Here is a 43379-nt window from a genome sequence, read left to right as displayed (position 1 = left end):
AATCAACCAACTTACCTCCCAACTCAACATGCAACGAATACAAGGGAGTGCGTTTCGGTGAAGTCATTGCGGATACCTTTTCCTACCTATGGGTCGGTGCGCATCCCAACAGTCTGCAACAAGCAGTGAGGATTGCAACGATTCCAGACAGCCTACGCCCGACGCACCGTTCCTGGGAACGCTCTGCATACGGATGTATGCACATAAATGTTCCTATAGGAAACTTTTTTCCCTTAAGCAACACGCCTTGTTTGAAACTCAGAGGCTCGAAACGTTTTCTGCCGGAATTGTTTCAGTCTACTTGACCGCAAGAAACAGAAAAAACAGTATTTTACCCTCACTTTTTGCTATTGTCCCCCAAGTGACTGAACAGCGGCGTCAAGCACGCTCAGGCCCGCAAGCAGGTCGTTTTCGGCGGTGTCTTCAGCGAAATCGTGACTGATTCCGTTGATCGACGGCACAAACAGCATGGCAACCGGCATTAGGCGCGACACGTTTGTTGCGTCATGCAACGCGCCCGAGGGCATCCGGCGCCATTTCCCCGGAGCAACCTGTTGCGCGCCACCTTCCAACGCATCCTGCAATGCCTTGTCCATGGCCACAGGTTCAAGCCCCAGCATCGGGCCATACTCCAGCGCCATCGCCTGTTCATCGGCTACCTCTTGTGCTGTCGCGCGAATGATCTCTTCCATCCGGACGAGGCGCTCCGCATCGCCATCCCGCCATTGCATCGAAAACCGAACCCGACCCGGAACTATGGATGAGGCATTGGGGTACACGTCAACACGTCCGATGGTCCAGACGGTCTGAGGCGTCACCACATTTCGGAAACGTTCATTGAGACGCGTGTTGAAAAGGGACAGCGCCTGAAACGCGTCGCGGCGCAGGTGCATCGGTGTGGTGCCTGCGTGGTTCTGCTGACCCGCATACGAGATCGACATGTCGCGGATGCCGACAATATCGGTGACGACACCGATCTGATCTTTGGCCGCGTCCAGGGATGGGCCCTGTTCAATGTGCATCTCGATAAATCCGTTGAACCGGACCGGGTCGACAAATTCACCAGAAAGTTCGGACATTGAGGACCGCGCGGCACCAAAACTGACACCCCTGCCATCCGTCAACCCATCCGCCCGTTCCAATGGCAGGCCACCGGACCATACGGCTGAGCCTGTGGTCACGCCGAACCGACCTTCTTCGTCCTGAAAGCTGACGACCGAGATGGGCCGATCACTTGAACGCGCGATTTCCAGTGCTGCAATGACGCCAAGCGCTCCGTCCAGCCAACCGCCCTCGGGCTGACTGTCGGAATGCGATCCCATCAACAGCGACGGACCTTCGGCCAACCCAAACAAGTTTCCGACCGGATCGAAATGCGGTGTCAGCCCCGCGTCAGAAATGCGTTCGGCAAGCCATTTGCGCGCTTGGATGTCTGCTTGGGAATAGGCCGGTCGGATCACACCCTTGCCTACACCCGAGGCCCCGAATTCACGCAGCTTGTGCAAATCCGCCAAGAACCGTTCGTGATTGACCGACATGACACCTCCAAGTTTTCCTTGGGCAGACCATAGCCACAAACCGGAACACAGCCAGGAATTTTTCAACCGCACATGAAACCCCTCTGGTCCCGGGGTAGAACCTGCCCTAAGACGTCTGCGCAAGAGGGACCGACATGTCACATATCACATTGGTGCGTCACGGGCAGGCCAATACCGCAGCGCGCGACGAAGTAAGCTATGACAAGCTCAGCGAGTTGGGGCATCAGCAAGCCCGTTGGCTGGGCGCGCATCTGCGCGACACACGCAGCCACTATACCCGCGTTTATTGCGGCACTCTGACTCGCCATGCAGAAACCGCCCAAAGCATGGGGCTGTCTAACCCGATCCGTGATGCACGATTGAACGAGATTGAATATTTCACCCTGGCACAACTGCTCGAAGAACAGCACGGGGTTGCGATCCCCACGGACCGCGAGGGTTTTGTCGAACATCTGCCCCAAACCTTTGCCGCTTGGGCCAATGGCGACATCAGGAACGCACCCGAAACCTTCGAAGCGTTCGAAACGCGTGTTCGTGATGCGCTGAGTGAAATCGGAACCGAAGGCGGACCCGCCATTGTTGTCACCTCGGGCGGGTTGATCTCGATGGTGGTGCGGCAGGCGATGGGGTTGGACATCCCGTCGATGGCACGTGTGGCCCTTGCCATCATGAACACGTCAATGCATCGTCTGCATCCGATTGGGGCGCAACTGAGCCCGGTTCTTTTCAATGCCGTTCCGCATCTTGAGGCACCCGACCGGCAGTTCGCGCAGACCCACCTGTAACCAGATCGGAGATACCCCATGCAGCTTTATTATGCCCCTCGAACGATCTCGGTCGCTGTTGCGATTGCTCTGGAAGAGGCCGGCTTGGAGTATGAGGCGATCAAACTGGACTTTGCCGGGGGCGAGCAGACGAAACCGGCTTACAGGCAGATTAACCCCAAGGGGCGGGTGCCGGCGCTGGTTGTTGATGGCGGTATCCTGACCGAAACCGGAGCGCTGCTGGAGTATGTCGCTGCCCAAGCACCTGCCGCAGGCTTGGTTCCCGCTGATCCGGTCATGGCCGCGCGAATGCGTGAGGTGATGTTCTATCTTGCTTCAACCATGCACGTGAACCACGCGCACAAGATGCGCGGAGCGCGATGGGCGGACAAGAAGCCAAGCTGGAAAGACATGAAGGATAAGGTCCCACAGACCATGACAGCATCCTGCGAATACATCTGTTCAAACGGCCTGCGTGGGCCGTTTGTTCTGGGTGAGGCATTTTCGCTGGCAGATGCCTATCTTTATGTGGTTTGCAGCTGGCTGGAAGGCGACGGCGTCGATGTCAAGGCCTTCCCCAAAATTCTCGCCTTCCGCGAGGCGATGGAGGCGCGGCCTTCAGTTCAGGCGGTACATGCCGCCGGAATGCTCTGACAAAAGGAAATACGATGACACATCTCTGGGTCCGGGCAGAACAGCGTCCGAACGAGGAACGGGTTGGGCTGACCCCCGAAGGTGCCGCGGCGTTGATCGCGGCTGGCATCCGCGTGACGGTCGAGGAAAGCCACGTCCGCGCCATTCCAATCGACGGCTACAAGGACGCTGGCTGCGAGATCGCTGCGGAAAACTCCTGGCCTGACGCTCCGGCGGACGCGATCATTTTCGGCCTCAAAGAGTTGCCTGAAGATGGCACGCCCCTGCCCCACCGCCACATCATGTTCGGACATGCCTACAAGGGCCAGCATTCCGGCCGCGCTTTGCTGGAACGGTTCAAGGCCGGGGGCGGCACGCTGTATGATCTTGAGTATCTGGTGGATGAAGACGGTCGTCGGGTTGCGGCCTTTGGCTATTGGGCCGGCTATGCGGGCGCGGCAGTGACGCTCAAAGCATGGGCCGCGCAGCAGCGGGGCGACCAATGTCCGCCTGTTGGGGTTTATGCCGGTAAGGACAAGCTTAATGCCGATTTGCTGGCCGAACTGGACGCCACAGGGGCCAAACGACCAAGCGCCATTGTCATCGGGGCCTTGGGCCGCGTTGGCACTGGTGCTGCCGATCTGTGCGAAGCAATGGGTGTCGCTGTCACCAAATGGGATATGGCCGAGACCGCCAGCGGCGGGCCGTTCTCGGAAATCCTGGACCATGACCTGTTCCTGAATTGCATCTTCGCGCGGCCGGGTACGCCGGTCTTTGTTCCGCGTGAGGCGCTGACCGCATCACGCAAGCTGACTGCCATTGGCGACGTCGCCTGCGACCCGGACAGCGATTACAATCCGGTGCCGGTCTACGACCGCGCAACCACATGGGAGGCCCCAGTGCTGCGCGTGGCCGATGATCCGGTGATGGACGTCATGGCCATCGACAACCTGCCGTCGATGCTGCCGGTCGAAAGCTCGGAAGACTACGCCGCGCAACTGCTGCCGTCTCTGCTGACACTGACCGATCTGGACAGCGGCGTCTGGGGTCGGGCAGAAGCAACCTACAAAACGCATATTGAAGGACTCTGAACGATGACGATTCACTGGTGTGGCACCGGCCTGTCGGCCATCCCCGGCCTGCGCCGCCTGATCGAGGGCGGGCACAAGGTCACTGTCTGGAACCGAACCATCGAAAAGGCCCAAGCCGAGGTCGGCGACCTGACCGACGATATCCGGGCGTTCGACATCGAAGCACTTGCCAAGGTGCTGGGCAAAGGCGATGTGATCGTCTCGATGCTGCCGGGCGACTGGCATGTTCCGCTGGCAGAATTGGCGATCTCGAAACAGGCCAACTTCGTCTCATCTTCGTACATCGCGCCCGAGATGCGTGCGCTGGACGACAAGGCGCGCGAGGCCGGTGTGATTCTGGTAAACGAAGTCGGGCTGGACCCGGGCATCGACCACCTGATGGCTCATGCGTTGGTCGACGACTATCGCGCCTCAGATGTGTTCGATCCTGAAAACCACCTGAGCTTTATTTCTTATTGCGGCGGGATCCCGAAAACGCCCAACCCGTTCCGCTACAAGTTCAGCTGGTCGCCTCTGGGCGTGCTCAAGGCACTGCGGTCGCCCTCGAAGTCGATCCGCGACTATGCCCCGCTGGATGTTGCACGCCCATGGGATGCCATCAGCAGCTATATCGCGCCGCTGCCCACACCGGAGAGCTTCGAGGTTTACCCCAACCGCGACTCGATCCCCTTCATGGCGCAATACCATTTCGAGGATCACTGGCCGGTCAAGGAATTCGTCCGCGGCACCCTGCGCCTGAACGGCTGGGCCGACGCGTGGTCGGATGTGTTCACCGAGATCGAAACTCTTTCCGGGCCCGAAGGTGACGCTCGCCTGAAAGAGATGTCGGATCAGTTCTGGGACGAAAACGCCTATGATGAGGGCGAACCAGACCGCGTTGTGCTGTGCGTTGGCCTAAAGGCCGAGAAGAACGGTATTGAGGTCTGGAACAAGACCTATGTCATGGATGCCTGGGGCGATGCGCGCGGCACCGCCATGGCGCGTCTGGTGTCGATCCCGGTCTCACTGGCAATCGAGGCGGTCCTGAACCGAGCAATCCCGGCAGGGGTTCACGCAGCGCCCAGCGATCCGAAACTTGTGCAGGATTGGATGAGTGAGATCGATACGCTGGCACAACATTTGCAGATCGTTGATCACTTGGCCTGATTGAAAAGTGAAAGCCATCCCAGTTTTGCTGGAATGGCTTTCATAGTTCTTGGCTAAGCATGACTTGCGTTCCCTTTCGGGCTTTCAGATGTACCGCTCAATCGTGTCTTCGATGTCGCTTCGATTGATGCCGAGCTCGGACAATTGTTGATCGCTCAAAGCGTTCAGATGCTGGGCCGCCCGGACAATGTCCGGGCTGATGGCACGGATGCGCATGGCACGGTCGAATAGCAGCAATGCACTAGCAGCCGGGGCCGGTTGATTGGTGGGCGGGATAACGTCAAACATATTGATAACCTCACTAACAATGAACTGGGGATGATTTAACTCAGGGGTTTTTCACCATCATTGCCGGTAGGGTTTGTTGTGATAAACACTCTCGTACGCGCATCGATTGATCTGGTCCCGCTGGACACCGATATCGGCAAGTTGTTGATCATCCAGCTTCTCAAGATCGCGCACAGTTTTTGCAAGAATTCGGCGACGGAAGTGCTCGACCTTTTTGTCGGCGTACTTCGAAAACAGACCATCAAGAAGGCCGTTCTGGGTGTTTACTGCTTGGGTATGTACCATGTCTTTGTCCTCCTAAACTTGATTTGCGTTGTCTTGGTGAAATCAAACTTGGGGACGCCGCCTTAACGTTATCAAAGCGCATCATTAAGGTTTGTTTAAGTCTGGGTCAGAGAAAGCACGTGGAGGATGAGTTATGCCGAGGCGTGTCCGCAATTTACGCCAGCAAAGTGTATCTCAGTAATAGATAAAGCCCAGATGGCGGCCAAACCGCCATCCTCGTATTTGGTGTGGAAAACGAACTACATCAGGTCGTTCTCAATATCCTCAGCCGAAATGCCCAAAGCATCCAACCCGTTCTCCAAGTGATCCGACAAGTGTGGGGTTCCAATCAGATAGTCGGCACAGGGGGTCGAAGCTTCGGACTTGGCGGTGGCGATGGCTTCGGCCAAATCCTCGGCGAAAAAGCTTTCGCGGCCGATCCACATGATGGCGACCAGCTCGGCCTGTTCGTCTTCGCCCATGCGGTCGATGAACGCCCGCAGCTCGCCCTCGGCCCGGTTCAGTTCGCGGCCCATCATGGCCACCTGGGCAACTTTCCTTGCCGAAATTTCCAACATGTCTTCAGCTCCTGTTGTTCGCGGTTGTCAAACCATCACAATCATCGACAGGGGCCTGAGTCTTTGATCTTACGCAAACTGGGGGTCAGTCACGCACACGCGACATTGGCTGGTCTGGTACAGGCTGGGATCGAAACGGGCGAAAGGTTGCCTTTTTAAGCCACAGTTTGAACGCTTGCCAAACAATCAGAGTAAATGTCCGCCGGGCCCCAAACGGACGCCGCAGCAAGGACCACAGGATCACCCGATTGGTTAGCGGCTGACGGGGTCCTGTCAAGGTGGCGATCAACCCACCGTCGGGTCGAGTATAGTCGATCCAAACACCAACCCTGTCAGGACGGAAATCAAATCGAAACGTATAACTGCCTTCGATCTTCTGGAATGGCGAAACATGCATCAGCTTGTCCGCCACCACCCGATCCGATGGTTCGATGGATGCAAAGTCTGGCTTGTGGCACAGATAACTGTGACGCGTCCCAAAGGTGTTCGTCACCTCGGCCACCACCGTATAGAGTTGGTCGTTGCCGTCAAAGCAGAACCAGAAGCTGACGGGGTTGAAGACATGCCCCAGAACCCGTGGCTGGGTCAGCAATATTATCCGCGCCGGTTGCGGCACGGCCATCTCGTCAAAGCGGGTACGCACCCACGCGGCACCTTCGCCCTGACCGGGCGCCCCGCCATGATCACGGGTACGCCAATTGGCGAGGTTTGCGCGGTCACGTGAAAACAACAGGGGTGTGGACAACTTGGCCTCGGGGTCGAACAGGATGTAATCGACCGAATACCGAAACGCGTTTTCGATCCCGCCCTTGCGCCCGTGATAGGTGTGGCCCGCGATATGATCAATTTCTTTTGCCATCGTGTGTTTTCAGACCTGCCCATAACCGCTTAAAACAGCATCGTTTTCCGCCGTATTTGTATAGTAGTGTTACGGAAAATAGCGCGCTTTGGATCAAAATGTCCCGATAAAGTGATCCGGCTTGGGGCGCAGCCCGTAATGTGGTTATGTTTACCGAGATCAATACTGCGACCTTGGACGAACCTGCGGCTGACACAGCCGCCCCTCAGCCTTGGCGCGGGAAGAAACGCATCAAGGGTAGACAGGTGAACGGAACGAAAGCAAGTTGCGACACCAGAACCGAGTGGGTGGAACACGTCAAACGCATCCGGGAGGCGCAGGACCAGTCGGCCTTTGCCGAGCTGTTCCAACACTTCGCGCCACGCATCAAGGCGTTCCTGATGAAATCAGGGTCTGATGCCACCATGGCCGAAGAATGCGCGCAAGAGGTGATGGCGACCTTGTGGCATAAGGCCCATCTGTTCGATCCAACACGGGCCACTGTGGCCACGTGGGTTTTCACGATTGCTCGGAACAAGCGCATCGACGTTCTGCGCAAGCAACGCCGCCCCGAACCCGAGGAACTGGGATGGGGACCCGAGGCCGAGCCTGACCAGGACGACGTAATCGCGCTGCAACAGGAAACCGCGCAGCTGCGCACCGCCATGCTGGCGTTGCCTGAAGCGCAGAGAGAGCTGATCGAGAAGGCGTATTTCGGCGACCTGAGTCACCGCGAAATTGCGTCTCAGACCGGGTTGCCCCTGGGAACGATCAAATCACGTATTAGGCTGGCGCTGGACCGCTTGCGCCACGCGATGAACTGAGATGATAAGATGAGCAAGTCGATTAAACATCACCTGACAGATGACCTGCTGATGGCATATGCCGCAGGAACTCTGCCCGAGGCGTTCGATCTTATGGTCGCAACCCATCTTTCCCTGTGTGACCATTGCCGCGCACGGGCCGAGAGCTTTGACGCCGTTGGCGGGCAGGTTCTGGATGATCAGGCAGGCTCGGTTGCCATGTCTGATGCGTCCCTCGCGGCGACCATGGCCTTGATTGCGCAGGGCGCACCGAGCCCCAAGCCCGCGCGACCGGGCTGCGCCGTGCTGCCTACCCCCTTGCAGGACTATGTGGGCGGAACTGTCGCGGACATCCGCTGGAAATCCATCGGTATGGGCGTGAAGCAGGCCATTCTGCCGACCACCAAAGAGGCCACGGCAAGGTTGTTGTTCATCCCGGCCGGTGCTGCGGTCCCGGATCACGGTCATCAGGGCATGGAACTGACTATGGTATTGCAGGGCGCGTTTTCGGACGAGGTGGATCACTTTGCCCGCGGCGACGTTGAGATCGCTGACGAGGATTTGGAACACACACCTGTCGCGGATATCTCGGAAGACTGCATTTGTCTTGCAGTCACAGATGCACCGTTGAAATTCAACAAGCTTATGCCGCGATTATTCCAGCCCTTCCTGCGCATCTGACCTGCTGGTGATTTCCGGCTAAAGCGAAGCTTGAAAGGAAACAGACATGACAGGAAAACTTCTTTTGTCGGCCCTTCTGCTTGGTTTCGCGCCTGCGGCGTTAGCCCAGATGACCTCAGAGGTGCAATTTCAGTCCGGCAATTATGGCACCATGGTCAGCGGGGCTGTCACTGGCGACGAATACTTCGACTATGTGTTGGGCGCAAAAGCCGGTCAGGAGATGTTCGCCGACCTTCAGGTCAGTGACACCAATGGAAACGGCGTGGTCTATTTCAACATCCTGCCCCCGGGCAGTGATGGGGTCGCGATTTACAATGGGTCGATTGACGGCAACACCGCCCGGATCAACCTGCCAGAGGACGGAGACTATACGATCCGTGTTTATCTGATGGGAAATGACCGAGATACCGGCAAAACCGTCGGGTACAACCTGGACCTGTCGATCCAGTAAGTCTCAACCTTCGTGACGCGCCAAAGGCACAACCTCTGACGCGGCATCAGGTGCGATTTCTTCAAAATCGAAATTGTCCAGACGCTGCGCCCGTCGGCCAGCTTTTTCCGCACTGATCTTGATTTCCGAGATATCCTTGGCCGCCTGACCAAAATGACGATCCAGATTGGTCACACGATCACCCAGACGCTCCACATCCTTGTGCAGCAGTCCCAATTCTTTGCGGATCGCACCTGCCTGTTCGCGCATCCGGGCATCTTTCAGGATCGCGCGCATCGTGTTCAGCGTCGCCATGCAGGTGGTCGGCGAAACGATCCAGACGCGCTTGCCGAAGCTTTCCTGAACCAGCTCAGGGAACTTTGCGTGAAGCTCGGCATAAACGGCCTCGGACGGCAGGAACATCAGCGCACCATCAGCGGTTTCACCATCCAGTATGTATTTCTCGGCAATGTCGTTGATGTGCTTACGCACCGTGCTGCGGAACATCTGCAGCGCCGCTTTCAGCTCAGTGTCATTAGTCGCGCCGATCAATGCTTCATACGCCTCCAGCGGGAACTTGCTGTCGATCACGATGGGGCCGGGCGGGTTCGGCAGATGGATCAGGCAGTCCGCACGACGCCCATTCGACAGGGTGGCCTGCAACTGGAAACTGTCCCTTGGCAGTGCCTTTGACACAATGTCTGTCAGCTGGATTTCGCCAAACGCCCCGCGCGTCTGCTTGTTCGACAGGATATCCTGCAGGCTGAGAACGTCACCGGACAGTTTGGTGATATTGTCCTGCGCTTTGTCGATCGCGGCCAGACGTTCCTGCAATTGGGTCAGGGATGTCGCGGTCTGTTTCGATGACCCATGCAGCGATTCTTTCATCCGCTCCTGCATTTCGGCCAGCGCGCGTGCAGACTTGATCGCGTTGTCCGCCAGCCGGTCATTCATCTGCTGCTGAACCGAGGACAGGCGCGCCTCGACTGTTTGGATCACCTGCACTTGCGCATTGGCTTGCGTGTCCGAGACATGCTGAAGACCGCCGCGCAATTGCTCCTGCCCCTGCCCCAGTTGCTGCACATGCTGTCCCAGATGCGCCATCTGCCGCGCCAGAGGTTCCGCCATCCGGGCCGAGCGATTGGCTGCCCGCAGCGACAGGAACAAAAGCAAAAGGATCAGCAGGACAACCCCGCCACCGGTCAAAAAGACCGGGTCATCTACTGGGATTTGGGTGCCTGCAATCTGGATCATATCAGTCTTTTTGTTCTCGTTTTGTTTCGTTCTTCTTAATTGGTTCCGAACGACGGATCAACTGCGTCCGAACAACCTTTCGATATCGCTGAGTTTCAGCTCCACATAGGTCGGGCGACCGTGGTTGCACTGACCGGAATGCGGCGTCGCCTCCATCTCGCGCAGCAAAGCGTTCATCTCTTCGGCGCGCATACGGCGACCAGAGCGGACAGAGCCGTGGCAGGCCACTCGGCTGAGGATCGCCTCGATCTTTGCCTGCACCATCTGGCTTTCACCCTGATCGGCCAACTCATCAAGGATATCCAGGATCATCGCGCGGGCATTGACCTCGCCCAAGATGGCAGGGGTTTCACGCACAGCGACGGCCCCGCCACCGAAGGGTTCGATGGTCAGACCAAAGCGCGTCAAGTTTTCAGCAACGGCCATCAGGCGCGCACAATCGCCTTCAGACAGCTCCACGATTTCCGGGATCAGAAGTGCCTGCGCTGCAACGCCGTTTTCCGCCATCTGCGTTTTCAGCTTTTCATAAACCAGCCGTTCATGTGCAGCGTGCTGATCCACGATCACCATACCGTCGGCTGTTTGCGTGATAATGTAATTCTCGTGTACCTGTCCCCGCGCAGCCCCCAGGGGAAGATCCTGTGGTTGAGATTCTTCTGCCTCAGCAATCGGCGCAACCGGAGTAGGCTCGACAATGCTGCCACTGTAGTCCTGGGCCAGTTCAGCAAAGCCCGGAGATTGCGCCCGGTAAGCGGCCTGTCGCGCTGCTGGCGAAGGTCGATCCATCTGGTACACCCGCGCTGTGGCAGATTGCGCAGGTTCGGGCCGCATCGCGCCCAAGGTCGCATTGGCCACGGTCGAGGACGCCCGATGCCCGGCCTCAGCCAATGCATGGCGCAGGCTGGACACAATCAAGCCCCGCGCAACGCCGGGGTCGCGGAACCGCACCTCGGATTTGGCGGGATGAACGTTCACGTCAACCAGCGTCGGATCACAGTCGATGAACAAAGCCGCCGCCGGATGCCGATCCCGGCTAAGAAAATCGAAATAAGCGGCCCGCAATGCGCCGGTCAACATCTTGTCACGCACAGGCCGACCATTGACGAAAAGATACTGCGCCACCGCAGCACCTCGCGAATAGGTCGGCAAAGCAGCATAGCCAAAAAGCCGGATGCCCTCACGCGTGGCGTCGATTTGCAGCGCATTCTCGGCAAACTCGCGCCCGATCACGCGGGCCAGACGGGCGTGGAGCGCGTCAAACAGATCTCCGTTCTCGCGATCCGCTCGGAAGGTCACACGACCCTCGCCGCCACCGGACACATCACGTAGGGTGAAGGTCACGGATGGCTCAGCCATGGCCAGCCGTTTCACCGTATCTGCAATGGCCTGCGCCTCGGCCCGGTCGGTGCGCATGAACTTCAGCCGTGCAGGCGTGGCAAAGAACAGATCGCGCAGCTCGACGACTGTGCCTGCGCGCAAGGCCGCGGGTTTGACCGCGCCCATCTTGCCGCCCGCAACGTTGATCTGCGCCGCATCCGCACCCGGAACGCGGCTGGTAATGGTCAGACGCCCGACCGCACCCAAAGAAGGCAGCGCCTCTCCCCGAAACCCAAAGGTATGGATGTTCAGCAGGTCCGAACCATCAATCTTTGACGTGGCATGGCGGGACAACGCCAGTGGCAGATCACCTGCCGAAATACCGCACCCGTCATCCGTGACTCGGATCAGGGTCTTGCCTCCGTCCGCAATATCGATGGCAATCCGCGTGGCCCCTGCATCGATTGCGTTCTCGACCAGTTCCTTCACGGCAGAGGCCGGACGTTCCACCACCTCACCAGCAGCAATCCTGTTGATTGCAGCGTCATCCAGTTGTCGGATCACCAGGCGATCTTCGCCGATATTGGGGTTTGCCTGCGCCATACCCCTAGACCTAGCACAGCCGCGCACGATTCTGCCACAGCTTTGCACAGGTTTTCTGATCAGAGAAAAGGTGTCCGGGTGGCCCTGAACGGTTTGGGTTTCGGGTCCACCCGGACGCACCAAGTGAGTGGTGTGAGTCAGCTAATGAATGGGCTGCGTGTAACATGGGCCTGCCCAATAATCTGCTTAAGATTCATCTTTTGGGCATCTGGGCAGAGTTTGGCCGATGACGCATGGGAAGGTGCGGCGGGAACGTGCCGGGTCACGCAGATGTGTGCGCCCCGATATGCGCGCGGCACGGTCCGAACATGGCGGCTGCGGCAAGTATCAGACCAGACATCGTGGCAATCATGCCAGCCGCGCTGACTGCATCCGACCCGCCCAACCACAAGGGGCCGTATCCCGCCAATACATAGCCCGACACTGCCGAGGCCGTGGCGAACACAATGCTCCAGGCAATCTGTGCCTCAAGCCGGTTTGTCAGCATCCGTGCCGCCGCCGGAGGGCAGATGAACATGGCGATCACGATGATCGATCCCACCGCATCAAATGCAGCCACCGCCGCGATGGCCGCTGTTATGACCAATGCCATGCCAAGGGCACCCGTGCGAATACCGATCGTGCGCGCAAAGCCTTCATCGAAAGTCGAGATTTTCAACGGCCGCCAGAACAGCCAAGTGAACACAGACACACCCACCAGAGTCAGAGCAATCCGAGGCAGTTCAGGTGGCAGGCCCGCAAGAGCTTCGACATCCAGCAATGATCCCCAACCGGTTGCGTCCAGCCAGATCAGGCTTTCGAGATTGCCGTAAAGCGCATGTTCTACGTCCAGATGCACGGTAGAGGTGTCTGTTTGCTCAAGTAGCAAAACACCCGCTGCAAACATCGTGGTAAAGACAACACCCATGGCGGCACCGGGTTCGATCTGACCCAGTCGGCGAATGGCTTCGATCAGAACCACGGCCACAATCGCCGCCCCAGCAGCGCCCAGCATCATTGGCCATGTCGATATCGCCCCGGTCACCAGGAACGCCACCACGATACCCGGCAGCACCACATGGCTGATCGCGTCCCCAATCAGCGCCTGTTTGCGCAGCACCAGAAAGTTGCCGGGCAAGGCACAGGCAATGGCTGCAAATGTGCCGATCAGCAGCGGCGTCAACGACAGTGGGACAAACTCCTCGCCACTCATACCGGCACTCCTTGCGGCCCGCCGATTTGACGGTCGATTTCAGCGATCTGGTCATGCGTCAGGACCGTTTCGATATCCCGTAGCCCGTCATAGAGCGCAGCCGTCGCCTCATGCGCCTGATCCGCGCGGACGATTTCCCAGCGTTTTTCATCGCGCAGCGCCTTGGCCGCCCGCGCCTTGCCAGAGTCCGTGGCAACCCCGTCTGGCCGGACCAACCCCGCACGGCGCAACAAACGCAGCGTAAGAGGTTCATAAATTTTCTGCCCCTGCGCCAGCGCCAACAGACCCTGGCGGATATGCACCCGGCGCTGGAAGCGCAGATGCCGCAACACCGCCGCCAGCACCCCGCGCTTTGGGGCGCAGAACAGGGACAGGACGAAAAAGGCAAAGCTGACCAGAACGATGATAGGTCCCGTCGGCAAGTTGGGGGCAGAAGCGGAAATAGCAGCACCGATGTAACCCGCCAGACCTCCGGCAAGCCCGGCAAGCAGGACAACGTGCTCGGAACGCTCTGACCAGAACCGCGCCGTAACCGCCGGAATGATCAGCAAGGCCACAATCAGGATCAAGCCCACAATTTTCAGACCGACCACTGTGACAGCCATGACCAGCCCCATCATCGCAAGGTCGATGCGATGGATCGGCAAGCCACGGGCGGCAGCATATTCCGGGTCAAAGGCGACAAGAGTCATGGGACGGCGTAGGATCAGAACCAGCAGTAGCGTAGCCGAGCCACCGATGGCGATGATCATCGCATCCGCCCACAGCATTCCGGCGGTCGAACCCAACAGGAAACCCTCCAACCCCGCTTGACGCCCAACGCCCATGGTTTGAATGATCGTCAGTAAAACGATCCCAAAGCCAAAAAAGACAGACAGAACCGCGCCGATTGCTGCATCTTCAGCAAGTCGGGTGCGCCGTGTCAGCCAGTTCATGCAAAGAAGCCCAACCCAGGCCGAAATTGCAGACCCCGCAAGCAAGCCCAGCAGGTTACGCCCATCCCCGCCCAGCGCGACCAAGACCATGAAGGCCAGACAGACGCCCGGCAATGTCGCGTGGCTGATGGCGTCGCTGACCAACGCGCGTTTACGCAGAAACAGGAACGTTCCTGTCACTCCGGCCGAAACACCCAGCAACGTCGCACCAATGGCGACCAGCGTGGCGTTATAGCCAAGCTGCAGGGTCAGAGCGTCCCAAATCATGTGTTATCCCAGCGCGCGCGATATCTGATCGATCTGCGCAGTTGCCAAACGCCCGCCATAGGCCGCTTGCAACGTTTCTGCAGTGAAAGCTTCGGACACCGGCCCTTCGGCCACTTTGCGGGTATTGATCAGGAAAACGTGGTCGAAATAATCGGTCACTGTCGCCAGATCGTGATGCACCACGACTACCGTCTTACCCGCCTCTTTCAGAGATTTCAGCACCGCGATAATGGCCTTCTCGGTGGCGGCATCCACCCCAGCGAAAGGTTCATCCAGCAAGTACAGATCCGCGCCTTGCGCCAAAGCACGAGCCAGAAACACGCGCTGCTGCTGGCCCCCGGACAACTGGCCGATCTGACGATCCGCGAAGTCCCGCATCCCGACGCGATTCAGGCAATCCATCGCGCAGGCTTTGTGACGGGCACGTACGCGCCCCAGAAGCCCAAGCTCGCGCGACAGCCCCATCAGCACAACGTCGATCACGCGTGTTGGGAAATCCCAATCCACACTGGCCCGTTGGGGGACATAGGCAATACGCGCGCGCTGCGCCTCCAGCGGCTGTCCAAACACCGTCACCTGACCGGACAGGGGATTGACGATTCCCAAAGCCGCCTTGAGAAGCGTGGACTTGCCCGCACCGTTTGGGCCAATGATGGCGGTCATGGCACCAGGCTGCACTGTCATATCAACCGAAAACACAGCAGGCTTTTGGCCGTAAGAAACGGTCAGGCCACGCACCGCTAGCGGGCTTTCACCCAGCCCGCTATCCTCAAGCGTCACACCATCATTGCTGACCAGACCCAGCATTGTTCAAAACCCCGCAGACAGTTTGCCGTCCATGCCTCGACCGGGGGCGTCGCCGTTCAACGCACTTCCAATGACTGTGATGTTGTGATCCAGCATCCCGATATAGGTACCCTCATAGGTGCCTTTTGCGCCCATCGCATCCGAAAAAAGCTCACCACCGATCGTTACTTTGTGCCCCTTGGCCGCAGCCCCTTCGATCAACGCGCGAATTGAGCGATCCGAAACCGAACTTTCGACAAAAACAGCCGTTATTTGGCGATCAACAAGCAAGTCAACCAATTCGCTGATCCGGTTCAAACCCGCCTCGGACTGGGTCGAAATGCCCTGAATGCCCAGAACCTCGAACCCATAGCTTTGACCGAAATAGCCAAATGCGTCGTGGGCGGTAAGCAGAACTCTGCTGTTCTCGGGCACCGAAGACAGGACATTCTCGGCATAAGCCGCCAAACGGTCAATATCGGCAAGATGCGCCTGTGCATTGGCTGCAAACACGCCTGCCGCTTCGGGACGAACGTCGGTCAAGGCATCCTGAACCTCTAGCACAACTTCGCGCCAAAGCACGGGCGACATCCACACATGTGGGTCGTATTTGTCGGCGTAATCATCATGAGCACGCAGTTTGGACTTATCGACCCCCTCGGCAACCGCGACTACAGAGCGTTTGCGTTCGAGATCGTGGAAGAAATCTTCCATTTGCGCTTCGAGATACAGACCGTGCCAAAGGATCAGGTCAGCGCGGGTCATGGCAACGATGTCGCTGCGGGTCTGTCGATAGGCATGAGGGTCAACGCCCGGCCCCATCAAACCTGTGACCTCAACCTGATCACCGCCCACCTGGCGCGCTGCATCCGCGATCATGCCTGTTGTCGCGACCACTTTGAGTGGCGCTTCAGCCCAAGCGGCGATTGGCATCGAGAAGGTCAGCGCCAACGCTGCGAGAAAACTCCGACGAATCATCTTCGACCTCAGTTTTGCGTCCTGTTGAGACTGAATATGAGAACCATTCGCAACTAAGTCAACGTTAATGCGAATTATTCGCAAGAAAGCCTTCTCTTTTTGTCCAAATGGTCAAAAAATTGCCGTTCAATTACATGCAGCACCTTCCATTCCCCGGTCTGCCGTGCGAATTTGTCGCAAACCTCCCAAAGGACGTGACTATGGATACGCAGAGCTCAGAAAGCCCCGTGCGCAACGCGCATCTGCCACAAGTGACCGAACCTCGGAATCCTGGTATGGAACTGGATCTGGATTGGGTCCGCGCAGTTCAGGCCAACACTTCCGCGATTGAACGTCGGGCGGCAACCCTGCCCGGGCGGCGTTCGGTCAAGAAGGATTATCAGGCGGCGTGGCTGCTCAAGGCGGTTACCATGATCGACCTGACCACACTGTCAGGCGACGACACCGTAGGCCGCGTACGCCGCCTTTGTGCGAAGGCGCGCCAGCCTGTGTCGTCATCGCTGTTACAGGCAATGGATATGCCGCCGATCACGACAGGTGCCGTCTGCGTCTATCATGACATGATCGAGACTGCCTTGGATGCCCTGAAAGGCACAGGCATTCCAGTGGCCGCCGTATCAACCGGATTTCCCGCTGGTTTGTCGCCCTTCCACCTGCGCGTGGCCGAGATTGAGGAAAGCGTGAAAGCCGGAGCGGAAGAGATCGACATCGTCATCTCACGCCGCCACGTGCTGTCGGGTGATTGGCAGGCGCTGTATGACGAGATGAAGGCCTTCCGCGTGGCCTGCGGCGATGCCCATGTCAAAGCCATTCTGGCGACCGGAGAGTTGGGCAGCCTGCGTAACGTCGCCCGCGCCTCGCTGGTCTGCATGATGGCCGGGGCGGATTTCATCAAGACCTCAACCGGCAAGGAAAGCGTCAACGCCACCCTGCCCGTATCGCTGGTCATGATCCGCGCCATTCGGGATTTCTATGATCGCACCGGGTATCGCGTTGGGTACAAGCCTGCCGGTGGCATTTCGAAAGCCAAAGACGCGCTGGTTTACCTGTCGCTGATCAAGGATGAGCTGGGCGACCGCTGGTTGGAGCCCGACCTGTTCCGCTTTGGTGCGTCGTCACTGCTGGGCGACATCGAGCGGCAGTTGGAACATTTTGCCACCGGGTCCTACTCGGCTGGCTACCGTCACTCCATGGGCTGAGGAAAGAACTATGACAGTCAAAGAAATCTTCGAGACCATGGAATACGGCCCTGCCCCTGAAAGCGCTGCCGAAGCATTGGCGTGGCTGGTCGATCAAGGTGACAAGTTCGGTCACTATATCGATGGCGGCTTCACCAAACCGGGAAAAGGCTTCGACAGCCGCAATCCGGCAACTGGCGAGGTGTTGGCTAAGCTGACACAGGCGAAACAGGCCGATGTGGACGCCGCCGTAGCCGCTGCCCGCAAGGCTCAACCGAAATGGGAAAAGCTGGGTGGCGCAGGGCGTGCGCGATACCTCTATGCCATTGCGCGGCTATTGCAGAAACACGCGCGCCTGTTTGCGGTGCTGGAAAGTATGGACAACGGCAAGCCGATCCGTGAATCGCGCGACATCGACATCCCTCTGGCGCAGAGGCATTTCTACTATCACGCAGGCATGGCGCAACTGATGGAGAGCGAGTTGCCTGATGCGCAGGCTTTGGGCGTTTGTGGTCAGATCATCCCCTGGAATTTCCCACTGCTGATGCTGGCCTGGAAAATCGCGCCTGCGCTGGCGATGGGGAATACGGTGGTTCTGAAACCGGCCGAGTACACCTCGCTGACTGCGTTGTTGTTTGCCGACATCTGCTCGCAAGCCGGGCTGCCGAAAGGTGTCGTGAACATCGTGACCGGCGATGGCGCGGTGGGCGAGATGATCGTGAACGCCGACGTGGACAAAATCGCCTTCACTGGCTCGACCGTCGTTGGACGGCGCATCCGAGAGGCAACGGCTGGCTCAGGCAAGGAACTGACGTTAGAGCTGGGCGGTAAATCTGCCTACATCGTCTTCGATGACGCCGATATCGACAGCGCTATCGAGGGTCTGGTCGATGCGATCTGGTTCAATCAGGGTCAGGTTTGCTGCGCGGGGTCCCGCCTGCTGGTGCAGGAAGGTATCGCCGACCGGTTCCACGAGAAGCTACGCGCGCGGATGGATGGGTTGCGGGTGGGTGATCCGCTGGACAAATGCATCGACGTGGGCGCGGTTGTGGATCCGGTTCAGTTGCAGACCATCAAGGGCATGGTCGAAAGCAATACGGCGGGTCACGTGCATCAGGCCGCCTGTGAACTGCCCGCAAATGGCTGCTACTACCCGCCGACGCTGATCTCGGGGCTCGAGACATCCGACCCGCTGATGCAGGAGGAAATCTTCGGCCCGGTTCTGGTCTCCTCGACCTTCCGCACCCCGGCTGAAGCGGTCGAACTGGCCAACAACACCCGTTACGGGCTGGCCGCGACAGTCTGGACTGAGAATGTGAACCTTGCGCTGGACATCGCGCCCAAGCTGGTTGCAGGCGTGGTTTGGGTGAATGCCACCAACCTGTTCGATGCCGCCGCAGGCTTCGGCGGCGTGCGCGAAAGTGGCTTTGGCCGCGAAGGCGGCTGGGAAGGTCTGACGGCTTACACCAAACCCAAGGATAAGGCCAAACCTCTTGCGAAGGTCGAAGCGTCAATGGGCGAAGGGTCCCCGGTCGATCCGATTGACCGCACTGCCAAGATGTATGTCGGCGGCAAGCAGGCGCGGCCCGATGGTGGGTATTCCAAACCCGTCTGGGGCAAGTCCGGCCTGCTGGGCCACGTGGGTCTGGCCAACCGCAAAGACGTGCGCAACGCCGTTGAGGCCGCAGCGGGTGCCATAGGTTGGTCCAAGACCACCGGCCATCTGCGGGCACAGATTCTGTATTACATCGGCGAGAACCTCTCGGCCCGTGCGAGTGAATTCGCCGCGCGCATCGACGCCATGACCGGCAAGAAGGATGGCGCGAAAGAGGTCGAAACCTCGATCCAACGCCTGTTCACCGCAGCTGCCTGGGCCGACAAATATGACGGTCAGGTGCATGGCGTTCCGATCCGGGGCGTGGCTATTGCCATGAAGGAACCCGTGGGCGTCATCGGTGCGCTCTGCGCGGACGAAGCGCCTCTGTTGGGTCTGATCTCGGCGATGGCGCCTGCGATTGCTATGGGCAACCGGGTGGTTCTGGCGGCATCCGAGCCCTACCCGCTGGCAGCAACGGATTTCTACCAGATTCTGGAGACCTCGGACGTCCCCGCAGGCGTGGTCAACATCTTGACAGGCAGCCACGCGGAACTGGCGAAACCTCTAGCCTCGCATCTGAACGTGGACGCGGTCTGGTCCTTCTCGTCCACTGACCTTTCGAAAGAGATCGAGACAGTCTCGGCCGGTAACCTGAAACGGACCTGGGTTAATAACGCGACGGCATTTGACTGGAGCGTGGACCATTCCCGCCGCTTCCTACAGGCTGCAACCGAAGTGAAAAACATCTGGGTGCCCTACGGCGAGTAGGGCTCCCGCCACGGGAGGCCTAAATGGATTTTTCAGGAAAAACCGTCATCGTCATTGGCGGAACCAGCGGTATCAATCGTGGTATTGCCGAGGCTTTTGCGGCCTCGGGTGCCAAACTGGCCGTCGCCAGCCGTTCACAGGAAAAGGTGGACGACACCGTGGCCGCGCTGAAAGCCGCAGGCGCACAGGACGCCATCGGGGCGGCCTTTGACGTACGTGATCCGGATGCTGTGGCCGCTGGTCTGAAACAGTTTCACGACGCCTATGGTGATTTCGACGTGCTGGTTTCTGGCGCGGCAGGAAACTTCCCGGCGCTGGCATCCGAGATGTCGGTCAACGCCTTCAAGACCGTGATCGACATTGACCTGATGGGCACGATCCACGTGATGAAAGGGGCGTATCCTTTCTTGAAACGCCCCGGTGCCAGCATCATCAACATCTCGGCTCCGCAATCTTACCTGCCTTATGAGGGTCAAGCTCATGTCTGTGCCGCGAAGGCAGGGGTTGATCAGATCACCCGGACGCTGTCGATGGAATGGGGTGTTGAAGGGATCCGCGTGAACTCGGTCGTGCCGGGGTTCATCGAAGGCACCGAAGGCGCAAAACGCCTGGCCCCTACCCCGGATGCCGGTGAAGCGCTGCGCCGCGATGTACCGTTGGGCCGCTGGGGTCAGCCGCAGGACGTGGCCAATGCCTGCCTGTTCCTCAGCTCGGATCTGGCCAGCTATATCAGCGGTACTGTATTGGCCGTCGACGGCGCGCTGTATCAACGCGGCTCGGGTAAGTTCGGACAGATGATGGGTGAGATGCTGCGCAGCATGAAAAAGGGGTGAGACGCGCCCACCCCCTCGTGCTCAATTCGTGGTCTCAAGGCCGACAGGTTTGCCCACTACGGTGAAATGCAGCCCGTCCGGATCCAGCAATTCCGAGGCAACCCGGTTCACGTCTTCCAACGTCACGGCGTTTACCTTGTCATTGCGTGTCGCGATATAGTCGATGGGCAGGTTTTCCATCTGCATCCCAACCATGATACCGGCAATCTGCCCGTTTCCATCAAACCGCAGTGGATAAGCTCCGGTCAGATAGGTCTTGGCATCGTCCAGCTCTTTCTGGGTGACACCTTCCGAAGCGGCCTTGGCCCATTCATCCCGGATCACCTCAACTGCCTCGGCAATACGGTCATTGGCTGAAGAAACCGATCCCAGATAAACAGACGCCAGATCCTTGGGCACAAGATACGTTGCAACACCGTAAGTCAGCCCGCGTTTTTCCCGCACTTCCTGCATCAGGCGGCTTTCAAAGCCGCCACCACCCAGGATGTGGTTCAGGACAAACGCAGCAAAGAAATCCGGGTCGTCCCGATCAATCCCGGCCTGACCGAACAGGGCCACCGATTGCGGCGTATCGAACTCGACAACGCTGATACCTCCGGGAATAGTTACGTCAATCTTTTCCGGGATGGGTTTGGCGGTCTCAGGCAAATCGGCCAGCAACGCATCAAGCAACGCGCCCAGTTCCTCTGCAGTGATGTCGCCTACGGCACCAACATAAAGGCGGTCTTTGGCGAACACGCTGTCATATGCAGCCACCACATCATCCCGCGTCAGAACCGAAACGCTTTCGATCGAGCCCTTCCCTTCTGATCCGTAGGGGTGGTCGCCATAGGCCATCCTTGCAAAGTTCAAGCCTGCGATTTCATTCGGGTCGGTCTGATCCGAGCGCAATCCCGACAGAATCTGGGCGCGCACGCGGTCAATGGCATCCTGATCGAAACGCGGCTCGTGCAGGGTGGTGCGCAATAGTTCGACCACCTCATCTCGATTCTCGGTCAGAAATTGCGCCGAGATCGATACGGTGTCGTCGCCTGCATTATACCTGATTGATGCGGCCAGTGCTTCAAGTTCTCGGGCATATGTCTGAGCGTCCATGTCGCCCGCGCCTTCTTCGATCAAACCGCTCATCAAATAGACAGCACCGCGCTTGTCCGGATCGTCCAGAGAAGTGCCCCCCCGAAACCGTAGCTCCAGCGCGGTAAAGGGGATCGAATGATCTTCGACCAGCCAGGCCTTGATGCCGCCGGGTGAGGTCACTTCTTCGATCTCGATCTCGGCCAGGGCAGGCAGGGCAACCAGACAGGCAATCAGAGTTGCAAGGAACCGTTTCATTGCGTCACCTCATCATCGCGCATCAGCCAACCAGTGACCGATGCCTCGGGTTGCAGAACTTCACGGGCAGCGGCGATGATCTCATCTCCCGTCACGGCCTGAAGAATGTCGGGCCAAGCCTGTACATCTTCGACCGTCAAGCCGCTGGTCAGGGCGCGGCCGTACCGGTTGCCGATGCCGTCCACATTATCGCGCGCATAGGTTTGGGCAGCGCGCAGTTGCATCTTGATGCGGTTCAGATCGTCTTCTTTCACACCTTCAGCGATAAAATCAGCGACCGCCTGATCCATGGCATCTTCGGCCTCTTGCAGCGACACACCCTGCGCCGGAACTACCAGCAGGTCAAAGGTCGTGTCATCCAGCGATACGCCGCGATAAAATGCGCCCGCATAGACGACTTTTTGCTGATCGAACTGAAGCTTTTCGTTCAGGTATGATGTGGTGCTGCCACCCAACAGCTCAGCCAGAAGAAACAGGGCTGCCGCCTTTTCCTGCTCACCCGGATTGCGTTCGGGGGCCAGATAGCTGCGTTGCACATAGGGCTGCGCCACGCGCGGGTCCTTGTAGGTCAGGCGCCGTTCTGCCGCATGCGGTGGCTCCTGCGACCGCACCCGCTCGGGCAAATCCGGGTTGGCCGGGATCACGCCGTAGTATTGCTCGGCAAGGGCTCGGACCTCTTCAGGCTCAACGTCGCCAGTAACCACCAGAATGGCATTATTGGGTGCATAATGGGTCTGGTAGAACGACAGGGCATCCTCCATATCCAGCTCTTCCATCTCGTGCTTCCAGCCAATGATCGGCACGCCGTAGCGATGGTTGAGATACTGCGCAGCGTTCATCTGTTCACCGAACAGAGCGCGTGGGTTGTTTTCCGTGCGCTGATTGCGTTCCTCAAGGATCACGTCACGCTCGGTCAGAATATCCTCTTCGCTTAGCCGCAGGTTCCGCATCCGATCGGATTCCATCCGCATCATCAACTCAAGCCGGTCGGCTGCGACGCGTTGAAAATACGCGGTGTAGTCATAGGATGTGAATGCGTTGTCATTGCCGCCATTGGCGGCGACGGTGGCCGAAAACTCACCCGGAGCCAGCGTGTCTGTACCTTTGAACAGCAGATGTTCCAGGAAATGCGCGACACCGGAGGCCCCTATCGGCTCGTCCGCAGATCCAGCGCGATACCAGACCATGTGTTGCACCACCGGCGCGCGGTGATCTTCAACCACCACGACATCCATGCCGTTGTCCAAAGTGAATGTAGTGACCGCTTCTTTCCCGTCCTCGGCGAAAACCGGGGTGGCAGCGATCAGGGCAGCCGACAAAGCCAGGGCCCGAACCATGGGGCATCCTCCGTTTCGTTTCTGGTATTCAAACTACGGTGGTGCGGCCCGGGTTCAAGCCCGATGACGGAAAGTTAAGAATTATTCATCAGGAGGCGATGATGGCGTTTCAATCCCAGCGTTACGCGCGGCGTTTGTTTCCGCATAGGGATTGATGGATTGCCGTTCATAGACCTGACCATAACGATCGACAGGGAACAGACGCAAACCGGTCCAGCGACCGCGGCGCTTGCGGAACGCGGCATCCTCGGCCTCGACCACCTGACGCGCATCAGGTGGCACACCATAACGGCTTGAGGCCGTGACCAGCGCCGCATCTGACGACGGCACCGCTGTATTCGGGTTCAGTGCAGCCGCATTGCCACCCAGCGCTGCCACGGCGTCAGCGTTCGGGTTCGGATCGGTCAAGTTAGCACCGCCCGGCGTCGGAGCAGGCAAAAAGGCGTAATCCTGAGGTTCCGTCAGTGGTTTGACCGGAAGAACAGAAAATTCATCCGGACCCTGCCCCGGAGGCGCCAGATCCCGCAGACCGGGATTCGAACATGCCGCAACCGCTGCGACAACAGTCAGAACAAATATGGCGCGCGGCATCCGCATAGGTGTCTCCAGCCTGTTTCTGGCGCTTTTATCTCATATAATTCGGCGCGTCACGAGGGCTTTTTGCTGTCGAACAGAACCAGCCCCAAAGCGCCTGCAAATATGAACACATCCGCAAGGTTGAACACAAACGGGTTGTTGATGCCGCAACATGACATGTTCAGGAAATCCAGAACATAGCCGTATAACAGCCGATCCACCACGTTTCCAAGCGCGCCGCCTATCAACAGACCTGCGCAGAAGAGCATGAGTTTTGATGCGGCTATACGGCTGAGCCAGATAAGAACGCCGACACAGATCGCAATCGAAATACCGATCAGCACCCAACGCGCGGCGTCGGAATTCCCCTGAAACAGACCGAAATTGATGCCCCGATTCTCGCCGTACTTGAAGACAAGAAGCGGTGGCAGAACATCAATGCCACCTGGTTTCTCGGCCACGCGCATGACATGGACGACCAGATACTTGCTGATCTGGTCGATCGCAAAGGCGGCCAGCGCCGCCCAGAGAAGCAGGCGTGACTGCATCAGTGACGGAAGTGCCGCATGCCGGTAAAGACCATGGCCAAACCGGCCTCATCCGCTGCGGCAATCACTTCGTCATCGCGCATGGATCCACCGGGTTGGATGACGCAGGTTGCACCGGCCTCAGCCGCTTCCATAAGACCGTCGGGGAAAGGGAAGAAGGCATCCGAGGCGACAGCCGATCCAATGGTCAGCGGCTGCGGCAGTCCCAGCACATCTGCCATGCGTTCAGCTTTCTTGGCGGCGATCAGGGCCGAGTCCACGCGGCTCATCTGACCCGCACCCACGCCCACGGTTGAACCGTCTTTGACGTAGACGATGGCGTTGGATTTGACGTGCTTCGCCACTTTCCATGCAAACAGCAGATCACGCATCTGCTCATCAGTCGGGGCTTTTTTGGTGACGACCTTCAGGTCGTCCATGCCGACAAAACCGTTGTCCTTGTCTTGAACCAGCAAACCACCGGCCACCTGACGTACTGTTTTGCCACCGGCCGTTACATCTGGCAGACCGTCGGTCGTCAGCAAGCGCAAATTCTTTTTGGCCGCAAAGATCGCCTTGGCTTCGTCAGATGCTCCGGGGGCAATCACGACCTCGGTGAAAATCCCGGTGATCTCTTGCGCAGTTTCCGCATCCAACGGCTGGTTCAATGCCACGATCCCACCAAAGGCCGAGGTGCGGTCGCAGTCAAACGCCGCCTTATAAGCCTCAAGCAACGTCCCGCCCGTGGCCACACCGCAAGGGTTGGCATGTTTGATGATCGCGCAAGCCGCGCCCTGAGTGGGGTCGAACTCAGCGACCAGCTCAAACGCGGCGTCGGTGTCGTTGATGTTGTTGTAGCTCAGTTCCTTGCCCTGATGCTGCACGGCAGTGGCCACACCCGGGCGGTTGGTGCCATCGGTATAGAACGCAGCCTGTTGATGGCTGTTCTCGCCATAACGCAGAGTCTGTTTCAACTCTCCTGCAAAGGCGCGACGCTTAGGGGCCTCCAGCTGCAGAGCGTCGGCCATCCAGTTCGAGACTGCCGTGTCGTAGGCCGCCGTGCGGGCATACGCCTTTTGGGCAAGCCACTGGCGGAAACCATACGACGTCTTGCCGTAGTTCTCTTCCAACTGGTCCAGCAAAGAGGAGTAATCTTCAACATCCACCACTACGTTTACAAAGGCGTGGTTCTTGGACCCCGCACGGATCATCGCCGGGCCACCGATATCGATATTCTCGATGCATTCATCATAGCCCGCACCTTTGGCGACTGTGGCTTCGAACGGGTAGAGGTTCACCACCAGCAGATCGATCGCGCCAATACCATGCTCATTCATCGCAGCGACATGGGTGTCGTTGTCACGCAGCGCCAACAGCCCACCATGCACCACCGGGTGCAGGGTCTTAACCCGGCCGTCCATCATTTCGGGAAAACCGGTGATCTCGCTGACGTCCTTCACTTCAAGCCCAGCATCGCGCAGCGTCTTGGCCGTTCCGCCGGTCGACAGCAGCTCGACCCCGCGCTCGGCCAACGCCTTGCCCAGCTCAATCAGCCCGGTTTTGTCGGATACGGAAAGCAGCGCGCGGCGCACGGGGTGAAGATCGGTCATGGGTCCAAAGGTCCTTTTGGCGTCAGTCGAATTCTGGCTCGTCCCGGTGCGTATCGCGCACGGCATAGGCTGTGTCCTGTGCCTTGCTAAGCGTCCACCGGATGCGGGTCGCATACTCCATTGCGCGGCCAGATAGAACGATCTGTTTTGTCGCGCGCGGCTTTAAACGCCCCTTTTCAAGGTAAACGCTTGGCTCGACGGACAATTTTCCAATGCCATCATGGCGGAAAACCCAGATTTCGCCGCTTTTAAGGGCCATGGACACCGCCGCCCCGCCCAAATCCAGCGCCGCATCCACGTCCGGATGCAGGTGAAAACGGACATCATACCCGATCCCCTTGAGCCCTGAAGCGTCCATAGCCTTGTCGAACTGGCGCTTTGCCTTGTCGGTCGCAGTCAGCAGAATATCCTCGACTGCAAGTTCGCGCCCATCAAATCGCAACTCAAAGGTCCGCGCATGAGTCAGGCCGAACACTTTGGCATACCCGTCATGACCAGCCATGAAGCGGATACCCTCAAACGCGTCTTCGAAATCGACAGGCACATCCTGCGGCGCATCCACCAAAGCCTGACTTTCGCGGCCCGGCAATGGATTTGCCAGCCGCGCGCTGGAAAACCCATCCAGACACAAGGTTGAATGCGACGGCGTCGCCCGCCCTGCGCGGCGCCATTCCAGGCCAAAACTGGCCCCTGATCCGCAATTCACGATCAACGGCCGCCGTCCCGAGGTCAGTTCGAATGCCAATGTAGACGCGTGCGCGTTGAACGAAGCGGCACCTTTGGGCGGCGCACTGGCATCTACAATCACAGTGGTGCGTGCAGCAGACAAGCGCGCGTAGCCCATAGGCAATTCGGTCGCTGCCTTATGCTTGACGCCACTTTGTGCCAAGGCCTGTTCCAGACGCCCCTCGACTCCGCGCCCACCACCGTGGAATCGTGCCAAAGCGCCATCCGCATGGCGGAGGCTGCGCAGGGTCGGTGCAATCCGCTTAATTGCATTGACCTGCGCGACGGGCGCACCGCGCCCCAGATCGTTCAGCGCCGCGGTTGTCCAACTGAGCAGTGTGAAAACTTCCAGCAACTCCTCCGGGTTGCGCGTGGGGATCCCCCCCTGCGCGTCCACCTGACGATCGCATTCGCTGGCAAGAGCCCGCAGGGCAGGATCGGCCATCTGCTCCAACCCTTCCAACGCCAAACCGGCTTGTACCAATCCGGCCAGAGCCTCGAATCGGGGTAGGCCCGGCGTCGCCGCCGGCCAGCGTTTGGACAGGAACCATGTCTGTTGTGCCAGCGAGCGGAAGAACAGCCTGCTTTGCTTTTCATCCACCCCACGCAGCAGAAAGATCGCGTGGTTGATCCAGCGCATGACCCGCCGACCAGTCAGGTCAGGCACCCAACCGGGGCCCTGCCCGCGACCATGCGCTTCGATCCAGCCCCAGACCCAGCGTTGCGCCTTTTCCCGCGCGCGCATGTCTCCGACTGCGGCCAGATCATCCAGCCACGCAAAGCCGTGGCGTTCATCATCGAAACCTGCGCTGGGGGCGACGACGTCCCAGAGCCCGGTATCTTCGGCCTCGACCAGATATCCGGCAAACAAGAGGTTTCCGGCAACCAGTTGCCGTCCGCGTGCGAACGAACCGACCGTGCGCGGATCGGGCTGTGCGACAAATCCCGTGACCGCCTTTTGCCGCTGGCTCAGGCGCGCGTAGAAACGGTTCTGAAACCGCATCCATCGACTGGTCATGGTGTCCGAGTTCGACATGTCTCGCGTTACTCTGCCCCTTGCGCTCTGCTGGCGCTTGAGACCCAACGATAGACCGCGTCGATCGTCAAGTCATCGAAAAGCGTGCGCTTAGGCGGATTTGTTCAGACAGGCGATATAGAACCCGTCCATACCACCCTGATCCGCCCAATAATCGGGCCGCAGCCGCAGACCGCCTTCTTCCGTCATCCAATCCGTATCAACACCCGCTATGTTCACTGCGTCGCGATCCACGCTCATGTCCGGATACATCTCAAGCGCCTCTTCGATCTGCACTTCACCTTCGTCCGGCAACAATGAGCAGGTGCAATAAACCAAACGCCCACCGGGTTTCAGCAAACCCCATGCATGGGCCAACATCTGCGTCTGAAGCTCGATCAAACCGCCGAATTCAGACCCATCTTTGGCAAAGGGCAAATCCGGGTGCCGCCGGATCGTACCTGTGGCCGAACACGGCGCGTCCAGCAGGATCGCGTCATACTGACCTTCATGTTCCAGCGCATCCCCGACAATGACCTTCGCCGTCAGACCCGTCCTTTGCAGGTTTTCGCGCACCCGCTCCATCCGAGCTTCTGAAACATCCAACGCCGTAACGTCCGCTCCTGCCACAGCCAGTTGCATCGTTTTGCCACCGGGAGCAGCGCAAAGGTCCAGAACGTTCTCTCCGGCTTTCGGAGCCAGAACGCGAACCGGCAAAGCCGCCGCTGCGTCCTGCACCCACCAGTCCCCGGCTTTGTACCCCGGCAGGGTCGAAACCTGACCGGCGTCCTGCAAGCGAAACGAGCCTGTTGCCAGCACATCTCCCGAGGGATTGGTCGCACCCGGCTTCAAAGTCAGATCAAGCGGTGCGCCTGCGAAATGCGCCTGCTCCATCCCGGCCACGGCATCCGCGCCCCACGCCATAGTCAAGGGATCGCGAAGCCAATCCGGCAAGCGCGGGACTCGCATTTTGGGCCAGGCTTCAGGGCCTTCGGCTGCCACTTTGCGCAGAACCGCATTCACCAGGCCCTTAAGACGCCCGTGCTTGCGCGAGCGGCTGATGATCTCAACCATAGAATTCACCACACCATGCGCGGCTTCTCCGTTACAAAGCTCGACTGTGCCCAGCCTAAGCGCGTTATGGACTGTCAGAGCAGGTGTGCGGTTCAAGTGATTGTCCAACAACCTGTCGGCGCGTTCCAGGCCGCGCAAGGTCTCCGACGCCAACCGTTGAGCACGCGCGCGATCTTCGGGCCCCAACCGGTCCAATGCGCCCGCTGCGAGACATTCGGACAACAGGCGACCCTCACCCAGAACCTGATCGAGAAGATAGATTGCGCTGCGCCGTGCTGCTGTTGCGCTGTTTGCCATGGTACCGCCTTACTGTGACTTGCGCCCGCATTGCCAATGGCGGACGCGGGCGTATATCAAGACCCAGCACGGAAAGGAACCCGATGTCATGAGTGACGACCGCAAAGATTTGTCCCCCGCCGCCCAGCGCGCACTGGCCGAAGCAGAAGAACGCCGACGCAAGGCCGAAACCGAAGCCAAGGCGTTGCCCAAAGAACTGGGCGGGCGCGACGGACCTGACCCCGCCCGCTATGGTGATTGGGAAAAGAAGGGCATCGCCATTGATTTCTAGGCGCTCAGCCGCGCAGCGCCTTGAGGAAGTCGCCTATCAAAGCGCGCTGTTTCTGGGATGTCGCCCGATCTTCGGGCCATGTCAGCCAGTACCCGTCTTTTGTTTGCAACTCAGGTTGGTCCAGTCTGCGCAGCCGCCGCTCTTGAAGATCGGCAGAAGCCAGCGGAACTGACCCCAACACCACACCAAGGCCGCGCCGCGCCGCCGAGATTGCGTGCTCCATTGAATCAAAACTGATTTGGGAAGTCGGTACATCCTTCTTATCGCATTTCTGACACCATTCCCGCCACCCCGGGCGCTCACCACGCAGATCGATCAAAGGCGCACCCCATTCAACGTCGGGGGCCGCCATGGGCACAAGAACCTCGCGCGCGATCAAGGCCGCATCGCGCCCGGCCCACATACCGCGGCCATATCGGATTTGCAGCCAGGTCCGTTCTTCATCCAACGAAGACCGACGTGCGACCGAGTCGGTCATCACCTGCACTTTGGGTCTCAACTGGTGAAAGACAGGTAGAGCAGGCAGTACCAGCGCATGAATATTGGATGACAACCCGGCCACCCGCAACTCACGCGGGGACTTGCCGAACAGATCATCTGTGTTGCGCTCCAACGCCTGCAGGCTGTCTTGCACCAAAGGCAAATAGCTCTCGCCTTCTACCGTCAGCGACACACCCCGCGCTTCGCGCACGAACAGGGATCGGCCCAACCAAGCCTCAAGGTTTCCGATCCGCTGGCTGACAGCGGCCTGCGTCAAACCAAACTCTTTGGCCGCAGCCGAGAACCCGCCCAAACGCCCTGCGGCCTCGAACACGCGCAGCCAGTCCAGCGGCGGTAATCCCACCTTTTTCTTAGCCATAAGATTTTCCAAGCCTCAGACGAAATAAGGATTAATTGTCGTAATGCCATGAACGGCGTATCTGCTCAACCAAAGCTCGCGCCGAACAGGAGATCCCCAATGCTGCGCACCGCTACTCATGACACCAACGTCGTGACCGTGACTTTCACCGACGATAGCCAAGCCCGCTTTCACGCCATCTGGCTGCGTGACAACGCGCTGGACCCGGACACCCGCGCGCCCGGCAACGGTCAGCGCCTGATCACTATCGGGGACATCCCCGCCAACATTTCGGTCAGCGCTGCCGATGTGTTGAACGGCGACCTCGTGATCACCTTCCAGCCCGAGGGCAAGACAGTGACCTTCCCTGCCGACTGGCTGGCCGATCACAGTTATGACAGCGCACAAGCCGCCGAGTTCGGCCGCATCGCCACCGGTATCACCACCTGGGAACGTGGCATCGACGCCCCCAGCGGAGATTGGAACGAGGTCCACGCCAGCCCGGTTGCTAAGCGCAATTGGCTAGCGGCGGTGGCCGAGTTAGGGTTTGCCAAGCTGACAGGCGGCCCAACCGAACCGGAATCGCTGCTGAAGGTGGCCGATCTGTTTGGCTATGTCCGCGAGACCAATTATGGCCCCTATTTCGAAGTGCGGACCGAGGTGAACCCCACCAACCTCGCCTATACCGGGCTTGGGTTGCAGGCCCATACCGATAACCCCTACCGCGACCCGGTGCCGACGCTGCAAATTCTGTATTGTCTGGAGAATTCAGCCGAAGGCGGTGACAGCATCGTGGTCGACGGCTTCCGCGCCGCCGAGAAGCTGCGCGATCAGAACCCCGAGGGTTTTGCCCTGTTGGCCGGCTTCCCGGCGCGGTTCGAATACAAGGGCTCGGACGGCGTCTGCCTGCGGTCGCGGCGCCCAATGATCGAACTGTCGCCAGATGGCAAACTGATCGGAATCCGTTTCAACAACCGCTCCTCCGCGCCGTTCGTCGATATCCCCTTTGAGAAGATGGAAGCCTATTACGCTGCCTACCGCCAATTGGGTGGAATCATCGACGACCCGGCGATGGGCGTGTCGTTCAAGCTGGAACCGGGCGAAAGCTTTATCGTCGACAACACACGCGTGCTGCACGCGCGTCTGGGCTATTCCGGTGCAGGCTCACGCTGGTTGCAGGGATGCTATGCTGACAAGGATGGATTGCTGTCCACACTCGCCGCGATGGAAATAACACAACCGGAGGCGGCTGAATGAAACCCGATTTCTCGACCCTGAACAGGGACAATATCGTGGCCTTCATCGGTGACATCTTCGAACGTCGCGGCGGCGAGGAGTACTTAGGCGAACCCGTCACCATGGCCCAACATATGCTGCAAGGGGCCACCATCGCCAAGCAGAACGGCCAGCCAGAGGAAATCATCGTCGGTGCACTTCTGCACGACATCGGGCATTTTACGTCCGAATTCGGCACTTATCACCCCGACGATACCGAAGACCGCCATCACGAAGACGCAGGCGCTGAGGTACTGGAACAGTTCTTCCCCTCGGTCATCACCGATTGCTGCCGCTATCACGTGGCGGCCAAACGGTATCTTTGCGCCACCAAGCCCGAGTACTTTCAACGCCTGTCGACTGCCTCGGTCCACACGCTGGAACTGCAGGGCGGCCCGATGAGCGCGGAAGAGGTTGTCGCATTCGAATCCAACCCAAACCTGAAAGAGATCATTCAGGTTCGCTATCTGGATGAGGCCGGTAAACGCGCGGATATGGAGACCCCCGATTTCCCCTATTTTGCACCCATGGTGCAGCGCATGGTCGACAAACATCTGGGCACGTCGTGACTGCACCTGAATACATCTTCGAGGCCAGTTCCAAGCCCTCGCTACCCTGGCACGAAGTTCCTCTGATCCGCGCAACAGATCAGACGGTCAAAGGCTATGGCTGTCTGGTCGATGACCCCGAGACCTTTGAAATCGAGATAGTCCGCTGGCCGCAACAAGGTTGGCGCCCCATCGACGAAGGCACCGGCGACGAAGGCGGCTGGGTCGAAGGCACGTTCAAATGTGACTGGCGAGGCGACGTGCTGTATGGCGAGAACGAAGCCGTCAAAGGGCATTACGTTCTTGGCTGGTCCACGGATCCGCAAACCGCGCAGACGGATCGGCAAACCGCGCCCCGTGATCAGGTGTTGCTCTGGCACATGAACTATCACCCCGACGGCGGTCAGATGTTTTGGCCTTTGGACAAAAAACCCTTCATCGTCCCCGCGGCCCTGCCCGGTGACAACCTGACGCCCGACAAGGTGGTGGCGTTCTGGTGCGACGGCTCGCGTGGCCTCTATATCCACCCGGGCATCTGGCACGAGGGGATATTCCCGGTCGAAGATGACCAACGATTCCTCGACCGGCAGGGTGCAGTTCACGCACGGGTCAGCGCGGATATCGGGAAAGAGTTCGGTGTGTACCTGGCCTGCCCATTGCGCGAAGACAGGATCAAGGGCTTTTAACCAAAGCCCCTTGATGCCCTGACCCTTTGCGCACGATCCAAATCTGCACAGCCAGCAAATAGGGCACGTAGAACGCAAAGTTCTGAACCAGATCGAAAGGGCCCGAGAAGTCGGGCTCTGACCCCAGCCCGCCGGTCAGCAGATACCACAGCGTGTAATGCACCCGGTAGAGCCATGATCCCAGCGCCAGCCAGAACAGCCGCAGCCCCCAGGCCCAGTGCCCCGCGCGGTCATTGCAAAGCGCCATGCGCGCCACCATCAAGGCTGCGGTGAACAGGCAAATCCCATATAGGAAAAACGCGGCAGACATCACCGGCCCACCAATCGTGCCTCGCAAAGGGATATAAGTCATCCCCGCCATCCCGGTCACAAGAGCCAGCGCGACCAGCACAGCACCCAAGGCGCGGTGAAACCAGTTGAAGCGCTGCCGAAGGGCGCGGACCAGTTGCAGCGGCACCAGCGTTACCAACACCGTTCCGGCAAAGATATGTAGAATCATCGCCGCGTTGCCGACGCTCTGACCGTCCGCAAACAAATAGCTTTGCGCAGGCGCATCATGCGACAGGCCGACGCCGATCATACCAAACCCGTGCGCCACAAACGGCAGCAGCGTCAGATAAAATAGTGCCAGCAGGACACCAGTTGCCAGACCGGAACGACGTAAACGCATAGATCAGAGCTTAGCGCCAACAATTCGGGCGTCTATGGCTTACAACCCCAGTACGTCCACCATGTCATACTGCCCGGGTGTCTTGCCTTGACCCCATAGTGCGGCCTTGAGGGCACCACGGGCAAAGATTGCACGATCACTGGCCAAATGGCGCAGGACGATGCGTTCTCCGGGGGCAGCGAACAGCACATCATGTTCACCAACGATATCGCCGCCGCGAATGGCGTGGAAGCCGATATCACCCCGCTTGCGCGCACCGGTGATGCCATCGCGGCCTCGATCAGACACATCCGCCAATCTGACGCCGCGCCCCTCGGCAGCGGCCTCACCCAGCATCAGCGCTGTGCCCGAGGGCGCGTCGACCTTGTGGTGGTGGTGGCCTTCGATGATCTCGATATCGAAATCTTCATCCAATGCGGCAGCGACTTTCTTGGTCAGTTGCACCAGCAGGTTCACACCAAGGCTCATATTGCCCGCCCGCACGATCACGGCGTGGCGTGATGCCGGTTCAAGTGACGCGATTTGTTCGTCGGACATGCCCGTAGTGCCGATGACATGAACACAACGCGCCTGCGCAGCCAGAGCGGCAAATTCCAAAGTCGCTTCGGGCGCGGTGAAATCGATCACCGCCTGCGCTTGCGCAAACGCCTCCAGCGGATCATCAGTGACGGTGACGCCCAGCGCCTGACCACCCATGGCCGTGCCCACATCCTGACCGATCCAATCGTGACCCTTGCGCTCAACCACGCCAACCAGACGCGCCTGATCGCTGTCGGTGACAGTCTTGATCAGCATCTGCCCCATGCGGCCCGAAGCCCCTGTGATAACGATCCCCGGAATATGGGTCATTGCGCTGGTCCTTTTCGCTAAGTCGGCTCAAAGCCTCCTACCCCGTTCGCGCCCGCTTGGCAAAGCCCCGCTTTGGGCTTAGATCGGGGATATGGCAAAGAACAAATTCCACGATGGCCCCGGCCCGTCCCAACGACAGCTGCGTGTCGGCGAACTGATACGTCGCACCCTGTCCGAAGTTCTGGCGCGCGGAGATGTCCACGACCCCGACCTGAACCGCATGTCGATCACCGTGGGTGAGGTCCGTACCTCGCCCGATCTCAAAATCGCCACGGCCTATGTGCTGCCGTTGGGCGGCAAAGGGCAAGAGGACGTGATCGACCTGCTGGCCCGCAATAAAGGTGAATTACGACGCGTGATCGGCAAGAAACTGAACCTGAAGTTCTCGCCCGATCTGCGGTTCCGTCTGGATGACACGTTTGACCGTCTGGACGACACCCGCCGCATGTTCCAGCAGGACGCGGTGCGCCGCGATCTGGACGAGTGATCCGTACTTTAACAACATTGGGCGCGATTTTGTGGGCCGCGCAAGCCTCTGCGGTTACGTGTGAAAAGGTTACTCACGACGGTCTGCGCTACACCGTCTGCGAGGTCGATGCGACTGCAGCGGATCTGCGCCTGTTTCTGAATGGTGAAGACGGCGAAGTGTTGGGGCATTTCTCATCGGTTAACGAGACGCTTGAACCCGAGGGCAAACGGCTGGCCTTTGCGATGAACGCCGGCATGTATCACGACGACCGCTCGCCCGTCGGCCATTATGTCGAAGATGGGCAGGAGCAGATGCGGGTAATCGCGAACCCCGGCCCCGGCAATTTCGGCCTGCTGCCCAATGGCGTTTTCTGCATCCGCAACGGGCGCGCCGATGTGTTCGAGACGCTGGATTTCGTGGATCAGACACCGGACTGCCGCTTTGCCACCCAATCCGGCCCGATGCTGGTGATCGACGGCGAGCTGCACCCGCGCTTTCTGCCCGATTCGACCTCGCGCTATATCCGCAACGGTGTTGGCACCAGTGCCGATGGCGCGCGGGCCGTTTTTGCGATCTCAGAAGATTATGTCACCTTCCACGAATTCGGCAGACTGTTTCGCGATGTTCTGAACACCCCAAACGCGCTGTTTCTGGACGGCAATATCTCACGAATGTATGACCGCGCAGGCAACCGTTCGGATCTGGGATTCTCGTTGGGACCGATTGTGGGTGTAGTTGAGGACATGCCTGCAAATTGACAGGGCGGGTGTGATCCGTTAACCCGCGCGCCTCAGCAAAAGGCAAGGTGCAAGATGGGACGCAAACGCAAGGGTCGCGACATTTCCGGTTGGCTGGTTGTGGACAAGCCTGCGGGCATGACCTCGACCGCTGTGGTCAACAAGGTGCGTTGGGCGATGGATGCCAAAAAGGCGGGCCATGCGGGCACACTGGACCCCGAAGCAACCGGCGTTCTGGCCGTGGCTTTGGGCGAGGCAACAAAGACCGTTCCCTATATCACCGATGCGCAGAAGGCTTACACGTTCACCGTGCGTTTGGGTCAAGCCACCAATACCGACGATGCCGAGGGCGAAGTGATCTCAAGCAGCGATGCGCGCCCTTCGGATGAGGACATCAAACAGGCGCTGACCCCGTTTTTGGGCGACATCATGCAGGTTCCGCCTAAGTTTTCTGCCGTGAAGATCGACGGCCAACGCGCCTATAAACTGGCCCGCGATGGTGAGGATGTGGAACTAACCGCTCGGCCCCTTTGGGTCGAGGAACTGATCCTTGTCGACCGCCCCGATGAAGACCACGTGGTGTTGGAAATGACCTGCGGCAAAGGAGGCTATGTCCGCTCAATCGCGCGCGATCTGGGTGAGGCACTGGGATGCCACGGACACGTTAGGGAGCTGCGCCGCATCTGGTCCGGCCCGTTTGAGGCCGAAGATGGCCTGACCGTCGAACAAATCGACGAGATGGCCAAGACCACTGCACTGGACGCGTATCTGCACCCGCTGGAAACCGGCCTGTCGGACCTGCCCGAATTGAAATGCACCCCTGAGGGCGCCACCCGCCTACGCAACGGCAATCCCGGCATGGTGCTGGCATCAGACGTCGAATACGGCGATGAAGCCTGGGCCTCGCTGGATGGTAAAGCGGTGGCTGTGGGCATCTACAAATCAGGCGAGTTGCATCCCAGCCGGGTGTTCGTTTCCTGAAACACGTGCTAGGCGGTTGGCATGATCACCCGAACACATACCAAGGGCGATGCGCCCTCGACCGCCATCTATTCCGATTGCGAGAAGTATCGCTATAGCCTGACCCGCGTCTGGGATCCAAAGGGAGAGAAGGCATTGTTTGTGATGCTGAACCCCTCGACCGCGACCGAGGTGCAGAATGACCCTACGGTGGAACGCTGCGAGCGCCGCGCGCGGGCCTTGGGGTTTGGCGCGTTTCAGGTGACCAACATCTTTGCCTGGCGCGACACTGACCCGCGAAAGATGCGCGCTGCCACTGATCCAGTGGGACCAGAAAATGACAGGGCGATTCTGGATGGCGTGGACTGGGCCGATCGGGTCATTGCCGCCTGGGGCACCCACGGCGCACATCTGGACCGTGGCCCGGCAGTTGAACAGTTGTTGCGTCAGACGGGTCAACCCCTGTTCCATTTGGGTCTGACCAAAGACGGCCACCCCAAGCACCCCCTTTACATCGCCTACACTCAACAGCCTGAGCAGTGGTGATAAAGTATTAACCCTTTCAACAACTTATCTTTGACGATGCTGCCTGCAGAATGAGACAATCACCCTCGGAGTTTTCTGCCATCGGAGGGTGCCATGTTTCTGGCCGGATTGATCGGACTGGCCGCCATCGGCGGTGCAGCTTACGCGATGAGCGACATGCTGATCGAAGACGAGGACGTGTCAGATGACATTCCCGAAGATGAGCCGCAATCCGAAGCCGAAACCGGGGAATTCCTGGATATCGGCGAAAATGTCGAAGACCCCGTCGAAACCGAAGTCGAACCCCTGTCCACCGGTATCGTCCTTTCCGAATTCGAAGGCGATCTGGTGATTGCCGGAGAAGACGGCCCGGACATCATCACCGGAGGGGACGGAGTGGATCAGATCAACGGCTATGGCGGTGACGATACGATCCACGGTGGCCAGGGGGATGACGTCCTGCATGGCAGCGACGGGATGGATACCATCTATGGCGGGCCGGACAACGATGTCCTGCATGGCCAAGCGGATGACGACCTGCTGTTTGGCGACATGGGCGATGACGCTCTGTTCGGACATTTCGGAAACGATGTTCTGGACGGTGGTGAAGGGGAAGACGAGCTTTATGGCGGTCAGGGTGACGATACTTTGGACGGCGGGGCCGGTGACGACGCATTGCAAGGCGGCTTCGGGGATGACGTTCTGGTCGGAGCGGCGGGCGAAGATGCAATCTTTGGCGGCGATGGGGACGACTTTGTGTTCGGCATCGAAGAGGGTGCGGCCGAACAGGATTTCCTGAACGGCGGGGATGGTGATGACACTATTATTGCAGGGGACGGGGATGTTGTGACAGGTGGCCAGGGCGCGGATGACATCGTGCTCAGCCCGGGAGAAGACGATGTTACCGTCATGGGCTTCCAGCCCGGCGAGGACAAACTGCTTGTCACCTGGGAAGAAGAGACTGAACCCGAAATTTCGGTAGAACGCGACACTGACAACACCAACCTGACGCATGTGATCATCAACGGTCAGGAGGTGGCGCAGGTATACGGGGCAGAAGAATTGACTGTCGCGGATATACAACTGATTTCAGAAGCGCAACTGGCACAGTATGGTCAGATGATCTGAGGCCGCAGATTCCCTTTGCCATTTGACAAAATTCCGCTTATACGCGCCCATCCGCATCGGAATCGGTGCGGTTTTCTCCATGGGCCTGTGCTGGACGACATCCCGGCCTGCGCCATCAACTCTAACCTTTGAAGGAGACCCCGATGTCGATCACTGCCGCTGAAAAAGCACGCGTCATGCAAGAATTCGCAACCAAAGAAGGCGACACCGGTTCGCCTGAAGTACAGGTTGCCATCCTGACCTCGCGCATCAACACCCTGACCGAGCACTTCAAGACCCACAAAAAAGACAACCACGGTCGTCGCGGTCTGCTGAAAATGGTCGCCCAGCGCCGTAAGCTGCTGGACTACCTGAAAGGCAAAGAAGAAGCGCGTTACCAGGACCTGATCAAAAAGCTGGGCATCCGCCGCTAAGTTCGGATTACACCGCTTGCAGATTTCAGACGCCCGTCACTTTGGCGGGCGTTTTTTGTTTTGGCTACCTTGCGGACTTTCGCTGCTAGTGCAGTATTACGCCTGAATAGGCGTAGCTTTGCGCAGATAGCGATTTTTGCAAACTCGACCGTTTTTACACAAACTTAGGCATGATTGCACCTGTTAAGTATCATCAACTTAGCCAGCGAACGCGTGATTCACACTTTAGAAAACCATCACGCGCTATCTTGACGTGCAGATGAGAAGCTATTACCTCTCATTACATCTTATGACCGGTGCTCCCTGGCTTGGCCTCGTCGTCCTGCTACAGCCCGGTCTTCTTATTTAAGCAGCTGGAACATTTGAAGCTTCCTTACGTCAAACCCTACAGATCAGTCGATGACTGTCTGGAACTGATGCAAGAACGCGGGCTTGTAGTTCGTGATGCAACCCACGCCAAACGTGCTTTGACCCGAATAGGGTACTATCGGTTGAGTGCATTCAGCTATCCGTTTCGCGAATTCTGCCAGACCACCGATGGACGGCTCACACGCTGCGAACGCTTCAAAGACGGGGCAACCTTCGACCAGGTGATGAGCTTCTACCTGTTCGACAAAGCCCTGAGAATGGAGCTTATGGATGCTATTGAGCGAATTGAGATCGCGATCCGAACAGCTTTGATTGAAGTGATCGGTGCGGTGAACCCCCAAGGCCATCTTGATCCGCGTACATACAAGCCGAGATTCAGTGAATCTAAGGATGGTGAGGAAACGGATTTTGCAAAGTTTGTTGTCGGGCTGGAAGAAACGTTCAAAGGTTCAAAAGAAGAGTTCGCAAAGCACTTTGGAAGAAACTATTCTGGCAATCCGCCAATCTGGGTGAAAGCCGGGACCTGGCAGTGGGGTCACCTGACCCATATCCTGCGGTTTCTGGACGAAGCACACAAAACGGCGATTGCAGAACGCATCAATCCGAATCTCCCGCGGAAAACGATGCAGTCATGGGTATCTGCTCTGAACGATGTTCGAAACGACTGCGCACACCACTCAAGGCTTTGGAACAAGCCCCTTATCAACAGTCCAGGTCTACCTAAAGCGAAGATTATTCCGGAACTGGATCATCTGCGTGAACGACGGGTTGGCGACGATGCACCAACAAAACGCATATACAGCGCGATTGTGGTTATGATTTATATACTCAAGCAATTTTATCCAAAGACACAGTGGCAGTGTCGGCTGAAGAACCGCATTCTGGCGGAGCGTCTTCCAGCAGAAATCGGTCTTGCAACAGCGGGTTTTCCCGATGGTTGGGAAATGCAGCCGATTTGGCAGTGAGTGCAAACGCGCTTTGGCCCACAAGTAAGCCTGTAGGTTGATCAAATGCATCAAACCATCTCGTACAGTAAAGTCCGCGTCCCGTGAGCTCATCATTCAACCTTGAAGGTCTGCAAAGGGAGCCAAACCTGACCAATGCAAACGCAGCAGTCAAATAGGCCGGCAACGACCGCTCAGGGCTCATAGCTACCTGAAATCTTTATAAAATAACGCCCGCCAATTGGCGGGCGTTGCCTTAAACGCATGTGTAAACTCTACATCTTCGCCTTCTCCGACTTCAGAGCCAGCCATAGGCAGTAGCACATTATCAGGACCACCAGCGTGAACGGTATCCCTGTTGAAACCGCAGCACCCTGCAGGGCGGATAGGCCACCCCCAAGCAACAAGGCGATGGCCACCAGGCCTTCGAGCGTGCACCAGAATACGCGCTGAACAACCGGCGCATCCATCTTGCCGCCTGCCGTAATTGTGTCGATCACCAACGAGCCCGAGTCGGACGAGGTGACAAAGAACACCACGATCAGGATTAACGCGATGGGCGCGACGATTCCATAAAGCGGCAGTTCCTTAAGGAAGCCGAACAGCGCACCTTCGGGGGCGTAGCTGTCGATCACCGTGGCGCGGACACCTTCGGCTCCGCCTGCGTTCAGCATGTCGATGGCGGCACCGCCGAAGGTCGACATCCACAGGGCGCAGACCGCCGTCGGGGCCAGCAGCGCGCAGAGGATGAACTCACGCACGGTACGCCCTTTCGAGATGCGGGCGATGAACATGCCGACAAACGGTGACCATGCGATCCACCAGGCCCAGTAGAAGGTCGTCCAGCCGTGGAAATAGCTGGTGTCTTCTCGACCGAACGGATTGGACAGCGCTGGAAGGTGCGTTACGTAATCCACCATCACGTTGAAATACCGCGCGATGGCTGTACCAACGCCGGTGACAACAATGACGAAAAGGAACAGACCCACAGCCATGATCATGTTGATCTCACTCAGCCGTTTCACGCCTGCATCCATACCCATCAGGACTGATCCCAGCGCGATCATGGTGATGCCAATGATCAGCAGGACGGTCACGGTCGGACTGGGTTCGATGCCGAACACCTCGTTCAGCCCCGCCGCAACCTGCTGCGCCCCAAGACCCAAAGAAGTCGTGAGGCCGAACAACGTCGCAAACACCGCAAGCGTGTCGATGATATGGCCCCACCAGCCCCAGACACGTTCGCCCAGGATCGGATAAAAGGCCGAGCGCAGGGTCAGTGGCAGATTCAGGTTATAGGCAAAAATCGCAAGGCTCAGACCCACAGCGGCATAGACCGCCCAGCCTTCCAGCCCCCAATGATGGATTGTGCCGACGATGCCGACATATTCATTGCCCGGAACGGCAATATCAATGCCCAAGGGCCGCGCATTCCCGCCTTCGGCAAAGTTATAATAGACCGGCTCCATCACACCAAAGAACAGCAGACCGATACCAATACCGGCGGCGAACATCATCGCGATCCATCCGGCATAGGAATAGTCAGGCTTGGCATCCTTGCCGCCGATCCTAACACTGCCGACCGGCAGAATGATCAGAACCAGACAAAACAGGGTGATGGCGTCAACCGAAAGAACCAGGAACCAGTCAAACGTGCTGGTCAGCCAGGGCCGGAGCCAGCCGAAGAACGAGGCAGCTGCCTCTTGGTTGGCCAATGCGATCAGAACGAACGCAAAGATCAAAATACTCGAGATCAGAAAGACCGGGTTGTGAATATCCAGACCAAATGGCCGGACGTTATCCTGACCCAGCTCATATTCCGTTTCGAAGTCGTAAATCCGGGGGTCCGGATCAAGCATCTTCTTTGTTTGTGCCATTCGATTGCCCTTCTGTTCGCTTTTTGCAAACGCCAAGGTATTCGGTCGGCGGACGGTTATGATATAGTTACCCCCTTGGCGCGTTTCCGTCATTTCGACCGCAGGCTGGTTCGTAAAAGCTTATACAGCCTTGTTATTTTTACAATTGCATTCGATTTTTCATATGTTAGCGACGAAAGCTCTCTTGCGAGTTTCTATCGTCTGACCGGAATGAAACGCTGTGTTTCACCACGTTCAGTTTCATGCCCCGACCTGAAAATTGCGCGCAAAAGGAAAGCTTCGACCTGTCTCAGCATGATCTGGCCGTCAAATTCGGTTTCTCTTTCCTTCCAAAGCATTCTCCTGTATGCGCGCGGTATCTGAGACGTTGTGCCCTGACCCCGGCACTCGAATGGAAGATAAAGTGGGGTCGGCGGCAATGGGGCCGCCATGCAAACCGGAGACCCGCAGGGGCGGGAGTGCTCCGTTCTAGGATACGCATATGTTTGATGTAACGAAGAAATCGATTCAGTGGGGCGAAGAGACGCTGACACTGGAAACCGGCAAGGTTGCCCGTCAGGCGGACGGCACCGTGATTGCCACGCTGGGCGAAACCAGCGTCATGGCCAACGTGACCTTTGCCAAGCAACAAAAACCCGGTCAGGACTTTTTCCCGCTGACCGTGCACTATCAGGAAAAATACTATGCCGCCGGTAAGGTTCCGGGTGGCTTCTTCAAGCGCGAGGCGCGCCCGACCGAGAAAGAGACGCTGACCGCGCGTCTGATCGACCGTCCGATCCGCCCGCTGTTCGTTGACGGCTTCAAAAACGAAGTTCTGGTGATGTGCACCGTGCTGTCCCACGATCTGGTCAACGATCCCGACATCGTTGCAATGATCGCTGCTTCGGCTGCCCTGACCATCTCGGGCGCGCCGTTCATGGGCCCGATCGCCGGTGCCCGTGTTGGTTTCGTGGATGGCGAATACGTCCTGAACCCGACCGTAGACGATATGCAGGACTTGCGCCTGAACCCCGAACAGCGTCTGGATCTGGTTGTTGCCGGTACCAAAGACGCCGTGATGATGGTGGAGTCGGAAGCTTACGAACTGTCCGAAGCCGAAATGCTGGGTGCCGTGACCTTTGCGCATGAGCAAATCCAGCCGGTCATCGACCTGATCATCTCGCTGGCCGAAGAAACCGCCAAAGAGCCGTTTGAGTTCGTCGCTCCCGATTACTCGGAGCTGTACGCCGCTGTTTCCGCAGCCGGTGAAGAGCAGATGCGCGCCGCCTTCGCGATCACCGACAAGCAAGAGCGCACCGCCGCTGTTGCCGCTGCCCGCGAAGCGATCAAAGAAGCACTGACCGAGGAACAGCTGGAAGACGCCAATCTCGGCTCGGCGATGAAAAAGCTGGAAGCCGGCATCCTGCGCGGTGACGTCGTCAAAGGCGGCAAGCGCATCGACGGTCGTTCGACCACCGATGTACGCGCCATCGAAGCCGAAACCTCGCTGCTGCCCCGCACCCACGGTTCCGCCCTGTTCACCCGTGGTGAAACACAGGCGCTGGCTGTGACCACGCTGGGCACC

At 58.5% G+C, this 43379-nt stretch carries 45 protein-coding genes (1 of these 45 running past the window's edge); 23 read left to right on the top strand and 22 right to left on the bottom strand.

The features are described 5' to 3' along the window. A partial coding sequence (locus GOV91_RS22555) for a hypothetical protein (protein ID WP_217352017.1) occupies positions 1 to 305 on the top strand: 305 nt, incomplete at its 5' end. Between the two features lie 42 nt (positions 306 to 347). On the opposite strand, the gene GOV91_RS06195 is transcribed toward GOV91_RS22555, so the two are convergent. Then, positions 348 to 1538, bottom strand: coding sequence for a Zn-dependent hydrolase (locus GOV91_RS06195; RefSeq protein ID WP_171234831.1), 1191 nt, complete (start codon positions 1536 to 1538; stop codon positions 348 to 350). A 134-nt stretch (positions 1539 to 1672) separates the two neighbouring features. Here GOV91_RS06195 and GOV91_RS06190 point away from each other — a divergent pair, with 134 nt between their 5' ends. From GOV91_RS06190 to GOV91_RS06175, 4 genes are read left to right on the top strand one after another with little or no spacing between them, the layout of a single operon-like run. Then, complete coding sequence (locus GOV91_RS06190; RefSeq protein ID WP_171234830.1) at positions 1673 to 2323, top strand: histidine phosphatase family protein; 651 nt, start codon at positions 1673 to 1675, stop codon at positions 2321 to 2323. Between the two features lie 18 nt (positions 2324 to 2341). Further along, positions 2342 to 2956, top strand: a complete 615-nt coding sequence (locus GOV91_RS06185; RefSeq protein WP_171234829.1) for a glutathione S-transferase family protein — start codon at positions 2342 to 2344, stop codon at positions 2954 to 2956. A 14-nt stretch (positions 2957 to 2970) separates the two neighbouring features. Further along, positions 2971 to 4026: a saccharopine dehydrogenase gene (locus GOV91_RS06180; protein ID WP_171234828.1), complete on the top strand. Its 1056-nt coding sequence runs from the start codon at positions 2971 to 2973 to the stop codon at positions 4024 to 4026. Between the two features lie 3 nt (positions 4027 to 4029). Continuing rightward, positions 4030 to 5172 (top strand): saccharopine dehydrogenase family protein, encoded by a 1143-nt coding sequence (locus GOV91_RS06175; protein ID WP_171234827.1) that lies wholly within the window; start codon positions 4030 to 4032, stop codon positions 5170 to 5172. Positions 5173 to 5256: 84 nt separating this feature from the next. Here GOV91_RS06175 and GOV91_RS06170 read toward each other — a convergent pair whose 3' ends face one another. The 4 genes from GOV91_RS06170 to GOV91_RS06155 all read right to left on the bottom strand — a co-directional run bounded on the left by GOV91_RS06170 (position 5257) and on the right by GOV91_RS06155 (position 7161). Then, positions 5257 to 5460, bottom strand: a complete 204-nt coding sequence (locus GOV91_RS06170) for a DUF1127 domain-containing protein (protein ID WP_171178137.1) — start codon at positions 5458 to 5460, stop codon at positions 5257 to 5259. A 57-nt stretch (positions 5461 to 5517) separates the two neighbouring features. After that, complete coding sequence (locus tag GOV91_RS06165) at positions 5518 to 5745, bottom strand: DUF1127 domain-containing protein (RefSeq protein WP_171178139.1); 228 nt, start codon at positions 5743 to 5745, stop codon at positions 5518 to 5520. Positions 5746 to 5984: 239 nt separating this feature from the next. Next, complete coding sequence (locus GOV91_RS06160; RefSeq protein ID WP_171178141.1) at positions 5985 to 6302, bottom strand: DUF3775 domain-containing protein; 318 nt, start codon at positions 6300 to 6302, stop codon at positions 5985 to 5987. Between the two features lie 85 nt (positions 6303 to 6387). Beyond that, on the bottom strand, positions 6388 to 7161 hold the full coding sequence (locus GOV91_RS06155) for a DUF1365 domain-containing protein (RefSeq protein WP_171178143.1): 774 nt from the start codon (positions 7159 to 7161) through the stop codon (positions 6388 to 6390). A 146-nt stretch (positions 7162 to 7307) separates the two neighbouring features. Between GOV91_RS06155 and GOV91_RS06150 the strand changes: the two genes are divergently transcribed. The 3 genes from GOV91_RS06150 to GOV91_RS06140 are packed head-to-tail and all read left to right on the top strand — an operon-like array spanning position 7308 to position 9075. Further along, positions 7308 to 7964 (top strand): sigma-70 family RNA polymerase sigma factor, encoded by a 657-nt coding sequence (locus GOV91_RS06150; RefSeq protein ID WP_171234826.1) that lies wholly within the window; start codon positions 7308 to 7310, stop codon positions 7962 to 7964. Positions 7965 to 7973: 9 nt separating this feature from the next. After that, positions 7974 to 8624 carry a ChrR family anti-sigma-E factor gene (locus GOV91_RS06145; RefSeq protein ID WP_171234825.1) on the top strand — a complete coding sequence of 217 codons (651 nt, stop codon included), beginning with the start codon at positions 7974 to 7976 and terminating at the stop codon, positions 8622 to 8624. Between the two features lie 46 nt (positions 8625 to 8670). Beyond that, positions 8671 to 9075, top strand: a complete 405-nt coding sequence (locus GOV91_RS06140; protein WP_171178147.1) for a hypothetical protein — start codon at positions 8671 to 8673, stop codon at positions 9073 to 9075. 3 nt (positions 9076 to 9078) lie between these two features. On the opposite strand, the gene GOV91_RS06135 is transcribed toward GOV91_RS06140, so the two are convergent. The 6 genes from GOV91_RS06135 to GOV91_RS06110 form a co-directional block, all read right to left on the bottom strand. Continuing rightward, the gene (locus GOV91_RS06135; RefSeq protein ID WP_171234824.1) at positions 9079 to 10308 is read right to left on the bottom strand and encodes a DNA recombination protein RmuC; all 1230 of its coding nucleotides are present in this window, start codon (positions 10306 to 10308) and stop codon (positions 9079 to 9081) included. 57 nt (positions 10309 to 10365) lie between these two features. Beyond that, positions 10366 to 12228, bottom strand: coding sequence for a DNA mismatch repair endonuclease MutL (gene mutL / locus GOV91_RS06130; protein ID WP_171234823.1), 1863 nt, complete (start codon positions 12226 to 12228; stop codon positions 10366 to 10368). 262 nt (positions 12229 to 12490) lie between these two features. Beyond that, the gene (locus GOV91_RS06125; RefSeq protein ID WP_171234822.1) at positions 12491 to 13420 is read right to left on the bottom strand and encodes a metal ABC transporter permease; all 930 of its coding nucleotides are present in this window, start codon (positions 13418 to 13420) and stop codon (positions 12491 to 12493) included. After that, entirely contained in the window at positions 13417 to 14622 is a 1206-nt protein-coding gene (locus GOV91_RS06120; protein ID WP_171178155.1) for a metal ABC transporter permease, read from the bottom strand. Before GOV91_RS06120 ends, GOV91_RS06125 begins: the two co-directional genes overlap by 4 nt. A 3-nt stretch (positions 14623 to 14625) precedes the next feature. Further along, entirely contained in the window at positions 14626 to 15429 is an 804-nt protein-coding gene (locus tag GOV91_RS06115) for a metal ABC transporter ATP-binding protein (protein ID WP_171234821.1), read from the bottom strand. A gap of 3 nt (positions 15430 to 15432) precedes the next feature. Continuing rightward, positions 15433 to 16386: a metal ABC transporter solute-binding protein, Zn/Mn family gene (locus tag GOV91_RS06110; RefSeq protein ID WP_171234820.1), complete on the bottom strand. Its 954-nt coding sequence runs from the start codon at positions 16384 to 16386 to the stop codon at positions 15433 to 15435. A gap of 200 nt (positions 16387 to 16586) precedes the next feature. Between GOV91_RS06110 and deoC the strand changes: the two genes are divergently transcribed. From deoC to GOV91_RS06095, 3 genes are read left to right on the top strand one after another with little or no spacing between them, the layout of a single operon-like run. Next, positions 16587 to 17585, top strand: coding sequence for a deoxyribose-phosphate aldolase (gene deoC, locus GOV91_RS06105; RefSeq protein ID WP_171234819.1), 999 nt, complete (start codon positions 16587 to 16589; stop codon positions 17583 to 17585). Positions 17586 to 17595: 10 nt separating this feature from the next. Further along, a complete protein-coding gene (locus GOV91_RS06100) occupies positions 17596 to 19929 on the top strand; it encodes an aldehyde dehydrogenase family protein (protein ID WP_171234818.1) in 2334 nt (777 codons plus the stop codon). Between the two features lie 23 nt (positions 19930 to 19952). Further along, complete coding sequence (locus GOV91_RS06095) at positions 19953 to 20762, top strand: SDR family oxidoreductase (RefSeq protein ID WP_171234817.1); 810 nt, start codon at positions 19953 to 19955, stop codon at positions 20760 to 20762. 21 nt (positions 20763 to 20783) lie between these two features. Here the strand turns inward: GOV91_RS06095 and GOV91_RS06090 are convergent, their stop codons facing one another. The 7 genes from GOV91_RS06090 to GOV91_RS06060 all read right to left on the bottom strand — a co-directional run bounded on the left by GOV91_RS06090 (position 20784) and on the right by GOV91_RS06060 (position 29256). Next, complete coding sequence (locus tag GOV91_RS06090) at positions 20784 to 22094, bottom strand: pitrilysin family protein (protein ID WP_171234816.1); 1311 nt, start codon at positions 22092 to 22094, stop codon at positions 20784 to 20786. After that, entirely contained in the window at positions 22091 to 23431 is a 1341-nt protein-coding gene (locus tag GOV91_RS06085; RefSeq protein WP_171234815.1) for a pitrilysin family protein, read from the bottom strand. The genes GOV91_RS06090 and GOV91_RS06085 overlap by 4 nt, the downstream gene beginning before the upstream one ends. Positions 23432 to 23512: 81 nt before the next feature. Then, the gene (locus tag GOV91_RS06080; protein WP_171178181.1) at positions 23513 to 24028 is read right to left on the bottom strand and encodes a DUF3035 domain-containing protein; all 516 of its coding nucleotides are present in this window, start codon (positions 24026 to 24028) and stop codon (positions 23513 to 23515) included. Between the two features lie 50 nt (positions 24029 to 24078). Next, a complete protein-coding gene (gene lspA / locus GOV91_RS06075) occupies positions 24079 to 24555 on the bottom strand; it encodes a signal peptidase II (protein WP_171234814.1) in 477 nt (158 codons plus the stop codon). After that, positions 24555 to 26144: a bifunctional phosphoribosylaminoimidazolecarboxamide formyltransferase/IMP cyclohydrolase gene (purH, locus tag GOV91_RS06070; RefSeq protein WP_171234813.1), complete on the bottom strand. Its 1590-nt coding sequence runs from the start codon at positions 26142 to 26144 to the stop codon at positions 24555 to 24557. The genes lspA and purH overlap by 1 nt, the downstream gene beginning before the upstream one ends. Before the next feature lie 22 nt (positions 26145 to 26166). Then, a complete protein-coding gene (locus GOV91_RS06065; RefSeq protein WP_171234812.1) occupies positions 26167 to 27906 on the bottom strand; it encodes a heparinase II/III family protein in 1740 nt (579 codons plus the stop codon). A gap of 90 nt (positions 27907 to 27996) precedes the next feature. Then, positions 27997 to 29256: an RsmB/NOP family class I SAM-dependent RNA methyltransferase gene (locus tag GOV91_RS06060; protein WP_171234811.1), complete on the bottom strand. Its 1260-nt coding sequence runs from the start codon at positions 29254 to 29256 to the stop codon at positions 27997 to 27999. Positions 29257 to 29344: 88 nt separating this feature from the next. Here GOV91_RS06060 and GOV91_RS06055 point away from each other — a divergent pair, with 88 nt between their 5' ends. Beyond that, positions 29345 to 29527 carry a DUF1674 domain-containing protein gene (locus tag GOV91_RS06055; RefSeq protein WP_171234810.1) on the top strand — a complete coding sequence of 61 codons (183 nt, stop codon included), beginning with the start codon at positions 29345 to 29347 and terminating at the stop codon, positions 29525 to 29527. A 4-nt stretch (positions 29528 to 29531) separates the two neighbouring features. Here GOV91_RS06055 and GOV91_RS06050 read toward each other — a convergent pair whose 3' ends face one another. Beyond that, complete coding sequence (locus tag GOV91_RS06050; RefSeq protein WP_171234809.1) at positions 29532 to 30386, bottom strand: LysR family transcriptional regulator; 855 nt, start codon at positions 30384 to 30386, stop codon at positions 29532 to 29534. A 99-nt stretch (positions 30387 to 30485) separates the two neighbouring features. Here GOV91_RS06050 and GOV91_RS06045 point away from each other — a divergent pair, with 99 nt between their 5' ends. The 3 genes from GOV91_RS06045 to GOV91_RS22855 are packed head-to-tail and all read left to right on the top strand — an operon-like array spanning position 30486 to position 32874. Beyond that, on the top strand, positions 30486 to 31622 hold the full coding sequence (locus tag GOV91_RS06045) for a TauD/TfdA family dioxygenase (RefSeq protein WP_171234808.1): 1137 nt from the start codon (positions 30486 to 30488) through the stop codon (positions 31620 to 31622). Beyond that, positions 31619 to 32209: an HD domain-containing protein gene (locus GOV91_RS06040; protein ID WP_171178206.1), complete on the top strand. Its 591-nt coding sequence runs from the start codon at positions 31619 to 31621 to the stop codon at positions 32207 to 32209. Before GOV91_RS06045 ends, GOV91_RS06040 begins: the two co-directional genes overlap by 4 nt. Further along, positions 32206 to 32874: an ureidoglycolate lyase gene (locus GOV91_RS22855; RefSeq protein WP_171178208.1), complete on the top strand. Its 669-nt coding sequence runs from the start codon at positions 32206 to 32208 to the stop codon at positions 32872 to 32874. The genes GOV91_RS06040 and GOV91_RS22855 overlap by 4 nt, the downstream gene beginning before the upstream one ends. On the opposite strand, the gene GOV91_RS06030 is transcribed toward GOV91_RS22855, so the two are convergent. Both GOV91_RS06030 and dapB read right to left on the bottom strand, forming a co-directional pair. After that, the gene (locus tag GOV91_RS06030) at positions 32861 to 33544 is read right to left on the bottom strand and encodes a DUF2306 domain-containing protein (protein WP_171178210.1); all 684 of its coding nucleotides are present in this window, start codon (positions 33542 to 33544) and stop codon (positions 32861 to 32863) included. The genes GOV91_RS22855 and GOV91_RS06030 overlap by 14 nt on opposite strands. A gap of 39 nt (positions 33545 to 33583) precedes the next feature. After that, entirely contained in the window at positions 33584 to 34393 is an 810-nt protein-coding gene (gene dapB, locus GOV91_RS06025; RefSeq protein WP_171234807.1) for a 4-hydroxy-tetrahydrodipicolinate reductase, read from the bottom strand. Positions 34394 to 34484: 91 nt separating this feature from the next. Here dapB and rbfA point away from each other — a divergent pair, with 91 nt between their 5' ends. The 7 genes from rbfA (at position 34485) to GOV91_RS05990 (ending at position 39959) form a co-directional block, all read left to right on the top strand. Continuing rightward, positions 34485 to 34880 carry a 30S ribosome-binding factor RbfA gene (rbfA, locus tag GOV91_RS06020; RefSeq protein ID WP_171093264.1) on the top strand — a complete coding sequence of 132 codons (396 nt, stop codon included), beginning with the start codon at positions 34485 to 34487 and terminating at the stop codon, positions 34878 to 34880. Then, positions 34877 to 35620, top strand: a complete 744-nt coding sequence (locus tag GOV91_RS06015) for a phosphodiester glycosidase family protein (RefSeq protein ID WP_171234806.1) — start codon at positions 34877 to 34879, stop codon at positions 35618 to 35620. Before rbfA ends, GOV91_RS06015 begins: the two co-directional genes overlap by 4 nt. A 54-nt stretch (positions 35621 to 35674) precedes the next feature. Next, a complete protein-coding gene (gene truB / locus GOV91_RS06010) occupies positions 35675 to 36580 on the top strand; it encodes a tRNA pseudouridine(55) synthase TruB (RefSeq protein WP_171234805.1) in 906 nt (301 codons plus the stop codon). A 21-nt stretch (positions 36581 to 36601) separates the two neighbouring features. Beyond that, on the top strand, positions 36602 to 37105 hold the full coding sequence (locus tag GOV91_RS06005; RefSeq protein ID WP_171234804.1) for a DUF1643 domain-containing protein: 504 nt from the start codon (positions 36602 to 36604) through the stop codon (positions 37103 to 37105). A 93-nt stretch (positions 37106 to 37198) separates the two neighbouring features. Then, positions 37199 to 38212: a calcium-binding protein gene (locus tag GOV91_RS06000; RefSeq protein ID WP_171234803.1), complete on the top strand. Its 1014-nt coding sequence runs from the start codon at positions 37199 to 37201 to the stop codon at positions 38210 to 38212. A gap of 143 nt (positions 38213 to 38355) precedes the next feature. After that, complete coding sequence (gene rpsO, locus GOV91_RS05995) at positions 38356 to 38625, top strand: 30S ribosomal protein S15 (protein ID WP_170329634.1); 270 nt, start codon at positions 38356 to 38358, stop codon at positions 38623 to 38625. 362 nt (positions 38626 to 38987) lie between these two features. Beyond that, positions 38988 to 39959, top strand: coding sequence for an Abi family protein (locus tag GOV91_RS05990; RefSeq protein WP_217352016.1), 972 nt, complete (start codon positions 38988 to 38990; stop codon positions 39957 to 39959). 254 nt (positions 39960 to 40213) lie between these two features. On the opposite strand, the gene GOV91_RS05985 is transcribed toward GOV91_RS05990, so the two are convergent. After that, positions 40214 to 41815, bottom strand: coding sequence for a BCCT family transporter (locus GOV91_RS05985; RefSeq protein ID WP_171234801.1), 1602 nt, complete (start codon positions 41813 to 41815; stop codon positions 40214 to 40216). 481 nt (positions 41816 to 42296) lie between these two features. Here GOV91_RS05985 and pnp point away from each other — a divergent pair, with 481 nt between their 5' ends. Beyond that, on the top strand, positions 42297 to 43379 hold the 5' portion of the coding sequence (gene pnp, locus GOV91_RS05980) for a polyribonucleotide nucleotidyltransferase (protein ID WP_171234800.1). The gene runs 1065 nt beyond the window's last position; only the first 1083 of its 2148 coding nucleotides appear in the window; it begins with the start codon at positions 42297 to 42299; its stop codon lies off the right edge, out of view.

It is taken from the genome of Ruegeria sp. HKCCA6837 (assembly GCF_013034475.1).
GTDB lineage: Bacteria > Pseudomonadota > Alphaproteobacteria > Rhodobacterales > Rhodobacteraceae > Ruegeria.
This window is presented reverse-complemented; position numbering and strand designations above follow the sequence as displayed.

What these genes read in the sequence shown, in the direction of transcription:
- GOV91_RS06165 (WP_171178139.1), bottom strand. Translation starts at nt 5,745, where the DNA reads ATGGTACATACCCAAGCAGTAAACACCCAGAACGGCCTTCTTGATGGT.
- GOV91_RS06080 (WP_171178181.1), bottom strand. Translation starts at nt 24,028, where the DNA reads ATGCGGATGCCGCGCGCCATATTTGTTCTGACTGTTGTCGCAGCGGTT.
- GOV91_RS06120 (WP_171178155.1), bottom strand. Translation starts at nt 14,622, where the DNA reads ATGATTTGGGACGCTCTGACCCTGCAGCTTGGCTATAACGCCACGCTG.
- GOV91_RS06160 (WP_171178141.1), bottom strand. Translation starts at nt 6,302, where the DNA reads ATGTTGGAAATTTCGGCAAGGAAAGTTGCCCAGGTGGCCATGATGGGC.
- GOV91_RS06125 (WP_171234822.1), bottom strand. Translation starts at nt 13,420, where the DNA reads ATGAGTGGCGAGGAGTTTGTCCCACTGTCGTTGACGCCGCTGCTGATC.
- GOV91_RS06045 (WP_171234808.1), top strand. Translation starts at nt 30,486, where the DNA reads ATGCTGCGCACCGCTACTCATGACACCAACGTCGTGACCGTGACTTTC.
- GOV91_RS05985 (WP_171234801.1), bottom strand. Translation starts at nt 41,815, where the DNA reads ATGGCACAAACAAAGAAGATGCTTGATCCGGACCCCCGGATTTACGAC.
- GOV91_RS06185 (WP_171234829.1), top strand. Translation starts at nt 2,342, where the DNA reads ATGCAGCTTTATTATGCCCCTCGAACGATCTCGGTCGCTGTTGCGATT.
- GOV91_RS06180 (WP_171234828.1), top strand. Translation starts at nt 2,971, where the DNA reads ATGACACATCTCTGGGTCCGGGCAGAACAGCGTCCGAACGAGGAACGG.
- GOV91_RS06170 (WP_171178137.1), bottom strand. Translation starts at nt 5,460, where the DNA reads ATGTTTGACGTTATCCCGCCCACCAATCAACCGGCCCCGGCTGCTAGT.
- GOV91_RS06060 (WP_171234811.1), bottom strand. Translation starts at nt 29,256, where the DNA reads ATGGCAAACAGCGCAACAGCAGCACGGCGCAGCGCAATCTATCTTCTC.
- GOV91_RS06150 (WP_171234826.1), top strand. Translation starts at nt 7,308, where the DNA reads ATGTTTACCGAGATCAATACTGCGACCTTGGACGAACCTGCGGCTGAC.
- purH (WP_171234813.1), bottom strand. Translation starts at nt 26,144, where the DNA reads ATGACCGATCTTCACCCCGTGCGCCGCGCGCTGCTTTCCGTATCCGAC.
- GOV91_RS06190 (WP_171234830.1), top strand. Translation starts at nt 1,673, where the DNA reads ATGTCACATATCACATTGGTGCGTCACGGGCAGGCCAATACCGCAGCG.
- mutL (WP_171234823.1), bottom strand. Translation starts at nt 12,228, where the DNA reads ATGGCGCAGGCAAACCCCAATATCGGCGAAGATCGCCTGGTGATCCGA.
- GOV91_RS06055 (WP_171234810.1), top strand. Translation starts at nt 29,345, where the DNA reads ATGAGTGACGACCGCAAAGATTTGTCCCCCGCCGCCCAGCGCGCACTG.
- GOV91_RS06110 (WP_171234820.1), bottom strand. Translation starts at nt 16,386, where the DNA reads ATGATTCGTCGGAGTTTTCTCGCAGCGTTGGCGCTGACCTTCTCGATG.
- GOV91_RS06095 (WP_171234817.1), top strand. Translation starts at nt 19,953, where the DNA reads ATGGATTTTTCAGGAAAAACCGTCATCGTCATTGGCGGAACCAGCGGT.
- GOV91_RS06155 (WP_171178143.1), bottom strand. Translation starts at nt 7,161, where the DNA reads ATGGCAAAAGAAATTGATCATATCGCGGGCCACACCTATCACGGGCGC.
- truB (WP_171234805.1), top strand. Translation starts at nt 35,675, where the DNA reads ATGGGACGCAAACGCAAGGGTCGCGACATTTCCGGTTGGCTGGTTGTG.
- rpsO (WP_170329634.1), top strand. Translation starts at nt 38,356, where the DNA reads ATGTCGATCACTGCCGCTGAAAAAGCACGCGTCATGCAAGAATTCGCA.
- GOV91_RS06040 (WP_171178206.1), top strand. Translation starts at nt 31,619, where the DNA reads ATGAAACCCGATTTCTCGACCCTGAACAGGGACAATATCGTGGCCTTC.
- GOV91_RS06195 (WP_171234831.1), bottom strand. Translation starts at nt 1,538, where the DNA reads ATGTCGGTCAATCACGAACGGTTCTTGGCGGATTTGCACAAGCTGCGT.
- GOV91_RS06030 (WP_171178210.1), bottom strand. Translation starts at nt 33,544, where the DNA reads ATGCGTTTACGTCGTTCCGGTCTGGCAACTGGTGTCCTGCTGGCACTA.
- deoC (WP_171234819.1), top strand. Translation starts at nt 16,587, where the DNA reads ATGGATACGCAGAGCTCAGAAAGCCCCGTGCGCAACGCGCATCTGCCA.
- rbfA (WP_171093264.1), top strand. Translation starts at nt 34,485, where the DNA reads ATGGCAAAGAACAAATTCCACGATGGCCCCGGCCCGTCCCAACGACAG.
- GOV91_RS06145 (WP_171234825.1), top strand. Translation starts at nt 7,974, where the DNA reads ATGAGCAAGTCGATTAAACATCACCTGACAGATGACCTGCTGATGGCA.
- GOV91_RS06115 (WP_171234821.1), bottom strand. Translation starts at nt 15,429, where the DNA reads ATGCTGGGTCTGGTCAGCAATGATGGTGTGACGCTTGAGGATAGCGGG.
- GOV91_RS06135 (WP_171234824.1), bottom strand. Translation starts at nt 10,308, where the DNA reads ATGATCCAGATTGCAGGCACCCAAATCCCAGTAGATGACCCGGTCTTT.
- GOV91_RS06175 (WP_171234827.1), top strand. Translation starts at nt 4,030, where the DNA reads ATGACGATTCACTGGTGTGGCACCGGCCTGTCGGCCATCCCCGGCCTG.
- GOV91_RS06100 (WP_171234818.1), top strand. Translation starts at nt 17,596, where the DNA reads ATGACAGTCAAAGAAATCTTCGAGACCATGGAATACGGCCCTGCCCCT.
- GOV91_RS06050 (WP_171234809.1), bottom strand. Translation starts at nt 30,386, where the DNA reads ATGGCTAAGAAAAAGGTGGGATTACCGCCGCTGGACTGGCTGCGCGTG.
- GOV91_RS06065 (WP_171234812.1), bottom strand. Translation starts at nt 27,906, where the DNA reads ATGTCGAACTCGGACACCATGACCAGTCGATGGATGCGGTTTCAGAAC.
- GOV91_RS06000 (WP_171234803.1), top strand. Translation starts at nt 37,199, where the DNA reads ATGTTTCTGGCCGGATTGATCGGACTGGCCGCCATCGGCGGTGCAGCT.
- lspA (WP_171234814.1), bottom strand. Translation starts at nt 24,555, where the DNA reads ATGCAGTCACGCCTGCTTCTCTGGGCGGCGCTGGCCGCCTTTGCGATC.
- GOV91_RS06090 (WP_171234816.1), bottom strand. Translation starts at nt 22,094, where the DNA reads ATGAAACGGTTCCTTGCAACTCTGATTGCCTGTCTGGTTGCCCTGCCT.
- GOV91_RS06005 (WP_171234804.1), top strand. Translation starts at nt 36,602, where the DNA reads ATGATCACCCGAACACATACCAAGGGCGATGCGCCCTCGACCGCCATC.
- GOV91_RS06140 (WP_171178147.1), top strand. Translation starts at nt 8,671, where the DNA reads ATGACAGGAAAACTTCTTTTGTCGGCCCTTCTGCTTGGTTTCGCGCCT.
- dapB (WP_171234807.1), bottom strand. Translation starts at nt 34,393, where the DNA reads ATGACCCATATTCCGGGGATCGTTATCACAGGGGCTTCGGGCCGCATG.
- GOV91_RS06085 (WP_171234815.1), bottom strand. Translation starts at nt 23,431, where the DNA reads ATGGTTCGGGCCCTGGCTTTGTCGGCTGCCCTGATCGCTGCCACCCCG.